This is a genomic window from Sorangium sp. So ce1335, assembly GCF_051521615.1.
In the GTDB taxonomy this organism is placed as follows: domain Bacteria; phylum Myxococcota_A; class Polyangia; order Polyangiales; family Polyangiaceae; genus Sorangium.
The window spans coordinates 1,440,886-1,498,556 of sequence record NZ_CP150363.1 but is presented as its reverse complement, the minus strand read 5'-3'; the positions used below and the strand labels follow the sequence as shown (position 1 = coordinate 1,498,556).

General features: G+C 72.4%; 42 protein-coding genes (2 of these 42 only partly in view). 25 read left to right on the top strand and 17 right to left on the bottom strand.

Annotation, left to right across the window (positions count from 1 at the left end; all coding sequences use genetic code 11):
- On the bottom strand, positions 1–213 hold the 5' portion of the coding sequence (locus tag WMF24_RS05370) for a type 1 glutamine amidotransferase domain-containing protein (RefSeq protein ID WP_437735266.1). It extends 609 nt beyond the left edge of the window; only the first 213 of its 822 coding nucleotides appear in the window; its start codon is at positions 211–213; the stop codon falls past the left edge of the window.
- Between the two features lie 75 nt (positions 214–288).
- Here WMF24_RS05370 and WMF24_RS05365 point away from each other — a divergent pair, with 75 nt between their 5' ends.
- The 4 genes from WMF24_RS05365 (at position 289) to WMF24_RS05350 (ending at position 6,251) form a co-directional block, all read left to right on the top strand.
- Positions 289–1,203 (top strand): LysR family transcriptional regulator, encoded by a 915-nt coding sequence (locus WMF24_RS05365; protein WP_437735265.1) that lies wholly within the window; start codon positions 289–291, stop codon positions 1,201–1,203.
- Positions 1,204–1,232: 29 nt separating this feature from the next.
- Positions 1,233–2,138: a sulfotransferase domain-containing protein gene (locus WMF24_RS05360; protein ID WP_437735264.1), complete on the top strand. Its 906-nt coding sequence runs from the start codon at positions 1,233–1,235 to the stop codon at positions 2,136–2,138.
- Positions 2,139–2,199: 61 nt separating this feature from the next.
- A complete protein-coding gene (locus WMF24_RS05355; protein WP_437735263.1) occupies positions 2,200–4,569 on the top strand; it encodes a serine/threonine-protein kinase in 2,370 nt (789 codons plus the stop codon).
- A complete protein-coding gene (locus WMF24_RS05350) occupies positions 4,566–6,251 on the top strand; it encodes a protein kinase domain-containing protein (protein ID WP_437735262.1) in 1,686 nt (561 codons plus the stop codon). The genes WMF24_RS05355 and WMF24_RS05350 overlap by 4 nt, the downstream gene beginning before the upstream one ends.
- Before the next feature lie 8 nt (positions 6,252–6,259).
- Here WMF24_RS05350 and WMF24_RS05345 read toward each other — a convergent pair whose 3' ends face one another.
- From WMF24_RS05345 to WMF24_RS05335, 3 genes are all read right to left on the bottom strand, one after another.
- A complete protein-coding gene (locus tag WMF24_RS05345; protein WP_437735261.1) occupies positions 6,260–7,330 on the bottom strand; it encodes a helix-turn-helix transcriptional regulator in 1,071 nt (356 codons plus the stop codon).
- 105 nt (positions 7,331–7,435) lie between these two features.
- A complete protein-coding gene (locus WMF24_RS05340; protein ID WP_437735260.1) occupies positions 7,436–8,302 on the bottom strand; it encodes a LamG-like jellyroll fold domain-containing protein in 867 nt (288 codons plus the stop codon).
- Between the two features lie 236 nt (positions 8,303–8,538).
- Positions 8,539–9,903, bottom strand: a complete 1,365-nt coding sequence (locus tag WMF24_RS05335) for a sigma 54-interacting transcriptional regulator (RefSeq protein WP_437735259.1) — start codon at positions 9,901–9,903, stop codon at positions 8,539–8,541.
- Positions 9,904–10,256: 353 nt separating this feature from the next.
- Between WMF24_RS05335 and WMF24_RS05330 the strand changes: the two genes are divergently transcribed.
- Entirely contained in the window at positions 10,257–11,789 is a 1,533-nt protein-coding gene (locus WMF24_RS05330) for a hypothetical protein (protein ID WP_437735258.1), read from the top strand.
- 137 nt (positions 11,790–11,926) lie between these two features.
- Positions 11,927–13,429: a phytoene desaturase family protein gene (locus WMF24_RS05325; RefSeq protein ID WP_437735257.1), complete on the top strand. Its 1,503-nt coding sequence runs from the start codon at positions 11,927–11,929 to the stop codon at positions 13,427–13,429.
- Positions 13,430–13,439: 10 nt separating this feature from the next.
- Here WMF24_RS05325 and WMF24_RS05320 read toward each other — a convergent pair whose 3' ends face one another.
- On the bottom strand, positions 13,440–14,012 hold the full coding sequence (locus WMF24_RS05320) for a hypothetical protein (protein WP_437735256.1): 573 nt from the start codon (positions 14,010–14,012) through the stop codon (positions 13,440–13,442).
- Positions 14,013–14,464: 452 nt separating this feature from the next.
- Here WMF24_RS05320 and WMF24_RS05315 point away from each other — a divergent pair, with 452 nt between their 5' ends.
- Both WMF24_RS05315 and WMF24_RS05310 read left to right on the top strand, forming a co-directional pair.
- A complete protein-coding gene (locus WMF24_RS05315; protein ID WP_437735255.1) occupies positions 14,465–15,067 on the top strand; it encodes a PH domain-containing protein in 603 nt (200 codons plus the stop codon).
- A 17-nt stretch (positions 15,068–15,084) separates the two neighbouring features.
- On the top strand, positions 15,085–15,303 hold the full coding sequence (locus WMF24_RS05310) for a hypothetical protein (protein ID WP_437735254.1): 219 nt from the start codon (positions 15,085–15,087) through the stop codon (positions 15,301–15,303).
- 54 nt (positions 15,304–15,357) lie between these two features.
- Here WMF24_RS05310 and WMF24_RS05305 read toward each other — a convergent pair whose 3' ends face one another.
- Positions 15,358–15,705, bottom strand: a complete 348-nt coding sequence (locus WMF24_RS05305; RefSeq protein ID WP_437735253.1) for a DUF2325 domain-containing protein — start codon at positions 15,703–15,705, stop codon at positions 15,358–15,360.
- A gap of 755 nt (positions 15,706–16,460) precedes the next feature.
- The gene (locus WMF24_RS05300; RefSeq protein ID WP_437735252.1) at positions 16,461–16,790 is read right to left on the bottom strand and encodes a DUF2325 domain-containing protein; all 330 of its coding nucleotides are present in this window, start codon (positions 16,788–16,790) and stop codon (positions 16,461–16,463) included.
- Between the two features lie 317 nt (positions 16,791–17,107).
- Between WMF24_RS05300 and WMF24_RS05295 the strand changes: the two genes are divergently transcribed.
- The 4 genes from WMF24_RS05295 to WMF24_RS05280 all read left to right on the top strand — a co-directional run bounded on the left by WMF24_RS05295 (position 17,108) and on the right by WMF24_RS05280 (position 22,050).
- Positions 17,108–18,085 carry a DUF455 family protein gene (locus WMF24_RS05295; protein WP_437735251.1) on the top strand — a complete coding sequence of 326 codons (978 nt, stop codon included), beginning with the start codon at positions 17,108–17,110 and terminating at the stop codon, positions 18,083–18,085.
- Positions 18,052–18,972, top strand: a complete 921-nt coding sequence (locus tag WMF24_RS05290; RefSeq protein WP_437735250.1) for a hypothetical protein — start codon at positions 18,052–18,054, stop codon at positions 18,970–18,972. The genes WMF24_RS05295 and WMF24_RS05290 overlap by 34 nt, the downstream gene beginning before the upstream one ends.
- A gap of 541 nt (positions 18,973–19,513) precedes the next feature.
- Positions 19,514–20,170 carry a hypothetical protein gene (locus WMF24_RS05285; protein ID WP_437735249.1) on the top strand — a complete coding sequence of 219 codons (657 nt, stop codon included), beginning with the start codon at positions 19,514–19,516 and terminating at the stop codon, positions 20,168–20,170.
- Positions 20,171–20,352: 182 nt separating this feature from the next.
- A complete protein-coding gene (locus WMF24_RS05280; protein WP_437735248.1) occupies positions 20,353–22,050 on the top strand; it encodes a DNRLRE domain-containing protein in 1,698 nt (565 codons plus the stop codon).
- Positions 22,051–22,126: 76 nt separating this feature from the next.
- Here the strand turns inward: WMF24_RS05280 and WMF24_RS05275 are convergent, their stop codons facing one another.
- A complete protein-coding gene (locus tag WMF24_RS05275) occupies positions 22,127–24,091 on the bottom strand; it encodes an FG-GAP-like repeat-containing protein (RefSeq protein ID WP_437735247.1) in 1,965 nt (654 codons plus the stop codon).
- 432 nt (positions 24,092–24,523) lie between these two features.
- Between WMF24_RS05275 and WMF24_RS05270 the strand changes: the two genes are divergently transcribed.
- The 8 genes from WMF24_RS05270 (at position 24,524) to WMF24_RS05235 (ending at position 38,920) form a co-directional block, all read left to right on the top strand.
- Entirely contained in the window at positions 24,524–25,051 is a 528-nt protein-coding gene (locus WMF24_RS05270; protein WP_437735246.1) for a caspase family protein, read from the top strand.
- Between the two features lie 280 nt (positions 25,052–25,331).
- A complete protein-coding gene (locus tag WMF24_RS05265; RefSeq protein ID WP_437735245.1) occupies positions 25,332–26,354 on the top strand; it encodes an SMP-30/gluconolactonase/LRE family protein in 1,023 nt (340 codons plus the stop codon).
- 93 nt (positions 26,355–26,447) lie between these two features.
- Positions 26,448–30,458, top strand: a complete 4,011-nt coding sequence (locus tag WMF24_RS05260) for an RHS repeat-associated core domain-containing protein (protein ID WP_437735244.1) — start codon at positions 26,448–26,450, stop codon at positions 30,456–30,458.
- A gap of 195 nt (positions 30,459–30,653) precedes the next feature.
- The gene (locus WMF24_RS05255; protein ID WP_437735243.1) at positions 30,654–32,399 is read left to right on the top strand and encodes a hypothetical protein; all 1,746 of its coding nucleotides are present in this window, start codon (positions 30,654–30,656) and stop codon (positions 32,397–32,399) included.
- Between the two features lie 326 nt (positions 32,400–32,725).
- The gene (locus tag WMF24_RS05250) at positions 32,726–34,267 is read left to right on the top strand and encodes a DUF5924 family protein (protein WP_437735242.1); all 1,542 of its coding nucleotides are present in this window, start codon (positions 32,726–32,728) and stop codon (positions 34,265–34,267) included.
- Positions 34,264–35,127, top strand: a complete 864-nt coding sequence (locus tag WMF24_RS05245) for a hypothetical protein (protein ID WP_437735241.1) — start codon at positions 34,264–34,266, stop codon at positions 35,125–35,127. Before WMF24_RS05250 ends, WMF24_RS05245 begins: the two co-directional genes overlap by 4 nt.
- A 567-nt stretch (positions 35,128–35,694) precedes the next feature.
- On the top strand, positions 35,695–37,443 hold the full coding sequence (locus tag WMF24_RS05240) for a DUF1592 domain-containing protein (RefSeq protein ID WP_437735240.1): 1,749 nt from the start codon (positions 35,695–35,697) through the stop codon (positions 37,441–37,443).
- Between the two features lie 4 nt (positions 37,444–37,447).
- Entirely contained in the window at positions 37,448–38,920 is a 1,473-nt protein-coding gene (locus WMF24_RS05235; RefSeq protein ID WP_437735239.1) for a DUF1552 domain-containing protein, read from the top strand.
- A gap of 8 nt (positions 38,921–38,928) precedes the next feature.
- Here the strand turns inward: WMF24_RS05235 and WMF24_RS05230 are convergent, their stop codons facing one another.
- The 4 genes from WMF24_RS05230 to WMF24_RS05215 form a co-directional block, all read right to left on the bottom strand.
- On the bottom strand, positions 38,929–40,854 hold the full coding sequence (locus WMF24_RS05230) for a sensor histidine kinase (RefSeq protein ID WP_437735238.1): 1,926 nt from the start codon (positions 40,852–40,854) through the stop codon (positions 38,929–38,931).
- A 174-nt stretch (positions 40,855–41,028) separates the two neighbouring features.
- Positions 41,029–42,207: a formimidoylglutamate deiminase gene (locus tag WMF24_RS05225; protein WP_437735237.1), complete on the bottom strand. Its 1,179-nt coding sequence runs from the start codon at positions 42,205–42,207 to the stop codon at positions 41,029–41,031.
- Between the two features lie 82 nt (positions 42,208–42,289).
- A complete protein-coding gene (locus tag WMF24_RS05220) occupies positions 42,290–42,919 on the bottom strand; it encodes a hypothetical protein (RefSeq protein WP_437735236.1) in 630 nt (209 codons plus the stop codon).
- Positions 42,920–43,198: 279 nt separating this feature from the next.
- Positions 43,199–44,176, bottom strand: a complete 978-nt coding sequence (locus WMF24_RS05215; RefSeq protein WP_437735235.1) for a YegS/Rv2252/BmrU family lipid kinase — start codon at positions 44,174–44,176, stop codon at positions 43,199–43,201.
- A gap of 189 nt (positions 44,177–44,365) precedes the next feature.
- Between WMF24_RS05215 and WMF24_RS05210 the strand changes: the two genes are divergently transcribed.
- A complete protein-coding gene (locus WMF24_RS05210; protein WP_437735234.1) occupies positions 44,366–47,473 on the top strand; it encodes a PEP/pyruvate-binding domain-containing protein in 3,108 nt (1,035 codons plus the stop codon).
- Between the two features lie 64 nt (positions 47,474–47,537).
- Here WMF24_RS05210 and WMF24_RS05205 read toward each other — a convergent pair whose 3' ends face one another.
- Positions 47,538–48,131, bottom strand: a complete 594-nt coding sequence (locus WMF24_RS05205; RefSeq protein WP_437735233.1) for a Uma2 family endonuclease — start codon at positions 48,129–48,131, stop codon at positions 47,538–47,540.
- A 196-nt stretch (positions 48,132–48,327) separates the two neighbouring features.
- Here WMF24_RS05205 and WMF24_RS05200 point away from each other — a divergent pair, with 196 nt between their 5' ends.
- Entirely contained in the window at positions 48,328–48,840 is a 513-nt protein-coding gene (locus WMF24_RS05200) for a DUF1993 domain-containing protein (protein WP_437735232.1), read from the top strand.
- Between the two features lie 79 nt (positions 48,841–48,919).
- Here WMF24_RS05200 and WMF24_RS05195 read toward each other — a convergent pair whose 3' ends face one another.
- Positions 48,920–49,603, bottom strand: a complete 684-nt coding sequence (locus WMF24_RS05195; protein ID WP_437735231.1) for a hypothetical protein — start codon at positions 49,601–49,603, stop codon at positions 48,920–48,922.
- A 468-nt stretch (positions 49,604–50,071) separates the two neighbouring features.
- Here WMF24_RS05195 and WMF24_RS05190 point away from each other — a divergent pair, with 468 nt between their 5' ends.
- The 3 genes from WMF24_RS05190 to WMF24_RS05180 are packed head-to-tail and all read left to right on the top strand — an operon-like array spanning position 50,072 to position 52,811.
- Positions 50,072–51,091, top strand: a complete 1,020-nt coding sequence (locus tag WMF24_RS05190) for an ABC transporter substrate-binding protein (RefSeq protein ID WP_437735230.1) — start codon at positions 50,072–50,074, stop codon at positions 51,089–51,091.
- A 38-nt stretch (positions 51,092–51,129) separates the two neighbouring features.
- On the top strand, positions 51,130–51,897 hold the full coding sequence (locus tag WMF24_RS05185) for an ABC transporter permease (RefSeq protein ID WP_437735229.1): 768 nt from the start codon (positions 51,130–51,132) through the stop codon (positions 51,895–51,897).
- Positions 51,894–52,811 carry an ABC transporter ATP-binding protein gene (locus tag WMF24_RS05180; RefSeq protein ID WP_437738766.1) on the top strand — a complete coding sequence of 306 codons (918 nt, stop codon included), beginning with the start codon at positions 51,894–51,896 and terminating at the stop codon, positions 52,809–52,811. Before WMF24_RS05185 ends, WMF24_RS05180 begins: the two co-directional genes overlap by 4 nt.
- Here WMF24_RS05180 and WMF24_RS05175 read toward each other — a convergent pair.
- The 3 genes from WMF24_RS05175 to WMF24_RS05165 form a co-directional block, all read right to left on the bottom strand.
- The gene (locus tag WMF24_RS05175) at positions 52,777–53,433 is read right to left on the bottom strand and encodes a cysteine hydrolase family protein (RefSeq protein ID WP_437735228.1); all 657 of its coding nucleotides are present in this window, start codon (positions 53,431–53,433) and stop codon (positions 52,777–52,779) included. The two genes, WMF24_RS05180 and WMF24_RS05175, sit on opposite strands and share 35 nt — an antisense overlap.
- Positions 53,434–53,683: 250 nt before the next feature.
- Positions 53,684–55,747, bottom strand: a complete 2,064-nt coding sequence (locus tag WMF24_RS05170; protein ID WP_437735227.1) for a sulfatase-like hydrolase/transferase — start codon at positions 55,745–55,747, stop codon at positions 53,684–53,686.
- A 5-nt stretch (positions 55,748–55,752) separates the two neighbouring features.
- A protein-coding gene (locus WMF24_RS05165; protein WP_437735226.1) for a sulfatase-like hydrolase/transferase crosses the window boundary here: on the bottom strand, positions 55,753–57,671 show its 3' portion. The gene runs 127 nt beyond the window's last position; only the last 1,919 of its 2,046 coding nucleotides appear in the window; the start codon falls outside the window, past its right edge; the stop codon is at positions 55,753–55,755.

Here is a 57,671-nt window from a genome sequence, read left to right as displayed (position 1 = left end):
GTAGGCGCCCGTGGGCTCCCCCGTGGCGCCCTTCCTGTCGTGGCTTGTCATGGCGATGAGCACGCGCTGGGTCATCTCGTTCTCCTTTGTCCGTGGCTGGTCCGGGTGAGCGCTGTCGGGCGCGGAGCCGCCCGCGCACGAGACGGCGAACAGGGCGGCGAGCAGCGATGCGAGCGCCGCGCGGCGCCCGGGGTGACGATCCCGATCGGTCATGCCCGAGTCGTAGGCTCTCCGGCGCGAGCCCGGTAGACGACGGCATGGCGAATCATTTGTACTACGATGTTGAGAATGGTCGCCCCTTCGCTCGCCGGCACGCTCCCGAACGTCGAGGCGTTCTGCCGCACCTACGAGACGGGGAGCTTCACCCGCGCCGCGCGCCTGCTCGCCGTCACGCCGCAGGCGACGAGCCGGAGCGTCGCGCGGCTCGAGCGCAGGCTGGGCGTGACGCTCTTCCGGCGCACGACCCGGAGCCTCGCGCCGACCGACGAGGCGCGCCGCTACTACGAGCTGTGCACGAAGGCGCTCGCGCTCCTGTCCGCGGGCGAGCGCGCGCTCGCGAGCGAGCGCTCCTCCCCCGAGGGGCTCGTGCGCATCAGCGTCCCGACGACGTACGGCCACCACCGCCTGCTCCCGGCGCTCGGCGTGTTCCGCGAGCGCTACCCCGGCATACGCCTCGACATCCAGGTGTGGAACCAGAACATCGACTTCGTCCGCGACGGGCACCACCTCGCGATCCGCATGGGGGCGATCGCCGACAGGACGCTCGTCGCGCGCAAGCTCGGCGACTTCGCGCTCGGCGTGTACGCGAGCAGCAGCTACCTGGCCCGGCACGGCGCGCCGCGCTCGCCCGCCGATCTCGAGAAGCACACGTGCATCGCCTTCCAGATGCCGCGCTCGGGCCGGGCGCTCCCGTGGGTCTTCCACCCCGGCCCGACGACGCTCGTCCCCGACGCCCGCTACAGGTGCTCGGAGGACGTGCTCGGCATCATCGGCCTCGCGCGCGCCGGCGTCGGGCTCGTGCAGACCTACGACTTCCTCGTCGAGGACGACGTCGCGCGCGGCACGCTCGTGCAGGTGCTCGCGCCGTTCCGGGGGGCGAGCCGGCCGTTCTCGCTGATTCACCCGAGGGGCACCGTCCTGTCGCCCGCCGCCCGCGCGCTCAAGGCGTTCATCATCGAGCGCGAGGCCGCGCGCGCGAAGTGATAACGTCACGGCCCATTCAAGGAGGAAGCATGATCGAACAGCAGAGTCCGCCGGCCGCGGCGCCCCGCAAGCGGCCCACGAACGCCGAGGAGTTCAGGGCGCTCTCCGCGGAGCGGAGTCCGTTCGTCGTACCCCCGTTCCAGCCGCGTCCGACGGACATCCTGATCGCGACGTTCCCCAAGTGCGGCACCACCTGGACGCAGCAGATCGTCCACGGGCTGCGCACGCGCGGGTCCATGGATTTCGAGGAGATCTCGTTTGTCATCCCCTTCATCGAGGTCTCGCCGCTGCTCGGCATGGACCTCGAGGCGCCGCAGCCCGCCGAGCCGCGCGCTTACAAGACCCACCTCCCGTGGACCCAGGTGCCGAAGGGGGGAAGATACATCTACGTGATGCGCGACCCCGCCGACACGCTCGTGTCGTTCTACCATTTCATGAGCGGCATGCTGTTCGAGCCCGGCACGGTCGACATCGAGACGTTCAGCGCCGAGGCCTTCTTCAAGGACGCGCCGTTCGGGGGCTACTGGGAACACCTGCGCTCGTGGTGGGAGCAGCGGCGCCGCGACGACGTGCTCTTCCTGTGCTTCGAGGACATGAAGCGCGATCACGCGGCGGCGGTCCGGCGCATCGCCGCGTTCATGGGCGTCTCGGACGAGCAGGCCATCGCCGTCGCCACCCGGCAGTCGACCTTCGAGTTCATGCGCGCGCACGAGAGCCAGTTCGATGATCACCCGACGACGGCGGCGATCAGCCGCGTGATGGGGATGCCGCCGGCGCGGACGACGAAGGTCCGCGCCGGCCGCGTCGGCGACGGGGCCGGCCTGCCGGCGAGCGTGCGCGCCGCGCTCGACGACGCGTGGAAGCGCTGTCTCGAGGCGCCGCTCGGCGTCCGCTCGTACGAGGAGCTGCGCGCGCGCCTGGCCAGCGAGGCGTGACGGACACGCCCGGCTCGTGGAGCCGTGATATCCCCTACGGTGCAGCGCCCTCGTTCACACCGTGGAGACAACGCGCACCGCCCCGGCCTCGCCCTCGATGGAGGGCGCCTCCTGCCCGATCGGGCCGGGCGAGGCGCTGGCGGGCCGGTACGCGATCGAGCACCTGATCGGCGAGGGCACGTTCGCCTGGGTGTTCGCCGCCCTGGATCTCCAGGCGGCGCCGCCGCGCCGCGTCGCGCTCAAGGTCCTCCGCCCGGAGCTCGCGGGCGAGCCTCGCGCGCTGCGCGGGGTCGAGGCGCGCGAGATCGCGCTGCTCGTTCGCGTCCACGCCGCGCGCCCCGCGCCCAACGTCGTCCGCCCGCTCTCGCCCGAGGTGCTCGCGCACCGGGGCGTCCACGTCCTCGTCCTGGAGCTCGTCGAGGGGCCCTCGCTCGGCGAGGTGCTCGCCGGCGGAAGCGCGCTCGGCCCGGCCCAGGCGCGGCGCATCGGCGCGGGGATCGCGCGTGGCCTCTCGGCCATCCACGCGGCGGGCGAGATCCACCGCGACCTGAAGCCCTCCAACATCCGCCTCCGCGCGGGGGGCGAGCCGGTGATCGTCGATCTCGGCGTCGCCCGGGCGACGCTCGGTGACGAGGCGCCAGGGAGCACCCGGCGCGCGTGGATGACCCCGCGCTACGCCGCGCCCGAGCAGCTCGCCGGCGACGACGCCGGCCCCGCGAGCGACGTGTTTGCGCTGGGCGCGATCCTCCACGAGATGTTCACCGGCCGCCTGCCGGCCGACCCGCGCGCGCCGCGGCGCGCCCTGCCGGGCGACATCGCGCGGATCGTCCGCCGCTGCCTCGCGCAGGGCCCCGCGCAGCGGCCCACGGCGGCCGAGGTCGAGGCGGCGCTCTCCGCGCGTCCGAGCGCCGCCGCGCCCGGCAGCGCCGGCCGGTGGCGCCCGGCGTGGAGCGGCGTCGCGCTCCTCCTCCTCGCCGGCTGGGTGAGCTGGCCCCCGGCGCTCTCCGACTCGGGGTGGGCGAGCGCACCCCGCCCGCTCGCGCGCTCCCCCGCGGCCGGCGCGCCCCGCGGCGACGACCTCGTGCACGACGGCGGCGATCGACCGGGCTCGCTCCGGGAAAGCGCGCCCGTCCTTGCCATGCGCCTCGGCGACGAGGCACGGCAGCTGCTCGCCGCCATCGCGGCGGACGCCGAAGGGAACGTGTGGCTCACCGGGTCGGTGCGGGGCGCCATCGAGCTCGGCGCCCTGCGGCTCCAGGCCGACGGCTACGGCGACGCCTTCGTCGCCAGGCTCGGCCCGGCCGGCGACGCCCTCTGGGCCAGGCGTTTCGGCGACGAGGACTGGCAGGCGAGCGCCGCCGTCGCCGTGGATCGCGCCGGCAACGCCGTCATCACCGGGACGTTCCACGGGTCCATCGACTTCGGGAAGGGGCCGCTCAGGAACCCGGCGAGCGGCGATGTCTTCATCGCCAAGCTCGACCCGGAGGGCAACGCGCTCTGGAGCAAGCGCTTCGGCGACGGGAGCGAGCAGGGCGGCAACGCCGTCGCCGTGGACGGGGCGGGCGACATCGTCGTCGCCGGGCACTTCAGCGGATCCGTGGATCTCGGCGGAGGAGCGCTCCGGAGCGCCGGGCGATACGATATCTTCCTGGCGAGGCTCGACACCGACGGGAACACGCGCTGGAGCACGCGCCTCGGCGATCCTGCGGAGCAGATCGCGTACGGGCTCGGGCTCGACGCGAGCGGGAACATCGTCCTGATGGGCGCCTTCGAGGGCGCCATCAATATCGGGGGCGAGCGGCTCACGAGCGCGGGCGACATGGATGTGTTCGTCGCGGGGTTCGACGCCGACGGCCGCCCCCGGTGGAGCCGGCGCTTCGGCGGCCCGGAGCACGACATCGCCTGGCGCGCCGTCGTCGACGCCGCGGGCGACGTCACGATCGCGGGCGGCTTCCGGGGCACCCTGGCCGTCGAGGGCCGCCGGCTCACGAGCGCGGGCGGCGTGGATCTCTTCGTGGCCCGCCTGGACGCCGGCGGCCGTCTCCTGTGGATCCGGCGCCTGGGGGGCCCGACCGATGAGCTCGGCACCCTCGCCGCGGGCGTGGACGGTGAGCCCATCGTCGTCATGCAGTCCGCGGAGGCCCTCGATCCTCCCGGCCGCGTGCCCCACGGCCGCCTCTCCGCGGCGCGGCTCGACGCCCGAGGGGTCCCCACGAGGATCCAGGGCGTCCGCGGCGCGGGGAGGAGCCACGGCCTCCTGGCCACCGTCGCGCGCGCGAACGACCTGATCCTCGCCGGCTCGTTCGAGGGCGCCCTGACGTTCGGCGCCGACGGCGACGTGATGAACAGCGCCGGGGACACCGACATCTTCTTCGCCCGGTTCCTCCTCGCCGCCGAGGGCGCCTCCACCGCGGGCGGGGCGCGCCCGTGACGCCCCCCCGCGCGCCGGAGGCGCCTCGCCCGTTCGCGTGCGGCGAGGTGCTCGCCGGCCGCTTCGCCGTCGAGCGCCCGATCGGCGAAGGGTCGTTCGGCTGGGTCTTCGCCGCGACGGACCTCTCCGAGCGCCCTCCGCGCCGCGTCGCGATCAAGGTGCTCCGGCACGAGCGCGCGGCGGAGCGCCGGACGCTTCGCCGGTTCGAGCAGCGGGAGCTCGCCCTCTTGCGGCGCGTTCACGCGGCGGCCCCCGCGCCGAACGTCGTCCGCGCGCTCTCGCCCGTGCTGTTCGCCCACCGCGGCCTGCCCTTCCTCGTCCTCGAGCTCATCGAGGGGCCCTCGCTGCGCGAGGTGCTCGCTGCGCGCGGCCCGCTCCCGCCCGGCGAGGCGCGGCGGATCGGCGCAGGGCTCGCCCGCGGCCTCGCGTCGATCCACGCGGCGCTGGGCGTCCACCGCGATCTGAAGCCGAGCAACGTCCGCCTGCGCGCGGGGGGCGAGCCGGTCATCCTCGACCTCGGCATCGCGAGGGCGCTGTGGCTCACGCAGGAGACGACGGCCAGCGCCCTCCCGTGGATGACCCCGCGCTACGCGGCGCCCGAGCAGCTCGCCGGCGGGCCGGCCTCCCCGGCGAGCGACGTGTACGCCCTCGGGCTCCTGCTCCACGAGATGCTCGCGGGCGAGGTCCCGCTCGCCGGCCGGACGCGCGAGGAGACGCGCGAGGCGCGCGAGGCGCGCGACACGCCGTGTCCGCCGGCCGCTGGCGCCGCCCTCCCGGAGGATGTCGCTGCCCTGGTCCGCCGGTGCCTCGCGCGCGATCCGGCGCGCCGCCCCGCGGCCGCCGAGGTCGCCGAGGCCCTCGCGGCGCCGGCGCGCCCGAGGGCCGCCGCGCGCCGCGCGCCGCTCGGCGTGGCGGCGCTGCTCCTCGCCGCGGGGGGCGCCTCCTCGGCGCTCGGGCTGCTCCCGGGCGCCCGCGCCGTGACCGGCGCCGCGCCGGTCGCCCTGTACCCGCTCGACGATCTCGCCGGCGCCCGCGCGGAGGATCTCGCCGGCGGGAACGACGCCCTCCTCGTCCATGGCCCCGCGCCCGTGGCCGGCAGGATCGGCGGCGCGCTGCGGTTCGACGGCGTCGACGACCACGTCGAGGCGCCCCACGCGGCGAGCCTCGATGTCGGCCAGGGCGATCTCACCATCACGGCCTGGCTACAGACGACCTCCGCCGAGGGCATCCAGGTGATCGTCGACAAGCGGGACGAGGGCCCGCGCGGCGTTCACGGGTACTGCGTCTTCCTGTCCCGGGGCCGGCTGAGCGTGCAGCTGGCCGACCGCGACGCTTCCCCGAAGTGCACGATGGTCGCCTCCACCGCGTGCACGAACTACCTCTCCGGCGCCTTCGTCGCCGACGGGCGATGGCACCACATCGCCGTGACCGTCGACCGGCGCGCCGTCGACGGCGGCACGTTCTACGTCGACGGCGCCGTCGCCGGGCGCTTCGACCCGACGGCGCGGCCGCTGTCGCTCGACAGCCGCGCCCCGCTCCGCATCGGCAGCCGCTCGTCGAGCGAGAGCGGCTTCTTCCGGGGCGTCCTCGACGAGGTCGCCCTCTACCGGCGCGCGCTCTCGCCCGAGGAGGTCGCCGCGGCCGCCCTCCAGGGCGCCGCGCCCGGCGCCGGGCCGCGGTGACGCCCGGATCAGCTCCGCGCCGTCGCGCGGGCGATGAGCGCTGCCCGGCTCGGCACCCCGAGCGCGTCGTAGACCCGCTGCAGGTGCTTCTTGATCGTCGCCGGCGTGCACCCGAGATCGTCGGCGATCAGCGCGTTGTCCCAGCCGCGGAGCACGCGCTCGGCCACCTCGACCTGCCGGTCCGTGAGGCGCCCTCTCCACGTCGCCGGAGCCGCCGCCACAGCCCCCTCGCGCAGCTCCACTGCCCACAGGGTCCGCCCCTGCTCGGCGAACGGCACGAGGTCGACGCGCAGGTGTCCGTCGCGCGTACGCCGCGTCCAGGGCGCAGCGCCGGCGCCGGGCGTTCCCGCCGCCGCGCCGAGCGCGCCGGCGAGCGGCGCCGGGAGGGCGCCGGCGCTCCGCTCTGCGGGCGCGAACCAGCGCTCGAGCAGCGCCTCGGCGCCCGCGCTGCGCGCCAGCACGGATGCGGGCGGCGCGACGACGAGGATCTCGACCCCCTCGCGGCGGAGCGCCGCCTCCAGCACATCGCCGCGCCGCGCCGCGTCTCCGAGACGGCGGCACGTCCGGATCGCGGCCGCGATCGACGGGGCGAGCTGCTGCAGGAGGGCCCGCTCGCGGTCCGAGAACGGGCGCCGCCGGTCGCGGTAGAGGGTGACCCCGCCGTGCCAGTCCGGCTCGACGGCGAGCAGGACCGCCATGGCCTGCTCGAGCCGCACCCCGAGCTCGCGGCTGCGCCGGAACATCACGCTCCGCTCGATCGCCGCGCGGGGCAGCATCTCGCTCTCGCGCAGCACGACGTTCGGACGCTTCATGACGGCGCTGCGGACGAAGTCGTCGGGCGCGAGCTCGGCGTACCCCGCGAACAGCTCCGGCGGCAGATCGGCGACGGCCCAGTCGTACGCCGTGGGATGCCCGGGGAGCGAGACGCAGAGCGCGCCGTGGTCCGCCGGCACCAGCCGGCAGAGCGCGCCGTACGCCCCGCGCAGGACCTCGTGGAGATCCAGGGAGCCGTGCAGCAGCTCGAGGAGCTCCCAGGTGATCCGCTGCTCCCGCGCCGTCAGGTGGATGGGGGATCGCATCGGTGATCGAGACTACCGGACGCGCCGCTCGCCGCGCCCGCGGATACCACCAAAGGGGTACGCGGCGCGCGCGACAGCGTCCGGGGCGGCGGCGGCGAGCTCAGCTCACGGGAGCGCGTACTTGCTCCGGAGGTACCCGTCGACGGCGCCGCGAGCGCCCTCCGACAGCGCGCTCTCGTAGACGAGGATCTCCGCGAGATCCCCGTGCATGTAGTAGCTCGAGAACCAGGCGCCGATCTGCAGCAGGATCCACGGCCCTGTCGTGGTGAAATCGTGGCTCGAGGCGAGCTCTCCGTCCCTGTAGACGGTCATCGTCGATCCGTCGTAGCGCGCCGACAGGGCGTGATAGACGCGCGTGTTCCCGAGGGTGGATGTGATGATCGGCATGTCGTTGCCGAGCCCCACGAACAGCGCCTGGCTGCCGTTCTCCCACCGGATCTGGTTGTTCGGCGAGGTGTTGCCCGGCCCCAGGATCATGCTGAAGACCTCGGCTGTCTTGCTGTTCTTGCCGACGATGAAGATCGTGAAGCGGGTCGGCTCGAGCTGCTCGGCGAGGAAGAGCGAGTGCCAGCCCTGGAACCGGATGACCGGCTTGCCGTTCAGCGCGCCGGAGACGAGCGTGGGCTGCGCCGCCGCGTTGGTCTGGGTGGCCGTGTTCCCGTTGCCGCTCTGGTCCTGCCACGACGAGACCTTGCCGGCGCTCTGCGTGATCCCCGCATTGGCGCGCAGCCACAGCTTGAGCGCGCCCGTGGGGACGCGGCCCATGCAATGCGCGTCGTGGGTGCCGCAGGCGCCTCCCGCGACGGCGAGGGCGGCCGCCGCAGCGGAGCCGAGATCGTCGGCGAGCTCCGGTGGCGCGCCGTCGGTCGTCCCGGCTTCTCCCTGGCCGTCGCCCTCCGTGGCCTCGCCGAGGCACGCGAGCAGGGACGCGGAGAGGGCGAGCAGCGAGCACAGGGCGATGGATCGCTTCATGATGTCTCCTCTGGGGCGTGCTGCCGGCAGCGCCGCGGCCGACGTGACGTCAGGCGCGACGGACGACCGGACGCTCTGCGTCGCCGCGCGCCGCGGGAGGCGCCGCCCCGATCACTGTGGGACGAGCGACCGGGCCGCGGAATACCACCTTGGTGGCACGGCGGAGCCGGTCACATTGCGGTCCTCTCCTCGCGGGTCGATGCCGCGGGACCCGACGGGCTCGGGGCTCCAGGCCGTCAGTCGGTCTCCGGCGGCCCTTCGACGCTCCCGCGCAGCCCGAACCGGTGGATCAGCGTGTAGGCGAACTTCCTGCCGATCCCCGCCAGCTCTGCGGCCTGCGACACGTTGCCCCCTGTCTGCTGGAGCGCGAGCTCGATGTAGGCCTTCTCGTACTCCCGCGCGACGCGGCTCCGGCCGGCGAGGAGCGGCTCGTCGAGGCGCACGTCGAGCCTGCCGGGCTCGGAGGGCGGCCGCGGCGCCGACTCCGATGCGGCGGGGTCCGGCGATCCGAGCGCGAGCGCGCGCGCCACGGCATTGCGCAGCTCCCGCACGTTCCCGGGCCAGGACTGCTCGGCGAAGAGGCCGATGACGTGCTCGGGGAGCGGCGCCGCGGCGGGGATGCGGCTGGCGAGCTGCTGCTCCAGGTGCCGCACGAGGAGCGGGATGTCCTCGGGCCGCTCGCGGAGCGGGGGGAGGCGGATCGGCACGACCGCGAGGCGGTAATAGAGGTCCTCCCGGAATGCCCCCAGCTCGACCGCGCGGGCCAGCGGGCGGTTCGTCGCGGCGATCACCCGGATGTCCACGCGGCGCGGCTTGTTGGCGCCGACGCGCCGCACCTCCCCGCTCTCCAGCACCCGCAGCAGCTTGGGCTGGAGCTCGGGCGGCAGCTCCCCGAGCTCGTCCAGGAACAGCGTGCCGCCGTCGGCCTCCTCGAAGAGCCCGACGCGCTCCTCGAGGGCGCCGGTGAACGCGCCCTTCCTGTGCCCGAAGAGCTCGCTCTCGAGGAGCGTCGACGAGGCGGTCGAGCAATCGAAGACGACGAACGGCCCGCCCGCCCGCGCGCTCGCCTCGTGGACGCCGCGCGCGGCGACCTCCTTGCCGGTGCCGCTCTCCCCCTCGATGAGCAGCGTCGTGTCCGTGGGCGCGACGCGCTCCAGGATCGCGAAGATCCGGCGCATGGCCACGCTCCTGCCGAGCAGGCCGCCGAACCGATCCCGCGTGGAGATCGGCAGCTCCACGATCGTGCTCAGCATCCGGAGCCGCAGGGCCGAGCTCCCGACAAGGATCGACGCGTCGGGCCGCGCGTAGGCGTCGCGCACCTGGACGCCGTCCACCGTCGTGCCGTTGCGGCTCCCCGGATCGATGACCCGGATCCGGTCCCGCTCGATGCGCAGCACGAGGTGCAGCCGGCTGACCATCCGGTCCTTGAGCTGGAGATCGCAGCCGGGATCGCTCCCGACCCGCGCCTCGGGGCCGGGGAGCTCGACGACGGCGCCGGCGTCGGGGCCCTGGACGATCTCCACGCGGATCTTGTTGGAGCGCAGCGTGAGCCGATCGGCGGGGGGCTGCGCGGTGAGGGTGCCGTCGTCGGAGCGGGACATGGAGGGCTCGTTCCGGGCCTCCGGTCGCGCGCCGGCGGACCTCGACCGAGCCACGTCATCGTGGCGGGGCGGCGGCCCAGGATCGAGCGTGCCAGCGCGCACGCAGGGGAGCAAGATTTCAAGGCAGCGCGGTCCGGCCGTCGTCCTCGCGCCCCGCGCTTCTTCGCGTGTCGTGCGCGACGCGCGTCCGCGAACGCCCGCGCGTACGACCAAGGTGGTATTCCCGCCGCGCGGCCCTCATGACCAGCTCTCGATCGTGGCGTGTCGGCCGCGCGTCCGCCCCGCGGGTCCATCCGGGAGCGCGATCCACACCGACGCTTCACGGGCCCATTGCTTCGCGGAGGAGGAACCTCATGAGCCAGCATGTTCGATGCGTCGCGCCGGCGCTGTTCGCGGCAATGTGGGTGAGCGCGGCCGGCGCGGCGCGCGCGGATGTGACCGCCTCCGGCGATGTGTGGCCCGCGAGCCCGGCCGACCCGTGGGACCTCGTGCCGAGCGCCCTGCTCGTCGGCGGCACGACGCAGGGCGTGCCCGGCTCGGGGAGCCTGCTCGTCTCCAACCGGGGGACGGTGCACAGCGCCGCCGCCATCCTCGGGGGGCCGTGGGACGAGGGCGACGGCACGGTCGAGGTCACCGGGTACGGGTCGACGTGGATCAACGAGGGTCTCCTCGAGCTCGGAGGACACGAGTCCTCCACCGGCACGCTGATCGTGCGGCGGGGCGCGCAGGTGGTCACCGGCGATCTCGTGGTCAGCGGGCCGTACCCCCACACCCACGGCACGGTGCTCGTCGAAGGATACGACGCGACCCTGACGAGCCGGTCCATGACCCACATCGGCCATATGTGGGGCGGCAGGCTCGATCTCCGGCGAGGCGCGACCTTCTTCTCGCACGACGTGCTGTTCGGTTACACCGGCTACAGGACCCCGCTCGGCCCTATCCACGCGAGCATCACGGGCTCGGGGACGAGCTGGGTGAACACGGGGATCTTCAACGTCGGCGGGGGCGGCAGGGCCGCGCAGATATCCATCTACCGGGGCGAGCTCTCCACGGTGAACGCCGCGGTGGTCGGCAACAACTACGAGAACAGCGTCGTCACGGTGAGCGGCTGGGGCGGCACCTGGACGAACCCGGGGCTCCTGGAGGTGGGGGGCGAGGCCGGGTTCGGCGGGGTGGTCCTCGGGGCTCACGGAGCGCTGGTGACCGGCTTGACGGTGCTCCGCTCGCGGGCCGGCGCGGGCTACATCCTCCTCGATGACGTCGACTCATCGTGGACGAACGACGGCGATGTCGTCGTCCTCGCGTCCTTGAGCTCTCCGGTGTATCCGGCGCTGCACATCGACGGCGGAGGATCCGTCAGCATCGGCGGCGCCCTCCAGGTCGCGCCGCTGCCCGGCGACCCCGGTGGCTCGAGCTGGGCCATCTACCTGAAGAACGGCGATCTCACCGCCGGCTCGATCGAGCTCCGGGACAGCACCGACTTCAGCTTCGTGGAAGGGCGGCTCGAGACAGGCTTCTTCGGGGGCGCTCTGTCCAACACGATATTCGGCGCGCTGGTCGTGGGCGAGGTCCATGCGTCGACCGTCATCGCCGGGAGCTATGGCCAGGGCAGGCTCGCCAGCATGAGCCTCACCGTCGCGGGGCCGAGCGCCGCGCCGCTCCTGTACGTCGACGGGGACGTGAGCCTCGACGGGGCGCTGGAGGTCCGCGCCGAGGACGCGTCCTTCCGCTTCCAGGCCGGGGACACCGTCACCCTGCTCGGCTGGAGCGGCGCCCTCGCGGGCTCGTTCTCCGAGGTGAACATCGCCCTGCCGCTCGCCCCCGGGCTCGTCTGGGACACCTCCGCGCTGTACTCGACCGGCGAGATCGTCGCCGTGCCCGACTGATCGCGGCCGGGCACGCGCGCTCGGTCGCCGGGCCCAGCGACGCCCGACAGATCGCGGCCCGGCGTACGCGCTCGGTCGCCGGGCCCAGCAACGCTTTTCGTTCCCGTCCACCCCGCGATGGGGTACCCCCTCCTCCCATGCCGGCTGCCCGGGGGCCTGACGCCGTGGATGCCGTGGTGATCGGGGCGGGCCCCAACGGGCTCGCCGCGGCCGTCGCGCTGGCCGGGGCCGGCCTCCAGGTGCGCGTGATCGAGGCGCGCGCCACCGTGGGCGGCGGCGCGCGCACGGCCGAGCTCACCGGGCCCGGCTACCGCCACGACGTCTGCTCCGCCATCCACCCGACCGCGGTCATCTCGCCCTTCTTCCGGACGCTGCCGCTCGCGGAGCACGGCGTCGCCTGGATCTACCCCGAGGCGGCGCTCGCGCACCCGCTGCCCGACGGCAGGGCCGGCGTTCTCTACCAGGACCTCGATCGCATGGCCGAGACGCTCGGCGAGGAGGACGCGGCCTCCTGGCGCGGCCTGTTCGCGCCGCTCCTCGCGCACGAGGGCGCCCTGTTCCGGGAGCTGCTCGGCCCGCTGCGCATCCCGCCGCGCCACCCGCTCCTGCTCGCGCGCTTCGGCCTCTCGGCCATCCGCTCGGCCGACGGGCTCGCGCGCGACACGTTCCGCGGCGACGCCGCGCGCGCGCTGCTCGCCGGCTGCGCGGCGCACGCGTTCCTGCCGCTCGAGGCGCTGTTCTCGGCCTCCTTCGGCATCGTGCTCGCCCTCGCGGCGCACGCCGCGGGCTGGCCGCTCGTGCGCACCGGCTCCCAGGCGCTCGTGGACGCCCTGGCCGCCATCCTGCGCGCGCGCGGCGGCGAGATCGAGACGGGCCGCGCGGTGACGTCGCTCGACGAGCTCCCCGAGGCGCGCGCCTACCTGTTCGACACGACGCCTTCGGCCATGGCCCGCATCGCGGGCGACCGCCTCCCGGCGGGCTACCGCCGCCGCCTCGAGCGCTTCCGCCACGGCCCCGGCGTGTTCAAGGTCGACTACGCCCTCGACGGCCCCATCCCGTGGAAGGCGCCCGCCGCCGCCCGCGCGGCCACGGTGCACGTGGGCGGCGCGCTCGACGAGATAGCGGCCTCCGAGCGGTCGCTCGACCGCGACGCGCCCGCGGAGCGCCCCTTCTGCCTCGTGGCGCAGCAGAGCCTCTTCGACGGCACGCGCGCCCCTGCCGGCAAGCACACGGCCTGGGTCTACTGCCACGTGCCGTCCGGCTGCGCTGTCGACATGACCCCGCGCATCGAGGCGCAGATGGAGCGCTTCGCCCCGGGGTTCCGCGATCTCGTGCGCGCGCGCGCCGTCCACGCCCCCGCCGCCTGGCAGCGTTACAACGAGAACTACGTCGGCGGCGACATCGCGGGCGGCGCCAACGACTGGATCCAGATCTTCGCGCGGCCGGTTGCGAGCCTCGATCCGTACGCGACGCCCAACCCGTCGCTCTATCTCTGCTCCAGCTCGACGCCGCCCGGCGGCGGCGTCCACGGCATGTGCGGCTACCACGCCGCCGCGGCCGCGCTCGCGCGCGTGTTCCAGCGGCCCGCGCCCGCCCTGGCCGCGCCGGCGCCCCGCGCCCAGCTCCCGCAGGGTGGGTAGCGGGCTCCGGTCACGACCAGGTGACCTCGAACTCGCAGGCCCTGGCGCCGCGGAAGCGGCAGCGGGTGTGCAGGGTGCGGCTCTCCTTGACGCCGATGCGGGCCATGATCCGCTCCTGCCACGCCGGGACGCCCACCGCGCAGGTCACCGGCCCGGGGCCGCGGTCCGGGAGCCGCGACGCGGAGAGGCGGACCGTGAAGCGCCGCGGCGCCACCTCGGTCGCCTCCATGGTGCCCTCGTCGAAGTAGCGCTCCCAGAGCGAGGAGGACCGGTGCAGCACGGTCTCGGGGGACGCGGCCTTCATCAGGACGGTGAAGAACCGCTGCATGTCCTCCTCGGCGATGGCGTTGGCCACGGCCCGGAAGCACTGCGGATGGCCGGCCCCGTAGAGCGCCACGTAGCGGTCGACGAGGCTGTTCCAGAGGCTCACGGGATACCAGATGTGCGGCAGGACGATGCCGCCCACGCGGGCGGCGTCCTCCGGGCTCAGGCACTCGAGCCACCGGGCCACGCCGGCGGCGCCGTGCTGAGCGGCGACGAAGCTCTTGAACCCCCCCAGCGCGTTGCCCTTGACGTTGCTCATCGAGATCGCTCCACCGGGCGGCCTGACGCAGGCGTGTCTCGTGCCGGGTGCGAGCGATCCTGACGAGGGTCACCGGCGAATGCAATCGCGGCCCGCCGGCGGCGCGCACGATCGCCGGCGCTGTATCGTGACGCACCGAGCCGCCCGGTCGCCGGTGCGACGCCGCTCCGCGCCTCCCGGCCGCGCCGCGCGACGACCTGCCCGAGGCGCGACGGCGCGACCACCGTGCCCGAGGCGCGACGCGCGACCACCGTGCCCGAGGCGCGACGCGCGACCACCGTGCCCGAGGCGCGACGCGCGACCACCGTGCCCGAGGCGCGACGGCGCGACCACCGTGCCCGAGGCGCGACGCGCGACCACCGTGCCCGAGGCGCGACGCGCGACCACCGTGCCCGAGGCGCGACCGCGCGACGGCGTGACCGCGCGACCGGCGCCGTACTACAATCGCCCGCGTGAAACCGTGCCCCTTCTGCGCGGAGCAGATCCAGGACGCCGCGATCAAGTGCCGTTACTGCGGCAGCATGCTCGAGGAGCGCGCGGCCGCCGCGGTCTCCGCTGCGCCGCTCACCCCCGCCGGCGGCGCGCTCGCCCCCGCCGGCGGCGCGCTCGCCCCCGCCGGCGGCGCGCTCGCGCCCTCGCCGGGCGGGGCGCGGGTCATCTTCGAGGGGACGCCGAGCTGGAAGGCGTGGTTCTGGTCGTACGTGGCGGCGGGCGTGCTCTCGCTCGTGCTGGTGGGCCTCGTGTGGCTCGGCATCCTGCACTGGAAGCGCAAGAGCCTCCATTACAAGATCACCGACCGCACGATCGACTACGAGGCTGGCCTGTTCGCGAAGCGGGTCGAGACCCTCCAGCTCTGGCGGGTGCACGACATCGATCTCCGCCAGACGTTCCTGGAGCGGCTGCTCGACATCGCGGAGATCCGCGTGTTCACGCGCGACGCGAGCGATCCCGAGCTCGTGCTCCGGGGGCTGCCGGCGTCGCGCGAGCTGTTCGAGGCGCTCAAGAACGCGGCGGAGCTCGCGCGGCAGCAGCGCGTGCTCGGCGTTGTCCAGTGAGCGAGAGGAGCCGGAGCATGTCCACGAGGCGATCCCCGTTCGACAACATCCCGGACGTGCGCGACGGGCTGACCCGCGCCGAGCGCATCATCCTGTGGAAGCTCTCCGAGCTCGAGCGGGAGTTCGGCGGCCGCAACGTGCCGACGGCCACGCTTTACGGCCGTGTGGTCGAGCACATCGATCTCTCGGTCCCCGAGTTCCAGCGCCTCATGCAGCGGCTCGTCGGCGTGCGCTGAAGGCGGCGCGGCGCCCGCCGCGGCGGTCAGGCGGCGCGGCGCCCGTCGCGGCGGTCAGGCGGCGCGCTGCTCGAGCGCCGCCCGCTGCTCCAGCGCCGCCCGCAGCGCGGAGACCGAGGCGCTGCGCAGGTACACGACGGGCGCGCCGTCGTCGGCGAGGCGCTGCATCTGCTCGCGCAGCGCGTGCGAGACCATGGTCACCATGATCACGATGAGCGCGACCTTTCCCGCGCCGTGGCGCGCCCCCGGGGGCACGCGGTTCTCGTAATGGCGCAGCGACCAGCCGTGCTGCTCGACCACATCGCGGTAGCGGCTGGACATGCCCCCGCTGCCCCCGACGACCAGCACCGTCTGTTCCTCGCGCTTCCTGCCTGCCGCCTGAGAACGACGCTCCGCCTTCATGCGATCTCCCTCGAACACCGATTGAGCAAGGCCCAAGCCACGCTCCACGGCGCGCGTTCTCCCGCGCGAACATCGAGATCGCGCTCTATTCCCGGGCAAATCGGGGCAATTTGTCCTCGCCGCGCGAGCGTCCTTGTCACCGTGACATGGGGAGTCCGAGCGCCGCGATGGCGCGCCCCCGGGCGGCAGTCCCGGCCGGCTCGCGGAGCCCGGTCAGGCATTGAGCCGCCCCGGTGGCTGGGCTTCTTTCGAGCGCGCGCGTGCGCGTCAGCGTGTCATCGCGCGAGGCGCGCGCGTGCGCGTCAGCGTGTCATCGCGCGAGGCGCGCGCGTGCGCGTCAGCGTGTCATCGCGCGAGGCGCGCGCGTGGGTCGTGGGGTCCTTCGGCCGGAGGTGGGGGGCCTTGAAACCGCCAAGACGCCAAGGACGCCAAGAAAACAAAAAAATCTTGGCGTCTCATGGCGTCTTGGCGGTTCCATCATTCCGGCAAGGAGCGGGAATTCCCCCATCACCCAGGCGTGCGCGTCAGCGTGTCATCGCGCGACGCGCGAGCGCGCCGTCAGCGGGCGAGCCGTGCGGAAGCGGCCGGTGGGCCGGCCCGGGACATGAGCCCTGGAGCTGGTCACGAGGGGATGGGAGGCGTGGCGAGGAGGCGGCAGGCGTGGCGAGGAGGCGGGAGGCGACGTGTCCGCCGGGACCGCCGGCGATCGCGGGCGCCGGGGCGATTCACCCCGGCCGCGGCAGGTTGACCCGGCGTCAGCCGGTCTGCTGCTCGAGGGCGGCCCGCAGCGCGGAGACCGAGGCGCTGCGCAGGTACACGACGGGCGCGCCGTCCGCCGCCAGGCTCTGCATCTGGTCGCGCAGGGCATGCGAGACCATCGTCACCATGATCACGATCAGCGCGATCCGCCCGACGCCGCGGCGCGCGCCGGGCGGCACGCGGTTCTCGTAGTGGCGAAGCGACAAGCCGTGCTTCTCGACCACATCGCGGTAGCGGCTGGACATGCCCCCGCTTCCGCCGATGACCAGCACTGTCTGCTCCTCGCGCTTCCTGTCGACCGCCTGGGAACGCCGCTCCGCCTTCATGCGATCCTCTCGGAGCAAGGCGTAAGCCACCGCCCTCGACCGGCTGTTTCCCGCGCGATCTTCGATGTTCTGGTTTATTCCCCGGCAAAATGTCGTCCCGACGCCGAGACCTTTGTCAACGTGACATGGCGGCCGCGATGACCTGACGCCGGTGAGCGCTGGCCCGGCGCACGCGACCGGCGGGCGCGTCGCCGACGCGCGGCAGGCGCCCTCGAGCGCGTCGCCGACGATCGGCAGGCGCCCTCGGCCGCGTCGCTGACGCGCGCGGGCCCGCCGGAGCTGTGGTAGGACACCGGCCCTCCCCGTCCTGCCGCGCCATGCCGTCCCTCTCCGCACCGCCAAGCGACGCGCCTCCGCCGGGCACCGTCGAGCGCTGGGCCTGGGATTACGTGCTCTCGACCGACCTCGAGCACAAGCTCGCTCCGCCGCCCGTGCCCTCCGTCTGGGAGTCGGACGCCGCGCCGCCCCCGCCGCGCCGCATCGAGCGGCCCGGGCGGCCCGCCGCGCTGCGCGTCTCGGCGCGCGCCCAGAAGAGCCCGGGGCCCGAGGCGCTGCGCAACCCCGCGCGCCGCGCGCAGCTCTTCCACGCCTTCCTGCACCACGAGCTCCAGGCCGCGGAGCTCATGGCGTGGGCGCTCCTCGCCTTCCCGGAGACGCCGCGCGCCTTCCGCGGCGGCCTCGTCCGCATCGCCCTCGACGAGGTGCGCCACATGCAGCTCTACGCCCGCTACCTCGCCGCGATCGGCCACCGCTTCGGCGATTTCCCCGTGCGCGACTGGTTCTGGTCGCGGGTGCCCTCCGCCGCGTCGCCAGCGCAGTTCGTGGCCGTGATGGGGATGGGCCTCGAGGGCGGCAACCTCGACCACACCGCGCGCTTCGCCGAGCGCTTCCGCGCCATCGGCGACGACGACGGCGCCGCGCTGACCGAGCGGGTCTGCGCCGAGGAGATCCCGCACGTGCGCTTCGGTGTCCGCTGGTTCCGCCGCTTCACGCAGGCGGGCGCGGGCGCCGGGCCCGCGACGACGGCGCCGCCGGGGCCGGGCGGAGACGCGCTGTCGGGGCCGGCTGGAGACGCGCCGCCGGGGCCGAGCGAGGCCCCGCCGGCCGGACCGGCCCCGCCGGCCGGGCCGATCGACTTCGAGACCTGGGTCCGCCACATCCCGGCGCCCCTCTCGCCGCTGCTCATGCGGGGCGAGCCGATGAACCGCCGCGACCGCAGCCGGTCGGGCCTCCCCGACGCCTTCATCGACGCGCTGGCCGCATGGACCGAGACCGAGCGAGCGCCTGGGTCCTGAACTTCGACGCCGACGAGGAGCTGGCGCGCCCCGCGGGCTACACCCCGCGCGCCGCGGTCGCCGGCCGCGCTCCGGATCTCGCCGGCCGGATCGCGGCGCTGCTGCGCCCCGGCGACGTCGTGCTGAGCCCCGCCCTCCCCTCCCCGCTCGTGCCGCCGGCGCCGCCCGGGGTGCCGCTCGTCGGCCGCGCCTTTTGCCCGACGCCCCGCGCCCGCCGCCTCCTCGCCCGCGCCGGCGTCGCCGCGGCGGAGGCGCCGCCGCTCGACGTGCTCCGCCGCGTCAACCACCGCGCTTTCTGCGCGGCCCTCGGCCAGACGCTGCCCGGCGCGCGCTACGTCGCCACGCTGTCCGAGCTCGAGGCCGCGATCGCCGGGCCAACGCCGTCGGGCCACTGGCTGCTCAAGCGGCCGTTCGGGTTCGCCGGGCGTGGCCGCCGCCGCGTCGCCCGCGGCGCGCTGCCGCCCGACGCGCGCCCCTGGGCCGTCGCGTCGCTCCCCCCCGCCTCTCCGGAGGGCGGCCTCCAGGTCGAGCCCTGGGTCGACCGCCGCGGCGATTTCTCCCTGCACGGCCACGTCGCCCGCGGCGGCGCGGTGCGCCTCGGCGCCCCGTGCGTGCAGCGCTGCGACGACGGCGGCGCGTACCTTGGCGCGGCGCTCGCCGCCGAGGCCGACCTCGACGTCGGCGAGCGCCGTCGGCTCGTCGACGCCGCGCAGGAGGCCGGCGAGGCGCTCGCCGGCGCCGGCTATTTCGGCCCCTTCGGGATCGACGCCTTCCGCTGGCAGGACGAGCGCGGCGCGCTGCGCTGGAACCCGCGGTGCGAGATCAACGCGCGCTACACGATGGCGTGGGCCATCGGCATGGGCAGCGCGCGCCCCGACCTCGATTGACCGGCGCATCGACCGGCGCGTACCGGCGCGTGGCGGACACGCGGCGCGCAGCAGGCACTGCCCCTGCCTCGACACCGACTTGTTGCACAAGAGGTCGCTTGCTTCCTCTATACGGAGCTCCGAAGAGAACGAGATAAAACCGCCAAGACGCCAGGACGCCAGGCAGATGGATTCTGGCTCCTCGTGGCTTCTTGGCGTCCCTGGCGTCCTTGGCGGTTTCTCTTCATCCAGCTCCATTTCGCTGCACCAAGACGCGACCGAGCCGCGCCAGCCGCTGTTCGCCCAGGTTCGTCCTCAATTTCAGGAGAAAAAGAACCACAGAGGCACAGAGGGCACAGAGGACAAATAATTATTTTTCTTTCTTCTTCTCTCTCTCCCCCTCTGTGCCCTCTGTGCCTCTGTGGTTCAATTTTCTCTTGTTCATTTTTCTTCCACCACGGAACCGGTGGACGCCCCCTGGCGACGCGGCTGGCTTCCTGTGCGCGCACGCGCATGCGCTCTCCCAGGCTCGGTCGACGGTCTCATCACAGGAGGAATCGACATGAGTCTACCGACGACGACAGAGGTGCGGCGCCCGGCGCCGCGTCGCGCGCCGGGAGCGAGATACGGCGCAGCGGCGATCGCGAGCGCCGTCGCCGCCGCCGTGCTGCTCGCGGCGTGCGGACCGGACGCGCCGAGCGGCGAGCCGGGGTCGTGCGGCTCCGCGACGTGCGGTCCGGCTCAGTACTGCGTTTACCCGCCGGGCGACTGCGGCGAGGGTGGCGTCGTCCCCGGCAACTACGGCGTTTGCCAGCAGCGCCCCACGTCGTGCGACACCGCCACCCCGACCCAGGTCTGCGCCTGCGACGGGCGCGTCTACCCGAACGCCTGCGAGGCCGCGCGCGCCGGCGTGAGCATCGGCGGCGGCGAGGAGTGCGCCGGCGCCGCGCCCCCGGGGACATCCGCCTGCGGCAGCTACTTCTGCAGCGCGACCGACGCGTATTGCCAGATCGTCGAGGATCCTCACGACGAGATCTTCAAGATGCCGACGCGCAGGACCTGCAAGGCGATACCGTCCTCCTGCCAGGCGGAGCCGTCCTGCGACTGCATGACCGCTGCGTCCCTCGTCCCCGGCAAAGGGGGGTGTACCGGCGCCCCTGACTGCACGCGCGACGCGACAGGGAGCTTCGCCGTCCAGTGCACAGGAGATCTCTACTGACCGACGGTCGGCGTCATCCCGCGCCGCCCCGCGCGGCCGAGAGGGTGGGCGCTCGCGCGCATGTCGGACAAAGCAACAGAATCATCACCAAAACGTAGAGCCTTGTTCAACGCCTCTTCCACTACGTTGCGCGCGCAACGAACGCATCGACGTGAACCCCGGAAGAAGGAAGGCACGAATCCATGCAGACCTCGCGCGCGCGAGCTGAATCCCACGTACACGAGCGGCCCAGGACGTTCTGGACCCGGCTGTCGAGAGGCGTCCTCTGCGCCGCGCTCCCGGCGGTCGCGGTCGTCAACGCCTGCGCAGCCGATGACGCCATCGAGGAGGTCCTGGAGGCGCGGCAGGCGCTGACCACGGTCTCCTTTCAGCAGGGCTCGCTCCCGAGCTCGTCGTACTCGGGCTCGACCGACGCGACCATCAAGGAGGGCTCCGCGACGACGAACTTCGGCGCGGCGACCTCGTGCGAGGTCGACGGCGACGACGGCTCGGGCGTGGACAAGTACTGCCTGCTGAAGTGGACAGTCTCCGGCATCCCCGCGGGGAGCACCGTCCAGTCGGCGTCGATCACCCTCCAGGTCACCGACGGCTCCTCGAACACGTACAACCTCTACGAGGTGAAGCGCTCGTGGAGCGAGTCCGCTGTCACCTGGAACAACGCGACAGGCTCGACCGCGTGGGCCACCGCGGGCGCCAAGGGCTCGACCGACCGCGGCAGCCTCATCGGCAGCGTCACCGGCGGCACCGGATCGAGGACGATCACGCTGAACGCGGCCGGCGTCGCGCTCGTCCAGGCGTGGGTCGATGGGACGTCGAACAACGGCATCCTCATCGCGAGCACGTCGAACACGGACGGCATCGACTTCGCCTCCTCCGAGCACGCCACGGCGGCGCAGCGGCCCAAGCTCACCATCACCTACGGCTCGCAGAGCAGCGGCGGCAGCTCGACCGACCCGGGGCTCCTCGTCGCCTTCATCGGCGACCAGGGCAACGGCAGCAACGCCGACGCGGTGCTCGAGCTGATCGCGGACGAGGGCGCCGACGCGACGATCCACAACGGCGACTTCGACTACGCCGACAACCCGACCGCCTGGGAGAACCGGATCAACAGCATCCTCGGCTCGAACTACCCCTACTTCGCCGTCATCGGCAACCACGACGCCGCGGCGTGGGGCGGGTCGAGCGGGTACGCCAGCTACATCCAGGCCCGGCACGCGCGCGTGCCGTCGATGAACTGCACGGGCGAGCTCGGCGTCAAGGCGACGTGCAACTACCGCGGGCTGTTCATCGTGCAGTCCTGCATCGGGACGAGCGAGCTCCGCTCGACCTGCGGCGCCAACGCGTCCGATCAGGTGAACTTCATTCACGATTCGCTCGCGAATGACGACTCGATCTGGTCCGTGTGCGCCTGGCACAAGAACCAGCACGACATGCAGGTCGGCGGGAAGGGCAACGAGGTCGGCTGGAGCGCGTACCAGGAGTGCATGAGCGCCGGCGCCATCATCGCCACAGGGCACGAGCACTCCTACGCGCGCACGCTGACCCTCACCGACGTGGGCAACGCGTCGACAGGCCATGGTAAAACCGGCGCCTTCAACCTGGTGGAGCTCGCCCCGGACCGGAGCTTCGTGTTCGTGTCGGGCCTCGGCGGCGTGGGCATCCGCGACTACGAGGCGGCCAGCCACGACGACGACACGTGGTGGGCGTCGTACATCGCGAGCAACAAGTGGGTGAAGAACGGGACGTTGATGTCGGGCACCGCCGACTACGGCGCCCTCTTCATCCGCTTCAACGTCGACGGCGACCCGAAGCGCGCGACCGCGTATTTCAAGGACGTGGACGGGCGGCTCGTGGACGAGTTCACGATCCAGGTCCAGTGAGGCCGAGCGGGCCCGACCCCGCCGGCGGGCCCGCCCGGGCTCCGCCGCGCGCCGGGAGCGCGCGTGGGCGGCGCTCTCACGCGCGGCGAGCTCGCCGGGCTCCGAGCGCCAGGGCCACCGCGATCGCGAGCCATGGAGCCCGGGGCGCCGCGCCGTGCGGAGATGCCACGAAGCGGCAGCCGCCCCCGGTCGCGCCGTCCCCGTCCGGCGACGAGCCGAGGATCCCGTCGAGGAACCCTTCCGGCACGACGCGCCCGAACCTGTTGTTGCTCTCGTCCGGATCCTTCGTGTCGCTGCGGACGGTCACCCACGTCTCGACCCGCTGCCCTCGATAATCGAGCTTGCCGCGCACGGTGACGGGCCAGGAGTCGGACGCTGCCAGCTCCGCAAGCTCGCAGGTCAGCTTGCCCCCTTGCACGGCGCAGCCAGCATCCTCGTTCGACGTCCAGGTGACGCCCGCCATGCCCTCGGGCAGCTCCTGCTCCAGGCGCACGCCACGCGCCGTCGAGGGGCCGGCGCTCCTCACATTCGCATAGAGCGCGATGTCCGAGCCCTCGATCATGATGCTCACGTCGCCGGACAGGTCGGCGCGCACCTCGCTGTCGATGGGGATCCGCACCGCCGCGCGGTTGTTGCTCGTGTCGGCGTCGAACAACCGGCTGCACGCCGAGACGCTCAGGTCGACGTGCTCGCCCTCTCCGACGTTCACGGTGGCCGAGAATTGCACGCTCTGTCCGGCGTCGAGCTCCAGATCGGCACAATCCTCGAGGCCGCAGCGCAGCTCCACACGACCGTTCTCCCCACTTTCAGCGGAGAGGGCAATGCCCCGCGTCGGGGACGGGCCCCGGTTCGTCAGCGACAGCGGGAGGTGGATGAAGCCACCTGGCCTGACGGGGGTGGGCGCATCCAGCGCCTCGACCGCGAGATCTGCGCGCACGCCGCGGGCCATCTCCGTTCCGATGACGAGGTCGAGCACCCCATCGCCCGTCACGTCGATCAGCGCTTCCGGCGCGTCGTCGAGCCGGTCGCGCTCGGTGAAGCTCCACCGCCGCTCGACAAGCCGCCCGACCGATGCGCCGACGACCAGCTCGTCGGCGCCGTCCTCCGAGAGATCGGCCGCGAGCATCCGGCCCCTCACGGAGCCCGTCTTCTGGGGCTCCAGCGGGGTGAACGTCCCCGCGGGGGCCTGCAGCCACGTCTGGAGCAGCAGCTCGTCGTTCCCCGACGCGCCCGGGCGCCTCGCGACAACGGCCGCATCCTGAAGCCCGTTGCCGTCGAAGTCGCCGAACGCCCCGATCTCGTAGCTTCCGTCCATGGCCAGCCGATGGCTCGGCTGAAAGCTCCCCGAGGCGGTCCTCTGGGCGATGGCGAGGCCGCCAGCGGACGGGTACAGCAAGTCCTGCAGGCCATCTCCATCCACGTCGCCCGTGGGCATCGCAGCCGCGTGGATGAAGCTCTTCTCCAGCGCGGCGACATCGCTCAGCGTCGCCACCGCGCCGAACACACCGCCCGACGCGTGGAACAGCCGCAGCTCGCCCGCGGCCGTCTCGACGACGATGTCGGCCTGGCTCCGGCTGAGAAAGTGTCCGGCGGCGAGCAGCAGGGGGATGTGTTCGGGCGCGCTGAGCGTGCCGTCGAGGGTTCCGAGCGGCGTGAGGTTGCCAGACGTCTGCTGGACGACGGACAGGCCCTGGTCGTCCTTGACGATGAAATCGAGCTGGCCATCGCCGGTGACATCGGCGACCTCGACCTGCCGCAGGAGCACGTCGCCGCCCCCGGCGTCCGGGTACGTCGCGCTGGCGAGCGGCGAGCCGTCGCGGTTGCGAAGCTGGAGCGTGAATCGACGGGGCTCGATCAAGATCCAGTCGTCGGCGCCGTTCCTGTCCATGTCGGCGAAGCGCACCTTCTGCGTCACAGAAGGAACGTCGAGCTTGCTGGTTCCCGGCGCGAAGAAGATCGAGCCGCACGCTTCTGCGGCAGGCGACACGCGCGACAGGCTCACTGAGAGCAAGCCGGCCATCACGAGAGCATCCCATTTCATGCGAGCGAACATACATGATGGGCCGCGGGTCTTGCAGGACGCAGGGCTGACGAACTCGTGCTCTCCGGCGGGCTCGTACAGCGCTCTGCCCCGCCACTGCCGCTCGTGCCGGCGCGGGCCGACCTCCTTCGCGAGCGCCGCGACGTTCGCGGCGCCGACGGCCCGGATGAGCACGTCGCTCCCTTGTCTACTCGTTTCGACAGCTTCAACGGTTTCGTCCTGGTGCAGGTTCTACACCCAACCCGGATCTGCCCCGAGGAAGGGGCGCATGTCGCGGAGGTCGGTGACAGTGACGAGATCGCGAGGAGATTCCCTTGACCTCGAGCCAACGCAGCTCGACATCAGCTTCAGCGACGTCGTTCGCCCCGGGCGATCCACGCCACGACCAGCGCCGAGGCAGAGCCTTCATGCCCCACGCGGAGGAGGCACCTCATGGCTGATCCGCCGAACCACGAACCTGACGATGCGGGGACGAGCAGCGCTCGGGACGCGGGTCCGACCTTCCGGGCGCTCCTCATCGGCGTCGATTTCTATCTTCCGAACCGACTCCCGAATGGCGCCACGTTCGTGTCGTTGCGCGGCTGCGTGAGCGATGTTGGACGCATCAGAGAAGCCCTGTCCGCCCGGATCACCCTGCCGTACGACATCAAGACGCTCCTTGCGCCCAGCGTCGGTGGCAGCGCGCCCGGGGGGCCGAGCAGCGAATGGCCCACGTACGTCAACATCAAGGCGGCGCTGGACAAGCTGCTCGCCGAGGCGCAGCCGGGCGACCACGTGTACATCCACTACTCCGGCCACGGGGGCCGCGTCGTCACGCGGTGCCCCGAGGTGAAGGGGCGTGACGGGTACGACGAGACGCTCGTGCCCATGGACATCGGCGACGTCTCGACGCGCCACCTGCGCGATCTCGATCTCGCGTACTACCTCGACGCGCTCACGACCGGGAACGGGCGACCGTGACGGTCGTGCTCGACAGCTGCCACTCCGGCGGCGCGACGCGTGGGGTCGACGTCGCGCCGCGGTGCGCGACGGACGCCCCCCCCGGGCGTCGATCCCACGCTCGACACGACCGAGCGCCCGGCGGGCGGCGTGGCCCCCGACGACGCGCTGTGCGCCGCGTGGAAGCGGATGCCGCTCGACGCGGCGCGTGAACCTCGCTGCGGGGCGGTTGACGCCGGAGCGCAAACGCTCGTACGAAGGGGCTCACCTGACCAGGAAAAAACCAAGGGGAATCATGAGTTTGAGCCATCTACATTACGTCGCGCTGGCCTCCGCCTGCCTCACGCCCCTGCTCGGGGCGTGCGGGGACGACGATGCCGGTAGCTCCGGGACCAGCACCACGTCGAGCGGAGCGAGCACGTCGTCCGGCACCGGCGGCGAGGGAGACGGCGGCAGAGGCGGCGAGGGCGGCGCGGGTGGCTCCGGCGGTGACGGCGGCGCGGGCGGCGCGGGCGGCGCCGGCGGCGGACCGGCCGACACGTTCCGGAAGGTAGACGGGTTCTCCACCCCGGAGAGCTGCTTCTGGGATCCGGAGGACCGGGTCTGGTACGTGTCGAACATCGGTGGAGAGGGCGAGGCCGGCTGGATCAGCCGGCTCGACGAGGACGGGGCGGTCGTCGACGCGACCTGGTTCGAGGGGCTCGGCGATCCGAAGGGGATGCGGGTCCTCGACGGCGTCCTCTACGTGGCCGACGTCGACAAGGTCGTCGGTATCTCCCTCGCGGACGGCACCGCGACCGAGTACCCGCTGGAAGGAGGCCAGTTCGTCAACGACGTCGCCGTCGACGAGGCCGCGGGCCAGGTCTACGCCTCCGACTCGCTGGCGCAGGTCATCTATCGGTTTGACGCCGGCGACCCCGAGAGCGCCGCGGTCTTCCTGGAGTTCGACTACGCAGCCGGCCCGAACGGCGTCCTCGTCGACGGCGGCTCGCTCGTCATGGTGGGCAGCGGGGAGCTCAGCACCGAGGGCGAGCTCGGGTCGGTCCTCTCCATCGACATCGCGGGCCAGGACGTCGCGCAGCTCGGCGACATCGCCGGCAAGTTCGACGGCGTCGAGAAGGACGGCGACGCGTACTGGGTGTCGGAGTGGGTCTCGGGCAAGATCTACCGGGTCGAGGCCGACGGCACCTGGGCGCTCGCGTACGACCTCGCCGCGGATCACGCCCTCGACTCGGCCGCGGACATCGGCTTCGATCCGGAGCGCCGCATCCTCTGCATCCCCGATCTGGCCAGCAGCGTCGCGTTCCTCACCGTGGGCCAGTAGGTCAGGGGCCCCGCCGGGGCCCCGCCGCCGTACGGTGGTCGCCGAGCCGCGAGCGCATTGACGGCTTTTCCCGGCGCGGCGACCATCGGGGCCATGGCGCGCACAGCACCGGTTCCGAACATCCCCGCCATCCCCGGAATGAACCCCGGCGTCTTCATCATGGGCGGCGGCGGCGCCGGCGGCGGAAAGGGCGGCCGCGGCGGGAAGGGCAACGGCGGCGACCAGGGCGGCGACGGCAAGAACGGCGGCAAGGACGCGCAAGGCGGCGGCAAGGGGACGGGCGATTGCGGTCAGGGCAACCTCGGCGGCTGCACGAACTGCCACCGCAAGACGTCGGCGGGGGATCCGGTCGATGTGGCGACCGGCGAGGTGTTCACCCTGCCCAGCACCGACCTGGACTTGCCCGGCGTGTTCCGCCTGCTGTTCAAGCGCCAGTACAGCTCGGCCCAGCGCGCGCGGGACGCGGGGCTCGGCCCCGGCTGGGGCCACTCGTTCGCGTGGAGCCTCGAGGAGAAGCGCGGCTCGGTCGTTGTCCGCGCCTGCTTCGGCGCCGAGGTCCGCTTCGACCGCCCCGACGACAAGAGCCCGACGATCCTGGGCGACGGCGGCTGGGTGCTCCACCGCGGCAAGCGGGGGTACTACCTCGACACCGGGGATCAGTTCACCCATGTCTTCCTGCCCGGGCGCGACGGCGTCTACCGGCTGCGGCGCATCCAGCACCTCAATGGCAACGCCGTCTCGCTGCACCACGACCGCCGGGGCCGCCTCGTCGCGGCCTTCGACGCGTCGGGGCGCCACATCCGGTTCAGGAGCGACGACCGCGGCCACATCACGTCCATCGACGTGCCGAACGCAGAGGCCCGCACCACCCTCGTCTTCGCGCAGTACGCCTACGACGACCGCGGCGATCTCGTGCGTTACACCGACGCGGACGGCCTCTCCATCCATTACGTGTACGATGACGACCACCGCATCGTGCGGTATTCGTACGATTCGGGTCTCACGTTCCACTTCGTCCACGACGCGGCCGGCCGCTGCGTCGAGACGTGGGGAGACTACGGCGGCGCCCCGGATCCGGCGCTGGCGAGGCGCGGCCTGCCCGAGCTGCTCCGCGACGGGCAGACGAAGGTCCGCGGCATCTTCCACGTCAAGCTCGAGTTCGGCGAGCAGGGATACACCGAACGCTACGACTCCGTACGGTACCAGCGCTTCACCTCCAACGAGGAAGGAGACATCACGCACGCCGTGGGCGCGGGCGTGACGAGCCGGGTCATCGGGCAGGACGGCGCGGAGCGGAGCCACACCGATCCGCTCGGCGGGACGAGCACGTACGAGTACAACTGGCGAGGGAGCCTGATCCGGGAGACGGACCCGCTCGGGCGCGTGTTCACCATCGAGCGCGACGCGGACGACCAGGTGGTCCGCAACATCGACTTTGCGGGTGGCGAACGCGTGTGTGTCCGCGACGACCGGGGGAACCCGGTGCAGGTCACGAACCCGAACGGCCGCGTGACCACCTACACGTACGACGCGCGAAGCCTCATGACGACGCGGGTCGATCCGGACGGCGGCGAGTGGCGGTACGCGTGCGACGCGCACGGCAACCTCGCCGAGGTCACAACGCCGGCGGGCGCCGTCTGGCGATGGACGCACGACCACTGGGGTCGCATCACGTCGCGGACCGATCCCAAGGGGGGCGTCGAATATTACCAGTACTCCAGGGCGGGGCGCCTCCTCGAGGTGACCCGCGCGGGCGGTCGCCGCGTCACGTTCACCTACGATGCGATGGGGAACGTGGCCAGTCGCACCGACCAGCAAGGCACGACGCACTATCTCTGGGGCGGCTTCCGCTGGCCCTGCGGCGTGCGCCTCCCGAACGGCGACGAGGTGCGCTCCTACTACAACCACGAGGGCTGGATCGTCGAATGCCACAACGAGCGCGGCGAGGTGGAGACGTACGAGCGCGATCTGAGCGGCAACCTCGTCCGGATCGAGGCCTTCGACGGCAGCGCCTGGTGGATGGGCTACGACGCGATGGGGCGGCTCTCGTGGCAGCGAAATGCGGCAGAGGAGCGCTTCGACGTGACCCGCGACGCGGCGGGGAGGGAGACGCAGATCGCCTTCAGCGACGACACGGAGGTCCGCATCGCGTACGACCTCCTCGACCGTATCGAGGCCGTGGAGGGCCCCGGCTACCGCGTCGAGTTCACGTACGACGGCGTCGGCAACGTCGTCGAGGAGACGCAGACGGTGCGCGGCGCGCGGCAGTCGGTCGCGCTCCAGCGGGACGCCGTCGGCTTCGTCGTCGGCCTCCGCACCTCCTTCGGCCAAGAGGAGCGCGTCGAGCGGAGCCCCTTCCGCAGCGAGCGCATCTTCCGGCTGGATCCCCGGACGGTCGTCGCCGAGCAACGCGACCGCGCCGGGCTCGTGGAGTCCGTGCACCTGCCCGAGGGCGCGCTCCTCCTGAACCAGCACGACGCGCACAACCGGCTCACGCGGCGCACGGTCGTGCGGGCGGGGGCGCACGCGGTCCGGCCCGGCGAGCCGGCGTGGGTCGGCCTCGACATCCGGGGCGCCACGGTCGACAAGGTGTTCCAGTTCGCGCCGGAGAGCGACAACCTGCTCGCGCGCTGGGACGGCGGCCGCGGCGCCACGCGGTACACGTACGACCAGCGCGGCCGGCTGCTCGAGCGGTCGCCGGAGCCCGGCGCGCCCGAGCGCTTCACGCACGACGCGACGGGCAACCTGCACGAGGTCCGGCCCGGCGGCACGGGGCGCGCCTACGCGCCCGGCGATCGGCTCGTCGAGAAGGACGGCGAGCGCCTCGTCTGGGACGCGGTGGGCCGGCTCGTCGAGCGGGTCGACCTCCGCGACCCGTCGCGGCGCTGGCGCTACGCGTGGAACGCGCACGGGCAGCTCGCGGCGGTCGAGCGCCCGGACGGCGTGCGGGTGGAGCTCCTCCACGACTTCTTCCACAGGCGCCTCGAGAAGCGCGTGCTCCTGCCGGAGCCGGGCGGACCGCCGCGGCTCGCGGCCGTGACGCGCTTTCTGTGGCGCGGGGCGCAGATGATCCACGAGCACACGACGAGCTACCTGCCCGACGGGTCGCGCCGGGCCGCCGCGCGGTCGTACGCCTACGCGGCCGGTCGCAGGGTGCCCTGGGCCCACCGCGACCACGCCGAGGGGGACGAGGCGCCGGGCTCCGGGGCCTGGTGGTTCTATGTCGGCGATATCCTGGGCACCCCGGAAGAGCTCGTGGACGCGCGCGGCGAGGTGGGGTGTCGCCTGGACCGCACGGCCTACGGCGTCACCGAGGTGAAGCCGGGCGGAAAGACGTACACGCCGTTCCGGTTCGAGGGCCAGTACGCCGACCCCGAGACGGGGCTCGTCTACAACATGCACCGCTATTACGATCCGGCGCTCGGGCGGTACATCTCGCCGGATCCGCTGGGTATCTCGGCGGGGCCCAACCGCTACATGTACTGTCCGAACCCCATCGGCTTCGTCGACCCCGAGGGGCTCCACGAGCTCAACGTGCAGCTGACGACGAGCACGGGGGACGTCTACAGCCCCGGGCCCACCGCAGGGCACCGAGATGGGCAGGGCGGCGGCTTCTCCTCGGGATACACGAGCGCGCCCGGCGTGCTGAAGAAGGTCCCGGAGATCGACTGGTCCGTGCCGCCCACCACGAACACGAGCCTGACGACCCAGGCGCAGTCGCACACGGAGCGCCAGGCGATAGAATGGGCGAAACACCACTTCTCGGACGACGAGCTCCGGGGAGGGCACATGGAGATGAACGGGCAGTATCCGCCGTGCCCCATGTGCAGCAACCAGATGCGCAAGTTCGCGAAGGAGAAGGGCTGCAAGGTCACCTACGGCTGGCCGCCGGACAACAGGGTGACCTACGACCCGAAGAAGCCGAACGACAGCCCGAAGCACGTGTCCGGAGACGCCGCCAGGCGCGTGTCGCAGGACTATGCGCCGAACACGCGGCAGAAGGGGCAGACGCCGACGAAGCGGTACATGGCGGAGATGGACGAGCTGCGCAAGAACGGGGACCCGAACGCGGTGCCGGAGGAGTTCGTCGACGAGGAGGCGTGACGCCCGGGCCGACGCGCGACGCGCGCAGCGCCGGGCGACATGCCCAGCGCGCCGGCAATTTGCGCAGCGCGCCGGCAATGCGCGCTGTCATCGAGCGCTTGTCCGCGCGGGGCCGGGGGGCGGCGTGCTAGCGTCGCGGCGCACGCACCGGGGGCGGGGCGCCGCGCGCCGGGGTGAACGCGAAGGGACACGCTGATGGCACACTGGCAAACCGTCGACTGGTCGAAGCTCAAGCGCAAGGACGGCTCCGCGCAGAACCTGCCGCACCACCTCGGCGCGCTCACCGCCGCGCAGCCCGAGGCGCGGGCGCAGGCCCGCGGCGAGCTGCGCCGCTTCCTCTGCGACGCGGCCGACTGGTTCTCCGCCAGCGCCCCGGCGATCACGTCGCTGGTCGATCTCGCGGCGGACCCGGCGACGCCGGATCGCGGCCAGGTCCTGGCGCTCGCCGTCGATGTCCTGACCGTGGGGCACCGGTGGTTCCTTGCGCGCGGCCTCGACTTCCGCGAGGCGAGGGTGCAGTCGCTCTTCGCGAAGGGGACCGAGGCGCGGCGCGCGCTCGAGGCGATGGAGGCCGAGCTGCCGCGGCTCGCGCGGCTCGCCGAGGACGCGGACGCGGGCGTGCGCGCGGCGGCGGCGATGGCGCTCGCGTTCATCGCGTCGGCCGCGGCGCCCTCCCGCGCCCTGCTGCTCGGCCGGCTGGATCGCGAGCCCGAGCCGCTCGTGCGCGGCAGCGTGGCCGTGGCGCTCGGGATGCTCGGCCGCTACGAGCCGAGCGCCGAGATCGCGCAGCGCCTGCGCGCGCTCGTGGCGGGCAACGAGCCCGAGATCCTCCGCGGCGTCGCCTTCGCGGCCCGCCTCCACGTCGATCCCGCGCCTCCTTCGGCCGCGGAGCTCGAGCTCGCGGGCGCGCTGCTCCGCGCGACGCGCGTCGACGAGGCGCTCTTTCCCTGGATGTACGGCCGGGTGGACCACCTCGTCGAGCAGCAGCTCAAGGCGCATTCCGAGGAGGGGGCGCTCGTCGCGGCGCGCCTGCTCCTCGCGATGGTGCGCGACGCGGACGCGTCCGATCCGCTGCGCAACGAGCGCGCGAAGGACGCGCTCGGGCTCGTCCTGGACCCGTACGCGGACGCGCCGGACGCGCTCTCCGAGGGTCAGGCCGAGGTGGCCCGCGAGCTCACCCGGCTCGACGTCGACCTCCCGTTCGCGCTCTACCACCTGCCGGGCAGGCGCCGCGACCGCCGGCGCTTCCTCGGGATCGATCCCCCGGGGCCGCTCGATCGGGTCGTCCCCCTCGACCTCCCGGGCGTGGATCCGGCGTGGCCGCTCTGGAGGACGCTGCGCTTCCTCGGCGGCAAGCGCTTCGACGAGCGCGTCCTCGCGGAGCGGCTGCGCGAGGCGCTCTCCCCGGAGGACTACCTCGGGGTGTGCGGGGAGTGGAAGCTCGGCACCTACGGGGTGCGGATGCGATCGGACCTGCTGCGGCCCGCCATCGAGGCGGCCCCGGCCGACGTGGCCCAGCGCTGGGGGCGCGCGTTCGCGGACATGTTGCTGGACGATCCGTCGCTCTCGAGCAACCAGCGCGCGGTCGGCAACTACGCCGTGCTGCCGCTGGTCCGGGGCCTGGGTCCCGGGCAGGTGCTCGAGGATCGCTACGACGGGCTGCTGACCTACGTGGGGCCGGAGTGGCTCGCCCGCGAGGTGCTCTCCGCGCTACCCCTGGATCGGCGCGAGCGGGTCCTGTGCGACGAGATCGAGCGCAACCTCGCCGCCGGGTCCGCGCTGGACATCTCGCTGCGGCTGCTCGTGCCGCTGCTCGATCTGGCCCCCACCGAGCGGGTGCGGGACGCGACCTCGCGCCTCGTCGCGCGGGTGGAGCCCGAGGACGAGGACCTCGCGGCGGAGGCGCGGGAGGCGCTCGCCGGGCTCGGCTCTGCGCAGTAGCTGCTGCGGCGGCGTCGGCCTTCGCGCGACGCCGCGCTCCGGCCCGGGCGCCCGCCGCCCGGGTGCTGCGGGCTGCGGGACACAGCGCGCCCGCACGGCGCCGGCGCGGCGGCCGGCACCCCGCGCGCCGGCGCTCGAAGGTGGGCCGCCGGTCGGGTACGCTGCGCCCCGGACATGGGTGGAGGGGGAATTCCCCCACCCTGCCGGAATGATGGAACCGCCAAGACGCCCTGAGACGCCAAGATTTTTGTGTTTTCTTGGCGTCTCAGGGCGCCTTGGCAGTTCAAAAGACCCCACCATCGGCCGAAGTACCCCACGACCCGGACATGAAGCAGCCCGCGCCGCGCTCCCCTGACGCCTCGGCCCCCGAGGCCCACGCGAACGCGCCCTCGCGGCCGTCGCCGCCGTCCTCCAGCGCCACGACCGCCGTCCACCCGAAGGCGCGCGTCCCCGACGCCTTCGGTGAGGCGCCGACCATCGTGTACATGCCCGGCGACGGGCCCGGCCCCGTGCCGGGCGCCGCCCCGCCCGGCGCCCCCGGCGCGCCCCGCGGAGGCCCCGCGGCGCCCGGCGACCGGGACCGCGGCGCCCTCGACGACGTCACCCTGCGCATGCCGCCCAGGGCCGGCGCCCCCGGCGCGGAGCCCGAGGACCGCACGCTCAAGATGCCCGCCCGCCCGGCGCGCTCCGCCGAGCCCGAGGACCGCACGCTCAAGATGCCCGCCCGCCCGGCGCGCTCCGCCGAGGAGGACGACGCGCCGACCGTCAAGGCCGAGCCCAAGGCGTCCTTCGTCGATCTGGACGCCGAGGCCGAGGAGGAGGGCCGGCCCCAGGACTTCAAGTCATCCGTCCGCGCGTTCTTCAAGCGCCACCACAAGAAGCTCTGGTGGCTGCACACCGCCTATGCGCTGAGCCTCGGCGCCTTCGTCGTGACCTTCGCGCAGAAGGGGTTCCAGCACGCCCGCTTCCTCGCGATCTCGGTCAGCATCGCCTGGCTGCTCGTGCTCCTGTTCTTCCGGCTGTTCGGCACCGGCGCCCGCCAGGACTTCGCGACGGCGTGGCGCGGCGCCCGGCTTCGCTTCCTCGTGATGACCTATGTCCTGAAGAACCTCTATCAGGGCATGCTCTTCTTCCTCCTGCCGTTCTACTGGAAGAGCGCCAGCCTCGACGCCCCGAACCGCTGGTTCGTCCTCCTCCTCGGCGGCTGCGCCGTGCTCTCGACGCTCGATCTCGTCTTCGACCGCGTGCTCATGCGCTGGAAGACGCTCGCCTCGGTGTTCTACGGCGTGACGCTGTTCGCGTGCCTGAACCTCGTCATCCCCGCGCTGCTCCCCAACACCCGCACGCTCTACACGCTGCTCTCCGCCGCCCTCGTGTCCGTGCTCGGCTTCTGCACGCTCCACCTGCCGTTCGGCGCCCTCTGGAGCCGCGTTGGCGTCGTGTTCCTCGTCGTCGCGTCGGCCGCCGGCGTCGGCCTCGCCTACGGCACGCGGCAGATCATCCCCCCGGTGCCGATGCACCTGTCGTCGGCGGCCGTCGGCCCTTCTATACTCCCGGACGGCCGCCTCGCCATGTCCGTGAAATCGCTTCACTTTTCGGTCATCCGGGAGCTCCGCGCCGTCACCGACGTCGTGGTCCCCGGCGGCGACGGCGACCGGCTGCTCCATGTGTGGCGGCACGAGGGGCGCGAGGTGCTCCGCGCGCCGGAGGAGACGCTGCGGGTGCCGGGCCCGGAGGGCGCGGTGCGGCTCAAGTCGCAGCTCGTGGGCGGGAGCCTGCCGCGCAAGCTGGCCGGGCACTGGACGGTCGACGTCGAGACCCAGGACGGCCAGCTCGTCGGCCGCACGTCGTTCGAGGTGACGGAATGAGCGGGAACGGCGGCTGGAACCGGAACCTGACGGCGAGCGCGCTCCGGGGCGATGATCCCCTGCGCGCCGCGCAGCGCGCGCGCTGGGTCGACGCCGGCAACATGGCCAACGGGTTCCTCGTGTTCGGCAACGTGGTCACCGGCGTCATCGCGATAGGCAACGTCGCGCGCGGGTTCATCGCGATCGGCAATGTCGCCGTCGGCGTCGTCGCGATAGGCAACGTCGCGTTCGGCGTCGTCGGCGGCTTCGGCGCGACGATCGCGGTCGGCGCCTTCGCCGGCGCGGGCGTGCTCGCGTTCCCGGTGCTCGCCGGGACGGCGGGCGTGATGAGCGCGCTCGACCTGAACCTCGTCCTCTCGCTGCTCCCGATCGGGCTGTGGGTCCTCGCCGCGCGCGTGTTCCGCGGGCAGCGCGCGCCCCGCCTCGGCCGGAGCCCCGAGCTGACGCCGCTCCGCGCGCTGCTCCGCGGCGAGCGCCCCGACGGCTGGGTGCGCGCGCGCGTCGGGCGCGCGGGCGGCGGCGCGCTCCGGCTGAAGCAGCGCGGCGCCGAGGCCGAGCTGCCGGCGACCCCCGAGGCGCTTGGCGCGGGCGGCGCGCTCGTCCCGGAGGGCCGGGGAGCGACGCTGTTCGCGTACCTGCGCGCCGAGGAGCACGTCGTCGGCGGCGGCAGCGGCTACCGCGAGGCGCAGCAGCGCCAGCGGGTCCTCACGGTCGCGGACCTCGTGCAGCCGCCGGCGTGGGTCCCGCCGTGGAGCACCGGCGCCGAGGTGCAGTGGTGGCTCGCGCGCGCGTGGGACGTGGGGGCTGTCGCGGCGGTGGTGCTCAGGGCGGCGCAGCTCGTCGCGGGCGCTGTGGGGTGAGCGCCCCGGCGGCGCCGGGCGCAGCGCTCGACCCAGGGCTCGGCGCCCTGCGTGCCAGCGCCGACCAGGCGGGCACGGTGTGTGGAGTCGCCTGGCTTGCCCTGAAGAGATTCACAGGAAGGCGGGATGACCCTTCGGTTTTTCTCCCCGCCTTCCTGTTCAGGTCCGGCCACCACCGATCTCGCCGCGTCGCCACGCGCTCGACATGCACGGGATGCATGAGTCCCATGCCTCCTGTGCGCTGGTATCGCACCGGTGAGCCGATCATGGTTCCACGATGGCGACAGGCCTCGTCACCGCAACCCTTCGATACCGATCCCCGGTCCCCGGTCGACAGAGGGCCCCTGAGCGTGGCGCACAGCGCTGGCGAATGCCCTTCATGGATTGTCTCACCCGGGATGTAATCAATTGACAGACAGCGAATCTTTGCTTTCCTTCATGGCTCTGCTGGCGAGGTGCGGCTTCCTTGATCTCCGTGCGATAGCGCGAGGGTGGAAGCCATGATGATCCGCTGGTGGTGGGGAGCGGCCTCCTTGCTCTTCCTGTGGCCGCGCGAGGACCGAAGCCATGCAGCGGACGGAGCCGAACCGCGTGAAATCCATCGAAGAACTCGCTCTCTTCGCCGCGCCTCGGCGCCGGGCGACGGCGCTCCTCGGCGCGCTCGTCCTCGCCGCGTCCGGCGCGGCCCTGGGCTGTGTCGGCCACGCCGGCGGTGACAGCGACGATCCGCCTGGCCAGAGCGGCCTCGTCGACGTCGCCCCGGCGGTGATGCGCCGGATGACACCGGAGCAGTTCACGAGCTCGATGCGCGATCTGTTCGGCGATCCGGCGCTCGTCCTCGACCTGGACCCCGACGCGGGAGAGGTCGCATCGCTCCTCGCCGTCGACAAGCTCAACGCCGCGGCGGAGACGATCGTCGCCCGGCGCGCGTCGTGGGGGAGAGCGGTGTTCCCGTGCGACACGAGCGGCCCTGATGACGAGGTGTGCGTCGACGACTTCGTGCGGACGTTCGGGCGTCGCGCCTTCCGGCACACGCTCGACGAGGCCGAGGTCGCGATGCTCAAGGCCCAGTACACCCGGGCGCGAAAGGAGCAGTCGTTCGAGGACGCCCTCCTCGTCGTGCTCAAGACGATGATCCAGTCGCCAAACGTCTACTACCTCGTCGAGCTGGGCCGCGATGGCGACGGGAGCGCGGCGCTCGCCTCCGGCGTGCGTCCGCTGACGGGCTGGGAGCGGGCGGCGCGCCTGTCGTATTTTCTCTGGAACACGACGCCGGACGACGCGCTGCTCGACGCCGCGGAGTCCGGCGCGCTCGACACGGCGGAGGGCGTGCGCGCGCAGGCGGAGCGGCTCCTCTCGGACGACCGCGCCCGGGCCACGGCGAGGCGCTTCTTCGCCGACTGGATCGAGCTCGACGGCACGAACAAGCACGCATCGATCGAGAACGCGCCGAAGAGCCCCGAGTTCTACCCCGAGGATTCACCCGCGCTGCGCGCCGCCATGCGCACCGAGATCGAGGCGCTCGCGGAGCGCGTGCTCTTCGAGGGGGACGGCCGCTTCGAGACGCTGCTCACGACGACGGACGCGTACGTGAATGGGCCCCTCGCCGCCCTCTACGGGGTCGAGGGCCCCGCGGACGAGAGAACGTTCGCCTGGGTCTCGCTCCCCGGCGACCAGCGCGCGGGGATCTTCACGCGGGCGGCCTTCCTGAGCGTGTTCGGCAGCGTCGAGGTCAAGTCGCCGATCCGCCGCGGCGCGTACATCCTGGAGCAGGTGCTCTGTCGCCCCCTCGGCCCTCCGCCGCCCAACGCGAGCGACGTGCCGGTCAAGGGCGGCGTCGTCGAGGAGAACGGCGAGCTGGTGCACAGGACGATCCGCCAGGACGTCGAGGCCAAGACGTCGAGCGAGAGCTGCGTGAGCTGCCACGCGACGATCAACCCCATCGGCTTCGCGTTCGAGCATTACGACGCGCTCGGGCGGTGGCAGTCGCAGGAGACGGGCGGAGACGCGGACGCCCCGTACGCGCTCGACATCGACGCGCGCGGGCGCCTCCCCGCGATCGGCCCGGACGGGGAGAGCGTGGAGGTCGACGGCGGCGTCGAGATGTCGGCCGCCCTCGCGGCGAGCGCCGCGGCGCGCGCTTGCCTCACGAAGCACCTCTTCCAGACGGCGCTCCGCCGCGTGCCCGTCGATCAGGATCTCGCGTCGATCGAGGCGGCCACGCCGGCGCCGGAGAGCGGCGGCAGCATGCGTGACGCCCTCCTCGCCCTCACGACGAGCAACGCCTTCTTGCACCTGCGCCACCCCGAGGAGTGACCCCATGCGCCGCGCCGCTTTCAGCCGAAGGAATTTCCTCCGAACCGCGACCGGCCTGTGCATCGGGCTCCCGTTCCTCGAGGCGACGCACGGCGACGTCTGGGCCGCGGACGGCAGGGCCAGGCGGTTCATCGTGTTCTTCAGCCACGGCGGCACGATCACGTCGCGCCACAACTCAGGGTCCAAGGGCGATCCCTGGAAGCCGGGCGCCTGGAGCCTGCTCGATCTCTGGGCTCCCGGCGACGAGGGGCAGGCGCTCGAGGTCCTCGGCGACGAGATGGCCCCGCTCGAGGCCCACAAGGGCGATCTCACCCTGCTCCGCGGCGTCGACGACGCCGCCGGGCTGGTCCAGGGAGACTACGGCGGACACCACGGGTGCTCCAACGCGACCGTTCTGACCTGCGCCGACACGACCTCGGGGGGTGACGACGCCAGGGCGCTGGGCCCGTCGATCGATCAGGTGATCGCCCAGCGGCTCGCCAGCGAGAGCCCGACGCCGTTCTCGTCGATCGATCTCATGGTCGACGGGCACAACTACGGAGAGCCGCTGTACGGCGCGGGGGGAGAGCAGGTCTCCACCGAGAAGGACCCGACGAGCGCCTTCGACCGGCTCTTCAAGGATGTCGCGGAGTCCGCCTCCGGGCCCACGCCCGAGCAGCTCCGCATCCGCGCCCAGCGCAAGAGCGTGCTCGACGGGGTGAGCGAGCAGCTCGCGGCGCTGAAGGGGCGCGTGAGCGCTGCCGACAGGCACCTGCTCGACGCGCACGCCGAGCACATCCGTAGCCTGGAGAAGAAGCTCGAAGGCGTCGCCAGCCTGGCGGCGTGCACGAAGCCGGACGTCGGCGGCGCGCCCGTCTACCAGGGATACGGCTCTTACACGGGCGGAGGGATCCAGGAGGCCGCTCCCCTCCTGATCGACATCCTCCTTCACGCCTTCCGCTGCGGCCTCACCCACGTCGCCACATTCCAGATCGCCGACGTCCTGACGGGCTGGTTGCCTCAGCCTTACACCACCGACCTCGGCCACAGCCTCGGCCACGCCGGGCTCGACGTCGGCCCGAGCGGCGCGGAGCCCGACAGGATGGAGGACTGGCGCGCGACCATCCTCGCGAACCGCAACTGGCGCATGGAGATGTTCGCGCGCCTGCTCGACGGGCTGAAGAGCACCCCCGAGGGCGACGGCACGATGCTCGACAACAGCGTCGTGCTCTTCACGAGCGAGTTCGGGTGCGGGGGCGCGCACTCGCCTCGCGACGTCCCCGTCCTGCTCGCCGGCAAGGCAGGCGGCAGGTGGCCTGGCGGCCGGCACGTCAATTACAACAAGCGCGCGAGCGCGGACCCTGTCCAGTCCGAGTACGAGACCGACGTCTCGTTGCACAACGTCTACACCTCGATCTTGCGCGCCTTCGGCCAGGAAGACGCGCACTTCGGGAACGACACCGCGTACCGGAAGGGCCCCCTGGCGGAGCTGCCGTAGGGCACGCCTCACGCGGACGCCGTTCCCGCCACCTCCCCGTCGCCCCATCGTCCACCCCCGGGGTTCGACGACGGAGCGGCGTCACCCCCCTCGAGATCCGGGGGCAGCGGCAGCCGGACGAGGAACGTCGTGCCCCCGCCGGCCCCGCCATCGACCAGGATCTCGCCGCCGTGCGCCAGGACGATCGTCCGGCAGACGTAGAGCCCGACGCCGAGACCGCCGTGCGAATCCGGCTTCCATCGAAATGGCTCGAAGAGCCTCTCGCGCTGCTCCGGCGTGATGCCGACGCCGCGATCGTGCACGGAGACCACCGCCCAGCCGGCGTGCGAGCTGACCGACAGCGTGATCGGCTGTCCGGTCCCGTGCCGCGAGGCATTGGAGAGCAGGTTCGTGATGACCTGCTCGATGCGCGACTGGTCCCAGTAGCCGAAGACGGGGCCGTCGAGCCGGAGCTCCAGGGAACATCCGTCAGCCTCGATCTGCTCTGCCATCTGCCGGAGGGTCCTGCGCACGAGCGCCGTGAGCTCTGCCCGCTCCAGGTTCAGCGCCGGCGGACCGCTCGAGAAGCTCGCGACGACGAACATGTTGTTGATGACCTGCGTGATCCGAGCAAGCTCACGCGAGGACACCTTCAAGAAGCGGCCGAGCTCGTTCGGGCCCATCGTCGGCATGACGGGTTGAGAGCGCGATCGCACCATGTGCTCGTACAGGAGCCGCAGGCTCGTCAGCGGCGTGCGCAGCTCGTGCGATGCGAACCGCAGGAACTCCTCGCGGATACGGACGGCCTCCTTCAGCGCGGTCTCTGTGCGCTCCAGGCAACGGACACGATCTTCGAGCTCCCCGCGCAGCTCTTGCTCCCGTACCATGCCGGCGGCCACGTCCTTCGCGCGCCGCTGCAAGAGGACCGTCATGGTGACGCCGACGAGCAGCGTCACGGCACAGGCAGCAAGGATCACGCGGCGCGTCGCATGGAACACGACATAGGCCTCGTCCTTGTCGATCTCGGTCGCGAGGCCCAGGTCGAGCTCCGGATCCCACAGCCATGCGCCGACGACCTCCACGCCGCGATAATCGCGGTAGCCGTCGACATCGACCCCGGCGTTCCCCGCGATGGCGCTCGTCGCCATCCGCGTGAGCGGCTGCTCCGATCGGGACAACGGGCGCTGGGCGCCGTACGACACGTCGCCCCCGGGGTCGCGCAGCTCCACGTTGAGCGTCGAGCGCTTGCCGGCCGCGAGGAGGCCATTATCGTGCAGGCTCTGAGAGAACCTGAGCTCCGTGACGACGCGCCCGCGCCTGTCGAAGGCGTAGGTCTCCCCGCCTACGCCGACCTGTCCGCGTTGAACGGTCTCCGTGAACTCCTTTCCAGGATCGATGCGGAAGGCGAGCGCCGCGAGGATCTCCCCTTCCTCATCGAGAGCGCGCACCGGCGCCGCGACGAGGAGCATGGGGATGTCCCTGTCGAGGACCGGAGACCGCATGGAGAACGGCGCACCGATGATGACGGCGCCGCGCAGGGCCGCGGCGATGGTGTCCGGATCATGGGAGCTCAGGGTCCTTGTCGCGACGAAGTCACCGCGATCCGAGGCGATGTGGGTGCCATCCGTCGCGATGACGTCGAAGCCGAGGTACTCGTTCTGTTGAACGATCTTGTTCAGCTCGCGCCGCAGCGCCTCCAGGTGCGGGCAATCGCGGAGCGCCCCGTCGTCGCGGCGCTGCTCGATCTGCGCGGCGACCGCTCGCCGTAAGCTCGGCTCGCTCGCCCAGAACGCCACGATGGTCTTCGTCTGTCGCGCCCATGTCAAGAGCCCTCGGTGGGTCGTCGAGAGCACGGCCTGGACAGCCGCCGCGACGTTCTTGCGCTGGACGGCCTGGATTTCGCGGAGGCTCAAGAGCAAGACGAGCCCCACCGGCAGCAGCGCCGCCAGAGGCATCCAGTCATGCCAGTCTTTGATTCGTTTCCCGTACATGGCGCAGGCGAGACGCCTGGACCTCACAAATCACACCACCGTGACGTGTGAGCGTCTTGCACGCTCTGCCGCTCGTCCCGGGCCGTTCCTGCGCCCTGATCTGCGGAGGACCGTCGCGTCGCCTCGGGCAACGCGCAGTCAACGCACAGACGAGGGCGACGACGTGGGACTCTCCTCCACGATCGCCGGGCTCCCGCTGTACACCACCGCGTCGAGCAGCCGCTCCTCCCGCACGAGCGCGAGCGCGGGCGCGTCGCGGCGTATCGCGATGGTGCCGCCCGCGTCCTCGAACCCGCACGCCTCCGCCCCGCGCAGCGACCCGATCTCCCACAGCGCCTCGGCCGGCGTCGCGCCGCCCTGCTCTCCCCCGCCCTCCCGCCGCAGCGTCACGCGCTTGCCGGTCCGCAGCCGCTCGCCCAGCTCGACGCCGCGCAGGTCCTCGAACGGGTCGGTGATCACGTGGCTGTCGATCCCCACGCACAGCCGCGCGCCCGCCCCGACGAGCGCCCCGACGTCGGGCAGCCCGTCGCCGAGGTCGCGCTCGGTCGTGGGGCACAGGCACACGAACGCCCGCGCCGCGCCGAGGAGCGCCGGCTCGTGCGGCGCGAGGTGCGTCGCGTGCACCGCGACGAAGCGCTCGCTCAGCGCCCCGCGCTCGGCCAGGAGCTCCACCGGCCGCCGGCCCGTCTCGGCGAGGCACGCCTCGATCTCGGCCGGCTGCTCGGCCACGTGCATGTGCACCATGAGCCCGCGCTCCGCGGCGAACCGCGCGATCTCGCCGAGCCACGCCGGGGGCACCGCGCGGACGCTGTGCGGCGCCACCCCGACGCGCACGTCCTCGCAGCCCGCGTAGCGCGCCCGCAGCGCCTCGACGTCCGCGAGCGCCGCGTCGAGCGAGGCGTCCGAGAACCGCCGCTGCGCCCCCTCGGGCTCGCGGCCCGCGCCCGCGCGCGCGTAGACGACCCGGAGGAGCGCGATCCTGAGCCCCTCCGCGCGCGCCGCCTCGATCACCGCGTCCGCGAGGATGGTGCGGTCCGCATAAGGCGCGCCGCCCGGCTGGTGGTGCACGTAGTGGAACTCGCCCACCGTGCGCACGCCCGCGGCGCGCAGCTCGCGATAGGCCACCTTCGAGATCGCGTGAATGGACTCCGGCGTGAGCGACCCCGCGAGCGCATACATGGCAGTCCGCCAGGACCAGAAGTCGTCCGACCCCGACGGCCCCGGCCGCTGCGCCTCCCCGCGCATCCCGCGCTGGAACGCATGGGAGTGGGCGCTCGCCAGCGCCGGCAGCTCGATGGCGCCCCCCGTCAGCCTCATCGCCGCACGCCGTACCACGCCGGGGCGGCCGGCGGAAGGCGCGGCGCCGGCCGCGTCGCCGCGGCGCCGCGCCCCCTGCCGGTCACTCTTCCGGCGGCATCGCGAGCTGCCAGCAGTCCGGGGTGATGGCGCCGCACGCGGCAACGGTCGCCTCGTCGACAGGCGCGGGCCCGTCGAAGAACGCCAGGGTGAGCTCGCTGCACTCGGGCAGCACGTTGCGCGAGCGCTCGCGCGTCGCCGACAGGCACGCTTCGAGCTCCGCGATGGTGGCCGTACACTGCGTCGACTGGACGCAGGGGCGCGCCTCGACCTGCTCGATGGTCTGCTCGATCAACGCCTCTGCCTGGCTCGGGTCGGCCATGCAGCTCTCGTACTGCTCGGCGCACCTCGCTTGCAGGTCGGCGTCGGTCGTCCCGGGGTCGTCCCCGAACTTCGCGCCCATCACGCCCATCATGTGGCACACGAACTCGACGGTGAGCGACTCGATGCTGCACCTTCGGTAGCCCTCGCACGCCTGCTCGCTCTCCGCCGGCGTGAGCTCGTCGACGACGGTCGACGGGTCGAGCCCGGAGCACGACGCCTCACCGCCGTCCCCCCCCGCTGAGCCCGCCGAGCTTCCGGGCGGCGACACCTCGTCCTCTCCACAGCCGAGGCCCGATAAACCGCACGAAAGGCACAGCCCCACGACACCAGCCCAGAACGTCGATCGCATGCGCTCACGCTCCTTCCAAGGAATGAAGATCGAGCTCCGCCCCACCGGCGAAACCACCTTTCCCTACGCAAGGGCGCTGTCGCTTGCTCCCCCGTGTCGCTGTCGCAATGCTGCTGCCACCGCGCCGCCCGGCGCGCGTCACGCCGCCCGGCGCGCGTCACGCCGCCCGGCGCGCGTCACGCCGCCCGGCGCGCGTCACGCCGCCCGGCGCGCGTCACGCCGCCCGGCGCGCGTCACGCCGCCCGGCGCGCGTCACGCCGCCCGGCGCGCGCGGTCGCCTCACGCCTTCGGCTCGACCTCGAGCTCCGGCAGCCCCTCGAGCTTCACCTCGACCTCCGCGGCGGGGGGCGGGGCGGGGATCACCTCGCGGCGGGACGTCATGACCGACAGGACGCGCGGCAGGCACTCGACGACGAGGGGCGTGGTCCCGACCTCCTCGCCGTCGATGAGCACGTGCTGGGGCGGATCGGTGCTGATGCGGAGCCGCCGCGCGGCGAGAAAGCCGATGTTGTCGCGCTCGGCCGGCTCCCCGTCGATCGCGGTCCGCAAGAGGTGAAGGCCTGTCGCGACCGCCTCGACGAGCGTCGTGGCCGACACGATGGTCAGATCGAGCCGCCCGTCCTCCGGGGACAGCACCGGCGGCCCCTGCGCCAGCACCGTGCGCGCGGGCGCCATGTTCGCGACCGTCACCGCGACCGCCCGGCAGTGGATCCGCTGATCCTCCGTCTCGATCTCGACAGAGAACGGCTCCAGGCTCATCAGCTTCTTCAACCCGGTGCGGATGTACGCCAGCACCCCCCAGCGCTGCTTGGCGTCCTGCGGGGTCTCGCCCACGGTGTCGGCGTGGAGCCCCACCGCTGACAGCAAGATCATGGTCCTGCCGTTCGCGCGGGCGGCGTCGATGCGCGTCGGCTCCCCGTGCACGAGGACCTCGATGGCCCCCTCCAGCGCGTCCGGGATGCCCAGGGTGTGCGCGATCGAGTTCGCCGTGCCGAGCGGCAGGATGCCAAGGCACGTGTCGGTCCCGAGGAGCGCGGACGCCACGCTCGAGATCGTCCCGTCGCCGCCGGCCGCGATCACCAGCGGGACGCCCTCCCGGCGCGCGGCCTCGGCGCACGCGGCCGCGCTGCGATCCGCGCCCGTCTCGTAGACGCTCAGCGCGAACTCGCGCTGGAGCCGCGCCGGGAGCGACTCGACCGCATCGCCTGCATGGCCCGCAGCAGGGTTGAAGATCAGCGCCGCTCTCCGCTCGTTCATCGCCGTATCCTAGAACGCCGAACCGGTGGAAACCCCAAGAAAAATCGGCGCCGACGCCGCCCGGCGCGCGCGCCCTCACGGCTGTGCCTGCATGCGCCACGCGCGACATCGACGCCCCGCCGCGCGGCGCGCGGGCGCCAGGGGCGTTTGAAGAGACCGTGGCACGGTAGTTGTACCTCGACGTTGCCCATGAGGTTTCAACGGATCGGTCGACTGGCTTGCCTTGCGCTCGCGCTCCTCGGCGCAGGGAATCTCGCCGCCTGCGGCGACGGCTCATCGGGGGGCTCGGGCGGCAGCGGCGCCGCGGGCGGCGGCGGCGGCGCCACCGGCGGCGCAGGGGGTACGGGGGGCGAAGGTGGGGGCGACGGCGGCGAGGGAGGAGGCGACGGCTACGAATGGCCCGTCGAGACCTACCCGATCGACATCACCCCGTCCGAGGACTGGAAGAACGAGCTCCAGTTCCCCTTCGACCCGTTCGCCGCCTACGGCACGTACGACGGGCCGAGCTTCGTGAAGTTCACCGTCCTGATGAACGACCCCACCAAGGTCTACTACCAGGACACCAACAGGTTCGCGTTCCACGGCGAGTTCGCGACGGCGCGGCTCGACCCGTTCTTCGGCCTGTCGCAGGACGAGTTCGACCGGGTATCGCTTTACGCGGAGGGGCAGAAAGCCATCCTCGGCGCGGTGCTGATCTCCCCGTTCGCGACCACCGAGCCGGAGTACGGCATCCAGCTCGTCCGGCAGGACGCCTACGATCCCGAGATGGCGCGCGTCGTCCTCGAGCTCGTGAGGGACAGCATCGCCGCGCCCGAAGGCACGAAGGCCTTCTATTTCCCGACCTACGAGCAGGCGGCGTCGGCCGCGGAGAACAGCGCGTTCTTCGAGCAGAGCGGGTTCCCCGTGAGCTCGGTCGACAGGTGGCTGAACGGCGACCAGTGCTACTCGACCGGCTGGGCCCTGGGCCGGCTCCGCTACGTGCCGCCGGACATGATCGACGCCGCCTACGCGAGCGGCGATCTCCGGGCCGAGGACATCCTCCTCACCGACTCCATCCCTGCGGAGGTGCCTTATGTGGCGGGCATCGTCTCGCTGTCGCCCTCGACCCCGAACGCGCACACCGCCCTCCTGGCGACGTCGTTCGGCATCCCGTTCGTCTACATCGGCGATCCGGCCGCCGCGCTCGCGGCCAAGGCGCTCGACGGCAAGGAGGTCGCCCTGAGGGCCTCGCTGGAGTGGGGCGTCGTGTGCCGCACCGCGCTCCTCGACGTCCAGGGGAAGATCGCGCCCGCGGACCGGGACCAGCTCCTCGCGCTGAAGCAGCCGGCCGATCTCGGGCTCCAGCCCAAGCAGCCGCTCGGCGCCTACCACGGATCCACCGAGGATCTCGGCCCCGCGGACATCGTCCATTTCGGGGGCAAGGCCGCGAACTATGGCCTGCTGCGGGACGCGATCCCGGAGAGCTCCGATACCGCTGTCGCGCTGTCGTTCGATCTCTGGGACGACTTCCTCGACCAGACGATGCCCGGCGGCAGCACCCTGCGCGCCGAGATCGCGGAGCGCCTCGGCGGGTACACCTACCCGCCGGACATGCTGGCGCTCAAGGCCGATCTCGCGGCGATCCGGGACCGGATCACGAAGGACACGGCGTTCTCCGCGGGGCAGCGGCAGGCGATCGAGGAGGCGATCGCGGGCTTCTCGCCCACGAGGAAGATCCGGTTCCGGAGCTCGACGAACGTGGAGGACAGCGCCGTCTTCACGGGCGCGGGCCTCTACGACAGCTACAGCGGCTGCCTCGGCGACGACCAGGACGCCGACGACGCGGGGCCGAGCCTCTGCGACGCGGGCGAGGAGAACGAGCGGGGCGTGTTCCGCGCGATCCGCAAGGTGTACGCGAGCTTCTACAACGACAACGCCTTCCTCGCCCGGCTGCTCTACGGCGTGAACGAGGACGAGGTCGGGATGGGCGTGCTCGTCCACTACTCGTATCCCGACGAGGACGAGATGGCGAACGGCGTCGCAACGCTCTCGCACGGCGCCGGGCCGTCGCCCGGCGAGCCGGCCGCGGACACGATCAAGCTCGTGACGCAGCTCGGGGCGACCTCGGTCACGAACCCGGAGGGCGGCGCGCTGCCGGAGGTCGTCGAGGTGAGCAGCTTCGACGGCCAGACGTACCTCAACCTCCGCTCCGGCTCGACGCTCGTCCCGCTCGGCGGCCACGTGATGGAGTGGGAGAGCGACTATCGCGCGCTCACCGACCTGCTCGGCCGTGTCCGGCAGCGGTTCGCCGAGGTCCACCCGGACAAGGCGTCGTTCCTTCTCGATTACGAGTACAAGAAGATGAAGCCCGGGGAGCTCGTCGTGAAGCAGGTGCGCGAGGTCGCGCTCCCCGACACGGCGCCGAGCCTCACGCCCTACCTGCTCGACGACACGCGGGAGGTCTGCACGTTCCAGGGCGAGTTCGGCGACGTGTTCGCGAACCACCGGCTCAAGGTGCGCGCGCGCCTCTCGACGAAGGGCGCGTTCCTCGCGCCGGAGGTCCTCGGCGGGACGCTGTTCAGGGACGCGACCCTCGACTACGTCTCCGGCAGCGCGGTGGCGACGCTGACGGGGAGCCCCGCGTCGTGGCCTGGCGCGTCGCACACGTACGCCGAGGCGACGGCCACGGACGCGTTCGTGGGCGGCGACGGGGCCGCGGCGGTCACCTACGCGCTCGCCGCGTCGGGCGTTCCCGAGCTGCTGCCGCCGTCGCTCGGCCCGCTCGTCGCGCCGCGCGATTTCGAGATGTCGCTCAACGCCGAGTACGCGACGCCCGTGCCGGTGCTCGACTGGGATGGCACGCCGCTCGCCGTGTCGTCGGAGACGGTGCGGCTCGGCGACTGCCCGCCGGACGGCGCCCCCGTCGAGGGCGCGCTGCTCCAGGAGCGCACGCTCTCGCCGGCGTCCGGCGGCGTCGTCGTGCGGACGTCGTTCTACTGGCCGCCGTACCCCACGGGCCCCACGGCGGGTTACACGGCGCCCATGCACAAGTGGGTGGAGACGCGCATCGAGGGGCTGACGAGCAGCCCGATCGTGCTCAAGGGCTATCACGCGCAGAGCTACCGCCCGGCGCACCACAACTTCTCGGAGGACTTCGTCTTCGAGCCCCGCCTCGAGCAGGGCATCGATCCCGCGCTCCTCGCCGAGCTCGAGGAGAAGGGCATCCGGTTCATCTTCGTCCGGACGTCCGATATCGAAGGCGTCCCGCCGGGGATATGGACCCTCGACGCGTCGGGCGCGTTCCACGCGATCGAGTGACCCCCTCGCGGGCGACCTGCGGAGCCCCGGCGCGCCGCCGCCCGGGGCTCCGGGTCGCCCTCCGTCACTCGTCCTCTCGCTCGTCGCCGAAGAGCACGCCCACCTGGAGCTCGATGGCGTCGAAGGGCTCGGCCCTGACGCGCTCGCCCCGCTCCGCGCGGAGCGCCACGAGATACCCCTCCGGAGTCCACCGGTACACGGTCAGCGTCTCCTCCCTTGGATCGACGATCCAATAGTGCGGGAGTTGGCAACGCTGGTAGACGCGCATCTTCCTGACCGTGTCGTTGCGCGCGTTGGCCGGGGACAGCACCTCGCACACCCAGTCGGGCCGGAGCCGGACAGGGCTCCCGCTGGGGCGCTCCGGCGAGCGCTCGCGGCGCCAGCCGACGACGTCGGGCCGGTACACCTGCTCTGGCGAGAGCTCGACCTCGACCTCGGTGGCGAACCACCATCCACCGGGCCAGCGGCCCCCGGGGCGCCGCTGGAACGGGATCTTCACGTGCGCGACGATGGCGGACTGCGCATCGCCGTGCTCGAACGAGGGCACGGCCTTCGGCACGAGCTCGCCGTCGACGATCTCGTGAAAGCGCTGCTCCTCGGGGATCACCAGGAGATCTGCGGCGGTGGCTGGGCCCGGCTTCTGCGCAGCGGTCGGCACGCGTCGAGCATAGCGCCTCGGCGCAAAGGGTCGCTACCCTTTGGTTTGTTCATTATTTTCCAACACTTACGACCCGATCCGGCCCCTCGCCGCGCCGCCGCGCCCGCTCGGGCGGTGCCCGCGCGCGGGGTTGACGCGCGGCGGCCGCGGGGCGACCAGCAGCGCCGGCTGTTGCCGCTGACGAGAGGAGAAGATCATGAGCCTTTACGAGAGCTCGTTCCCCCAGATGGCCCGCATGCTCGGCCAGGTGCCGACCTGGTTCGACAAGGCGCAGGCCCACGCCGAGCAGAAGAAGTACGACCCCGAGCTGCTGCTCACGGCGCGCCTCGCGCCCGACCAGTGGACCTTCAGGCGCCAGATCCAGACCGTCATCTCGTGGCCCCTGCGGCTGAGCGCGCTCCTCGTCGGCGCGGAGCCGCCGGCGCCCCAGACGGGAGACGAGACGATCGCCGACCTGCGCGCGCGGATCGCGGAGACGCTCGAGCAGGTGAACGCGCTGAAGCCGGAGCAGTTCCACGGCGTGGAGGGCCGCACGATCCCGCTCTTCTTCCTGCCGGGCAAGGGCATGAAGGCCGCGGACTTCGTGTTCCAGTTCGCGCTGCCCAACTTCTACTTCCACGCCACGACGGCGTACTCGATCCTGCGGCACAACGGGATCGACGTCGGCAAGAGCGACTTCATCGGCCCGATCGCGATCCGCGATCTCTGAGCGCGGCGGTCCCGGCGAGGCGGCCCGGCACCCGCTGCCAGGGCCGCCGCGCCTGCTTCCGCGGCGTTCGCGACGCGGGCTAGAAGCCGCCGCCGCCGCCCACGCCCGCCGTGGCAGTGCTGGAGGTCACCGATACCGACACGCCGCCGGCCCCGCCCGTGCCCCAGTCGCCGCCGCCCGCGCCGCCCGAGCCGTAGTCGTAGTATTCCTCCGGATCCTCGTAGACGTTGATGTCGAGGTTCAGCTTGCCGTTGAGCCACAGCGCCCTGTCGCCGATGCCGAACTGATACTGGGCCCAGGTCGTCGAGTGGGGCGAGACGTAGATGTAGAAGGACTCCGACGAGAGCAGCGTGGCCTCCACCGGCGTCGCCGTGCCGCCCTCGACCTTCTCGAAGTTCCAGCCCGGGAGCAGCCGGACATAGTACTCGCCCTTCTCCAGGTCGACGGTGATGGAGCTCGCGTCCGGATCCTCGTCCTCGGTATGGATCGTCAACAGAGTTCCGCCGGGATAGGACCCGCCGGCGCCGCTGGTCATGGTGCCGTCTCCACCCGCCCCGCCCCACCAGTAATCATAGCTCCGGATCTCGAACGTGGCGTTGCGAAGCCGGTAACTCGCTCCAGACGGCGCGTTCGCCGCGAGCGGCAAGCCGATCGAGCCGAGCTCTGCATCCTCGCCGGATGGCATGTAGCAACCGCTGATCCCGGTCACGAGCAACGCGCTTGCCGCCGCGAACACCCCGAATCCCTTAAGCATCCTGGTCATCTCGATTCTCCTCTTGAGCGACCGCCCGGGACCGCCGGCGGCGTGTGCCACGTCCAGCCACCCGGTCCCCGAGCACGCCCGCCTGCCAAGAAGCAATCCGCGATCCAACCCGTATTCCCCCGATTTGCAAGGTCCCGTCGGCGATGCGCCGGCACGTGACCCACAATGGCACATTCCAAATGTGCCAAACATTGCCAACAAGGCACGTTATCAGGCCGCGCTGGCACGCTGCTCGCCAGGGAGGTGGTTCACGGGAGCCGAACGGGAACTGAACGAGGAATGTCTTGCCGCCAACACCCTGGCGGTACTACGCTGCTCGGCGGCGAGCGCTTGCACGTGGACACCATGACGAATACCCCTCGTTCGGCAGGCGAGGCCTCCCGGCATGCGCGCAGCGGGCCTTCGCTGGACAGGATCGCGGGACGCAGAGCGCCGCTCCTGAGATCCGCTGGCGCGTTGCTTCTTGTGATGGGCTGCGCGCTCGCGGGCTGCCGCTCCTCGGGCGCGAGGAGCGATCAGGCGGACGCGGGGAAGCCGGCGGCCGCTGGGCCGCCGGCGGCCGCCGGGGCTCCGGCGGCGCCGTTCAAGGTGGCGTTCAACACCTGGCTCGGCTACTCGCCCCTCGTCATTGCCAGGGAGAAGGGCTTTCTGAAGGAGGCCGGCCTCGACGTCGAGTTCTCCATCCTGGAGAGCATCGGCGAGAAGAACTCGGCGCTCATGCGTGGCGCGATCGACGCCGTGGGGCACACCGCCGACTCCGCGGTGACGAGCGCGTCCGCGGGCGTCGACGGCCAGATCGTCTACGTCTTCGATCTGTCGAGCGGGGCCGACGGGATCCTCGCCAGGCGCTCGATCAAGAGCATCGCCGATTTCAAGGGGCGAAAGGTGGCGCTGGAGCCGGGCTTCACCGGCCACTTCTTCTTTCTGTCGCTGCTCTCCGAGGCCGGGCTCACCCCGGCCGACGTGACGATCGTCCCCATGGATACGGGGAGCGCGGGGAGCGCGTTCGCGGCGGGACAGGTCGAGGCCGCGGTGACGTGGGAGCCCTGGATCGGCAAGACGAAGACGATGAAGGACGCCCACGTCGTCGTGACGAGCGCCGACAGGCCGGGGCTCATCGTGGACGTGCTCTACATGAACCGCGCCACGATACAGAAGCGGTCCGAGGACGTCAGGGCGATGGTCCTGGCGATGGGCCGCGCGGTCGACTGGTACTCCGGCAATACGGCGGAGGGGGACGAGATCATCGCGCGTTTCTGGAAGCTGCCTCTCCCCGAGGAGAAGGAGACCGTCGCCGGCATCAAGTTCATGTCCCTGCCCCGCAACGCCGAGCTCTTCGGGACGGAGTCCGCGCCAGGGCAGCTGCTCGACACCGTGCGGAGGGCGAACGACGTCTGGCTGAAGGCGGGCATCACGAAGAAGCCTGTCGAGCCGGCCGCCTTGCTCGACTTCGCGTCGGTGAACGGGGCCGCGAAGGAGAAGCGCTAGCCCTTGGCCGGACCCCAGCGCCGCCGCCGCACGCCCGCATGAAGCTCTACCGTGGGATCAGCCGACGTGCCTACGCGGGGCTCGCCGCGCTCTCGTTCTCGGTGTTCCTCGCCGCCTGGGTCGTGCTGTCGAGGAGCATGGAGTCTGCTGCGGTGTTCCTCCCCTCGCCGCTCGACGTCGTGGCGGCCGGCATCTCGCTGTTCCGGGAGCGAGGTTTCGCGACCGACGTGCTCGCGAGCATCTACCGGGTCACCGTCGGGTTCGCGGTCGCCGTCGTGGTGGCGCTCCCGGTCGGGCTCCTCGCAGGGACGGTGAAGCCGATCGACGCCCTCGTTCAGCCGTTCAACGACTTCTTGAGGTACCTGCCGGTCGCGTCGCTGATACCGCTCAGCATCCTCTGGGTGGGCATCGGCGACGCCCAGAAGATCGCCATCATCTTCGTCGGCACCGTGTTCCAGCTCATCCCCCTCGTCGCCGACACCGCCGCGCGCGTGCCGAAGCACCTGGTCGAGCTCGGGTACACGATGGGCGCGGGCTCGCGGCAGGTGCTCCTGCGCGTCGTGCTGCCGTGGTGCATGCCGACGCTTTACGACCACTTCCGCGTCGCGCTGGGGTGGGCCTGGTCGTACCTCGTCGTCGCCGAGCTCGTCGCCGCGACGAGCGGGATAGGTCACGTGATCATCCAGTCGCAGCGCTTCATCCAGACGGGCAACGTCATGGCCGCGATCGTCGTCATCGGCCTGGTCGGCGTCTTCTTCGACCAGCTCTTCAAGCTCTCGAGGAGGGCGCTCTTCCCGTGGCGATGACGACCAGCCCACCGCGCGGGCCGAGGACCGGGAAATCGCTGGTCCTCCGCGGACTCTCGAAGACGTTCACGGACAGCGGGGGCGAGCGCCCGGTGCTCCGCGATCTCGATCTCCGCGTGGCGGAAGGGGAGCTCGTCGTGATCCTCGGCCCCTCGGGCTGCGGCAAGACGACGTGCCTTCGCATCGTGGCCGGGCTCGAGACGCCCGATCCTCGCCCCGGGACCGAGCTGCTCCTGGGCGGCGAGCCGATCCGCGGCCCCGGCCCCGACCGAGGCTTCGTGTTCCAGTCTTACTCGTCCTTTCCCTGGCTGACCGTGAAAGAGAACGTCCTGTTCGGGCTGACGTTCTGTCTGCCCGACAAGGCCGAGCGCGAGCGCAGGGCCTCGGCCTACCTGGAGCTCGTCGGACTGACAGCGTTCGCGTCGTCGTACCCGCGCGACCTGTCCGGCGGGCAGCAGCAGCGGGTCGCCATCGCCCGCACGCTGGCGACGCAACCGAGCATCTTGCTCATGGACGAGCCCTATGCGGCGCTCGACGCCCAGACGCGCGAGGCGCAGCAGACCGAGCTGTTGCGCATCTGGCGAGAGCGCAGGCCGACCATCCTCTTCGTCACACACGACATCGCGGAGGCCGCCTTTCTCGCCGAGCGCGTCGTGATCTTCGGGGAGCGGGGGACCGGCGTCGTCGCCGAGGTGCGCACCGAGCGGGAGCTCGAACAGAAGATGGCCCGCGAGGCGCTGGACCGCGCGGCGGCCGGGGATCGCGGGCGGGCGGACGCGCTCTCCGCGCTCCTCGGGCGACCGGTGGACACGGTGACCATCGAGCAGCGCGGTCCGTGGATCCGCGAGCAGCCGGAGTTCTACGAGCTGACGGCGCGCCTCAAGCGCCTGCTTCCCGCGGCCCGCGCCGGCTGACGGGCGCCTCGGGCGAGCGCCGTTCCCAGAGCTGCGTCACCTCGGCGCTGCTCGTGATGTACGCGAAGACGTCGCTCATGCAGAGGAGCGCCGCCTCGTGGTGTGCGGCAGAGATGCCGGCCACCGCGTCGGCCGGCAAGAGGACGCGATAGTCGAGGTTCCTGGCGGTGAGGACGGTGCTCATCACGCAGACGTTGGTGGACACGCCACAGCAGACCAGGTTCTCGATCCGCTTGCACCGGAGCAAGAGGTCGAGATCGGTGCCGAGGAAGCAGTCGTAACGCCGCTTCGCCACGATCCGGTAGTCGCCCGGCGCGACCGACAGCCCGTCCGTCAGCTCGCACCCCCGCGTCCCCTCCAGACAGTGCACGGGGTCGAACTCCAGCTCGATCCCGTAGTCGCTCCGGTCCGGCCTGTGCATCTCATGGGTGAGGAGGATCGGCAGCTGCCAGCGTCTCGCCCAGCCGATGAGCCGGTTGATGACGGGGACCAGCCCGCGCGCCCCCGGCGTCTCGCCCGGAGCGCCTTCGTCCACGAAGTCCCGCTCCATGTCGATCACCAGCAGGGCGGTGCTCTCCGGGTGGATCTTGTCGAGCGGCAGAGGACGGATGCGCGGTGTCATTCTGGCTGCGTCCCGGCGAGCTGGCGCCTCGCTCGCGGCCCCGCATGGCGGCCGAGGCCGAGCGTGGCCGAGATGCTATCCAGCGCTGTCGCGGCAGGCAAGGCGCTCCGGGGATCGCCACCTCCGCGGTGAGCTCAGGGGCTCACCGCCGGTCGACATCTCCCGCGGCCGCGGGCTCGTCCGCAGCACCGATCTCGGGATGAGGGCGCCGGCGGGGCGAGGGGGAGAGCGCGGGGCCATGAGGCGGGCCTCACCCGCCCCAGTCGACCGGCTTCCTCCCGGGCGGCGTCACGTTGGGCATCTCGTGAAAGAGCGCCCGCGCCAGATCGGGCAGCGGCGCGCACGCCTGCTCGCCCAGGTTCGTCAGCTCGAGCGGATCCTCCAGCACGTTGAAGCAGTGGTACTCGCCGTCCCACTCGCGCGCCTCGACCTTGAGCGGGCCCTGCATCATCCCCCAGTTGCGGAACGAGCACCCCCAGACCCAGGTGCAGTTCGTCAGCGGCACCGGGCCCACCGTGCGCTCCGGCCGCGTCAGGGGGTGCCCCATCATCCGGGCGCGGAACGGCGCGAGCAGCGGCTCGTCCCAGAGCCCCATCAGGTCGAGGAACGTCGGCGCCAGGTCGAGGTGCCACACGAACGCGTCCCTCGCGGCCTCGACGCTCGCCCGCTCCTCCGGGGCGAGCGTCCCCTCCGGCGCGTCGATCCACGCCGGGACGAGGATCTCCTCGTCGAAGAGCGAGCTCGTGTGGCCGAGCTGCCAGTGCTCGCGGAACGACTCGCCATGATCCGACGTGAACACGATGACCGTGCGCTCGCCGCTCGGCGTCCCGCGGATGTGCTCGATGAGCCGACCCACCGCCATGTCCGACAGGTAAACGACGTTCTTGTAGTAGTTGAAGAAGTGCTCGTTCTTCTCGGGCGACTTGTCCAGCTCGCTGGGCTGGAACGGCGAGTGCTGCGGGTCGCTCACGTACGGGTAGTGAACGTTCGAGTAATGAACGACAGCGAAGAACGGCTCGGCGAGCTCGCCCCACGCCTCGATCACATGGTCGGTGAGCTGCCGATCGAGGGCGCCGTAATCGAGGTCGGCGCCCGGATCGAGCTGGGTCGCGACGACCCGGCGCGAGACCGGGATGTCCTGCACGTAGAGCCGGGCATTGCCGAACATGAGGTTCTGGCTCGTCCAGTACGCCGTGTCCCAGCCGGCCGCGTTGGCGTAGTGCCAGAGCAGCGGGGCGGAGCCGAGCACCTCGCGGCGCTCTGTCGGCGACACGCCGGACCAGATGTTCGAGATCGAGATGGCCGTCGTCGAGTCGTGGGCGCGCATCTGCAGGAGCGGCATGCGGCCGGGCGCGGCGGCGTTGGAGAACGGGGTCGCCAGGTCGCAGGACGGGTCGTAGTCGACGCACGTCACGTCCGCGCGCTGGCTCTCCTGCAGGATGAGCAGCACGTTCCGCGGCCGCGCGGGGCGCGCCTCGAGCGGCGGCACGCGCTCCGGATCGCGGCGCTGCACCCGCAGATCCGGCGAGTCGTCGGTGACGCCGAGGTGCTCCTTCACCAGGGCGGTGACGCCGTGGAAATAGATCATGTCGGCCGACGACGACTGGATCACCCGGTAGCTCACCGGGATCATCGTCGCGCCGGCGAGCGCCACGGGCACGAGCGCCGCGGCGACGCGCCGCCGGAGCCGCCGCGGGCGCACGAGGCGGCGGGACAGCCGGAGCGCCCCGAGGGCGAGCCCCAGCGCGACGGCGAAATGGGCGATCACGCGCGGATCGCCGAGCGGCAGCGTGCCGACGATCGACCACGGGATGGACTGGGAGTGGATCTGGGAGTCGATCGAGCAGTAGATGTTGTAGAGGGCGTGAAAGCCCCCCTGGACGCCGCACGCGAGCGTGAAGAGCAGGGCGAACAGCCCGCCGGCCACGCGGCGCATCGCGCCCCGGCGGCCCGAGGCGACGTAGAGCAGGACGCCCCAGAACAACAGCGACGCGACGACGGTCGCCGCGTATCCGGCCGCGTGCAGCCGGTCGAACGTCGTCATGTGGCGGCCCCGCCGCAGCACGTCGGCGACGAGGAGCCAGAGCGCCGGCGAGGCGAGGAGCGCGAGGCCAGCGAGGCGGCGGCGCCGCCGCGCGGCCCGGCGCGCGGCGCGCGGGCGGTCGGCGCGGCCGGCGGGCGCGGGCGCGCCGGCGCGGCCAGCGGGCGCGCCGGTGGTCGGCGCTGCCGCGCCGGTGGCAGCCGCCAGCGCGCCGGTGGGGGCCTCGGGCGGCGCGCCGGGCGCGTCGCCGTCTCGATCGATGTCCGGCGTCATCCGGGTCAGTCGCGGCGAGGGCTCGCCGCGAGGTCGCGGAGATGGAGCGGGACATCGACGCTGCCGGCCGGACCGCCGTAGATCGCGTCCGCGAGCCGGGGCAGGTCGCCGCAGGCGGCGGGGCCGAGGTCCTTCTGCTCGCGGGGGTCGGCGAGCACGTCGTAGCAGTGCCAGGCGGTGTCCCAGGCGCGCGATTCGAGCTTCATGTTGCCGCGCATCATCCCCCAGTTCTTGAACGCGCAGCCCCAGATCCCGGTGCAGTTCGTGAGCGCCAGCGCCGCCGGCGCCGGGAGCGGCCGGAGCAGGCTGCGCCCGACCATCGCCGCCCGGTACCCCGCGAGCGCCGGCGCGTCCCACAGGCCCATCAGGTCGAGCAGCGTCGGCGCCACGTCGGTGTGGAAGACGAGCTCGTCCCGCGCCGCGCGCAGCGCGCCCTCCTCGGCGTCCGTCAGCGCGCCCGGCGGCGCGTCGACCCAGCCGGGCACCCGGATCTCCTCGTCGAGGATCGAGCCCGTGTGCCCGAGCTGGCCGTGCTCGCGGAACGCCTCGCCGTGGTCCGACGTGAAGACGATCACCGTGCGGTCGCCGACAGGGGAGCTCCGGACGAAGCGGATGAGCTCCGCGATCGCCGCGTCCTGCCGGTACACCGCGTTCCTGTAGAAGTTGTGGTACGCGTCGTTGTCGTCGGGCGCCTTGCTCTCGAGCGCGGGCTGGAACGGCGCGTCCTCCGGGTCGACGAGGTACGGGACGTGGGTGTTGCCGAAGTGGGCGACCGCGAGGAACGGCTCGCGCAACGAGAGGAGCTCGGACCGCACGTGCGCGGACAGGAGCCGGTCGTCCGCCCCAAGATCGATGTCGGCGAGCGGATCGAGCTCTGTCGCGCCGCACTGGTGCGAGACCGGCAGGTCCTGCACGTAAAGGCGCGAGTTGGCGAACATCATGTGGTGGCTCGTCCAGTAGGCGCTGTCGAAGCCGGCGGCGTCCGCGTAATCGAAGACGAGCGGCGCCGTGTGGAGCTCCTCGCGCGTCGCGATCGGCTGGAGGCCCGACCAGAGCACCGCGAGGCCGATCGCCGTCGTCGAGGCGTTCGAGCGCATCTGCGTGAGCGGCAGCCGGCCGGGCGCCGCCGCGTCGATGCGCGGCGTGCCCGGGCACGGGGCGGGGGCGCCGTCCTCGGCGAGAGCGCGGGCCGAGCAGGTCGCGTCGGCGCGCACGCTCTCGGTCAGGATGAAGAGCACGTTGCGGCGCGGGCCGGGCGCCGGGGTCACCTCCGGCAGCGCGGGCGGCGTGCGGAGCCCCGGGCGCACCTGCGCCGTGGTCTGGACGCCGACGAGCTCCTTGATGAGGCCGCCGATCGCGTGGAAGTAGATGACGTCCGGCGTGGAGGCCTGGACCGTGCGGTAGGAGCACGGCAGGATGAACGCGGCCACCACGGCCGCGGGCGCGGCGAGGCGGGCGGCGCGGGCCCGCGCGGTGCTGCCGGGCCGCACGATCCGCCGGCCCAGCCAGACGAGCGCGATCGCGAGCAGGAGCGGCGGTAGGACCGAGCGGAGGAAGTTCTCCCCGTCGGCCCGGAGCTGGCCGAAGAGGCTCGCCGAGAGCGAGGTCCCGAAGAGCGTGGCGTCGAGGTTGAGGTACGTCGCGTACTGGCGGTGGAAATAGAGCTGGCCGCCGAGCGATAGCGTCGCGAGCAGCACGAAGAGCAGCGCCGCGATCCACCGCGACGCGCCCCGCCGCGCCGAGGCCGAAAAGAGCAGGAGCCCCCAGAGCGCGGCGCTCTCGAGCATCGCGCCGAGGTAGCTGGCCACGTGCTTGCCGCTGAGCGCCAGCAGGCGATCGCCGCGGATGGCGACGTCCACGATCACGACGAGCAGCAGGGGAACCGCGAGGAACAGCGGCCCGTAGCGGCGCCGGGCGCGGGCGA

Bases quoted from the DNA above. Each gene is read 5' to 3' on its own strand.
- WMF24_RS05365 (WP_437735265.1), top strand. From the start codon at position 289: ATGGTCGCCCCTTCGCTCGCCGGCACGCTCCCGAACGTCGAGGCGTTC.
- WMF24_RS05360 (WP_437735264.1), top strand. From the start codon at position 1,233: ATGATCGAACAGCAGAGTCCGCCGGCCGCGGCGCCCCGCAAGCGGCCC.
- WMF24_RS05345 (WP_437735261.1), bottom strand. From the start codon at position 7,330: ATGCGATCCCCCATCCACCTGACGGCGCGGGAGCAGCGGATCACCTGG.
- WMF24_RS05340 (WP_437735260.1), bottom strand. From the start codon at position 8,302: ATGAAGCGATCCATCGCCCTGTGCTCGCTGCTCGCCCTCTCCGCGTCC.
- WMF24_RS05335 (WP_437735259.1), bottom strand. From the start codon at position 9,903: ATGTCCCGCTCCGACGACGGCACCCTCACCGCGCAGCCCCCCGCCGAT.
- WMF24_RS05330 (WP_437735258.1), top strand. From the start codon at position 10,257: ATGAGCCAGCATGTTCGATGCGTCGCGCCGGCGCTGTTCGCGGCAATG.
- WMF24_RS05325 (WP_437735257.1), top strand. From the start codon at position 11,927: ATGCCGGCTGCCCGGGGGCCTGACGCCGTGGATGCCGTGGTGATCGGG.
- WMF24_RS05320 (WP_437735256.1), bottom strand. From the start codon at position 14,012: ATGAGCAACGTCAAGGGCAACGCGCTGGGGGGGTTCAAGAGCTTCGTC.
- WMF24_RS05310 (WP_437735254.1), top strand. From the start codon at position 15,085: ATGTCCACGAGGCGATCCCCGTTCGACAACATCCCGGACGTGCGCGAC.
- WMF24_RS05305 (WP_437735253.1), bottom strand. From the start codon at position 15,705: ATGAAGGCGGAGCGTCGTTCTCAGGCGGCAGGCAGGAAGCGCGAGGAA.
- WMF24_RS05300 (WP_437735252.1), bottom strand. From the start codon at position 16,790: ATGAAGGCGGAGCGGCGTTCCCAGGCGGTCGACAGGAAGCGCGAGGAG.
- WMF24_RS05295 (WP_437735251.1), top strand. From the start codon at position 17,108: ATGCCGTCCCTCTCCGCACCGCCAAGCGACGCGCCTCCGCCGGGCACC.
- WMF24_RS05290 (WP_437735250.1), top strand. From the start codon at position 18,052: ATGGACCGAGACCGAGCGAGCGCCTGGGTCCTGAACTTCGACGCCGAC.
- WMF24_RS05285 (WP_437735249.1), top strand. From the start codon at position 19,514: ATGAGTCTACCGACGACGACAGAGGTGCGGCGCCCGGCGCCGCGTCGC.
- WMF24_RS05280 (WP_437735248.1), top strand. From the start codon at position 20,353: ATGCAGACCTCGCGCGCGCGAGCTGAATCCCACGTACACGAGCGGCCC.
- WMF24_RS05275 (WP_437735247.1), bottom strand. From the start codon at position 24,091: ATGAAATGGGATGCTCTCGTGATGGCCGGCTTGCTCTCAGTGAGCCTG.
- WMF24_RS05270 (WP_437735246.1), top strand. From the start codon at position 24,524: ATGGCTGATCCGCCGAACCACGAACCTGACGATGCGGGGACGAGCAGC.
- WMF24_RS05260 (WP_437735244.1), top strand. From the start codon at position 26,448: ATGGCGCGCACAGCACCGGTTCCGAACATCCCCGCCATCCCCGGAATG.
- WMF24_RS05255 (WP_437735243.1), top strand. From the start codon at position 30,654: ATGGCACACTGGCAAACCGTCGACTGGTCGAAGCTCAAGCGCAAGGAC.
- WMF24_RS05250 (WP_437735242.1), top strand. From the start codon at position 32,726: ATGAAGCAGCCCGCGCCGCGCTCCCCTGACGCCTCGGCCCCCGAGGCC.
- WMF24_RS05245 (WP_437735241.1), top strand. From the start codon at position 34,264: ATGAGCGGGAACGGCGGCTGGAACCGGAACCTGACGGCGAGCGCGCTC.
- WMF24_RS05240 (WP_437735240.1), top strand. From the start codon at position 35,695: ATGCAGCGGACGGAGCCGAACCGCGTGAAATCCATCGAAGAACTCGCT.
- WMF24_RS05235 (WP_437735239.1), top strand. From the start codon at position 37,448: ATGCGCCGCGCCGCTTTCAGCCGAAGGAATTTCCTCCGAACCGCGACC.
- WMF24_RS05230 (WP_437735238.1), bottom strand. From the start codon at position 40,854: ATGCCTCTGGCGGCGCTGCTGCCGGTGGGGCTCGTCTTGCTCTTGAGC.
- WMF24_RS05225 (WP_437735237.1), bottom strand. From the start codon at position 42,207: ATGAGGCTGACGGGGGGCGCCATCGAGCTGCCGGCGCTGGCGAGCGCC.
- WMF24_RS05220 (WP_437735236.1), bottom strand. From the start codon at position 42,919: ATGCGATCGACGTTCTGGGCTGGTGTCGTGGGGCTGTGCCTTTCGTGC.
- WMF24_RS05215 (WP_437735235.1), bottom strand. From the start codon at position 44,176: ATGAACGAGCGGAGAGCGGCGCTGATCTTCAACCCTGCTGCGGGCCAT.
- WMF24_RS05210 (WP_437735234.1), top strand. From the start codon at position 44,366: ATGAGGTTTCAACGGATCGGTCGACTGGCTTGCCTTGCGCTCGCGCTC.
- WMF24_RS05200 (WP_437735232.1), top strand. From the start codon at position 48,328: ATGAGCCTTTACGAGAGCTCGTTCCCCCAGATGGCCCGCATGCTCGGC.
- WMF24_RS05195 (WP_437735231.1), bottom strand. From the start codon at position 49,603: ATGACCAGGATGCTTAAGGGATTCGGGGTGTTCGCGGCGGCAAGCGCG.
- WMF24_RS05190 (WP_437735230.1), top strand. From the start codon at position 50,072: ATGGGCTGCGCGCTCGCGGGCTGCCGCTCCTCGGGCGCGAGGAGCGAT.
- WMF24_RS05185 (WP_437735229.1), top strand. From the start codon at position 51,130: ATGAAGCTCTACCGTGGGATCAGCCGACGTGCCTACGCGGGGCTCGCC.
- WMF24_RS05180 (WP_437738766.1), top strand. From the start codon at position 51,894: ATGACGACCAGCCCACCGCGCGGGCCGAGGACCGGGAAATCGCTGGTC.
- WMF24_RS05175 (WP_437735228.1), bottom strand. From the start codon at position 53,433: ATGACACCGCGCATCCGTCCTCTGCCGCTCGACAAGATCCACCCGGAG.
- WMF24_RS05170 (WP_437735227.1), bottom strand. From the start codon at position 55,747: ATGACGCCGGACATCGATCGAGACGGCGACGCGCCCGGCGCGCCGCCC.